This is a genomic window from Flavobacterium zepuense, assembly GCF_007097145.1.
GTDB classification, from domain to species: Bacteria; Bacteroidota; Bacteroidia; order Flavobacteriales; family Flavobacteriaceae; genus Flavobacterium; species Flavobacterium zepuense.
Window position 1 is genome coordinate 115,344 of sequence record NZ_VJVZ01000002.1, and the last position, 57,671, is coordinate 173,014.

Genomic DNA, 57,671 nt, shown 5'->3' on the forward strand with positions numbered 1-57,671 from the left:
ATTTATGTGATCATCCAATTAGAAAATTATGCCCTGTTAGTAGGCAGTATAGGCTTGTTCCTTATTTTAGGTGCGGTAATGTATGCCTCCCGTAAAATAGACTGGAGTAATGCGAATGCTTAAATTCATCAGGTTTTTAACAATTAAAATCCCCGCCATTAGCGGGGATTCTTGTTTATATGTTCATTAAAAAACCGGTCAGGTTTTCTTTACGCGGCAGGTCTAATTTTTTACGGAGTCGGTACCGCGCCAGCTCCACCCCACCGTCTGATATATTCATAATCTCGGCAATTTCCTTGGTGCTCATATTCATAAGCAGGTAAGTAGAAAGATCCATTTCGCGCGGGGTAATGGTTGGGTATTTATCCTTTAAGCGTTTAAGGAAATCAAAGTGCACGTTACGAATGTGCTTTTCCAGGTTGTTCCAGCTTTTATCTGTAGTAAGCTCCTTTACTATGGTTTTCTGAAGTTTTCCAAAGCGAAGTTTAGCCGCTTCATCGGTAACTTCGGCATCAATATCTTTTAATTTATGTATGATGCCGTTAAGCAGCTTATTCTTCTTAACCACCTGTAATGAGTTGTTTACCAATTCCTTATCTTTGGTTAATATCTTAACCCTAAGCTGTTCGTTCTTAAGGCGTTCAATTTCTTTTTCAAGCTCATACTGCTCCTGCTTAATTTTGGTTTCCCTTTCAAGATATAGCCTGCGCTGCTCCAGCGTTTCGTAATATTTACTTTTCCTAATTTTTGCCTGTAGCCTCCTGCGCACAAAATAAACACCAAAAGCAATTACCCCTACATACAGTAAATAAGCAACCGGGTGCCTGTAATAGGGAGGCGAGACATCAAAAGAAATTGCTGTAGGATCTGACATTACACCGTAGCTGTCAACCACTTTTACAAGCATACGGTAACTGCCTTCTCGCAGGTTGGTGTATTCTTTTACCGGTACATTAGTGCGTGTGCTCCAATCTTCATCAAAACCTTCAAGCTTGTAGGTAAAGCGTATATTTTCCGGATTATCATAAATGGGCGACGAAAAGGTAAACTTTACGTTGTTGAATTTGTACAGGATATCAATATCCTTAACACGCGCCATATTACCGGTAACAAGCGTATCATTAGCATACGTAAACGACCTGATAAACGCCTTTGGCTTGGGTGGGTGGGTGTTTTGCAACTGCGGGTTGTAATGTACAAGCCCTTCGGTAATACCTATAAATATATCGTCGGTATCGATGGTATTAACCGACTCAAAAAAGTACACCAGGTTACCTGATAACGGCGCGAAAGATGACAGTACATTTTTATACCCTCCGTTAGCATTGCGCATTAGCATACCCATAGACGATTCGTTATAAAAATAGCCTATGTTACCCTTATTGTCTTCAAAACAGTAGCGGATCATTGGCAGGCCTTTAAAGTAAGCACTAAGTTTTTTATCCTCTATAAAATTATCATTCAGTGCATTATAAGTAAAGAACCGGTTGTTGGACTGAAAGTACACCACCCCATTTATTTGCTGCACACTGGTAATGCCCTTAAGCTTACCATCAAGGCTGTCATAAGTGTTTACCGTGTTAAACCTCCGTAGGTCGGCACTAAGCTTTAAGCGGTAAGCAACATCTTTTCGCAGCCAAACATTTGTGCCGTCGGTACAAAATTTACTGTCGCTTATATTAAAACCCTCTATTTGGTTTCTAAACTGCCAGCCCGATGGTGTTTTTTCAAAAATTGCAAAGCCGTGGTAGTTAGACCCTATTAAAAATCCCGGCTTACCCGGCAAAGGCTTAAGGCTAAGGTAACCGCGCTTGTCATCTAAAAATTTACCGGCCTTGCCACTATTAATGGTAAACAGTCCACGGTTGTGCGAGCAAAACAGTTGCCCGTCTATAACCTGCATGTTCCAGGCCTGCCCCGCGGTACCCTCTAAAAATGTAAACGATTCTTCTTTAAACGATTTTTTCCAGTCGTGGCTAAAAACGCCCTGGTTGGTACCCACATAAAGATTACCATCATAAATAGCAGAGGCATACACTGCCCCAAGCCCGTAACTTGATTCTAAATAGGTAAACGGCGAATTCTCGTTCACAAAACAAATACCGTTATCAAGTCCCAGCCACAGGTTATTGGTTTTATCTACAAAAGAATTTAACGCCGTGTTGTTTTGCAGGCCTTTTTGGTTATTGATGTGCTGAATGATCTTACCTTCCTCATCGCAAATTATAATACCGTTAAGTACCGAGTTTAAAACAATAAACTTATCCATCAATATCCTGCCGCCAAGCGAGTTGTTTTTCTTAACAAACGCATCGGCTTCGCACAGCCACGGTTTAAGGGTTCCATTGTCGTATATATACAGCCCCTTGTCCTGAGTTACCACCAGTAATTTATTTTTTTGGAAAGGCAACAGGCCCCAAACCTCGGTATTATTAAATATCTCGGTACCCGGCAATTTTACAAGTTTGCCGTTGCGGTACTCTAAAAGGCCGTCTTCTATATCCTGAAAATACAGGGTATTGTTCACTACAAACGAAAACTGAAAGCGGTTTGGTGCTTCTAAAACAGATATCTTTCCATCCTTATATATATAGGTGCGATAAAAGGTTTGGAAAAACACCTCGCCGTTTACAATATGGGTCTTCCAGACAAAGTCGATTATTTTTTTTGAATTTGGCCCTACCAGTTTAGAAAGTGAGGTATACACCAACTTTCCATTCTTATTGGTTTCAAAATACCCAAATTCGCTGTAACCGCCAAGATAGATTTTACCGTCTTCAGATATTTTTAAAGAACGTACTGTTGCATTTGGTATAGTGCTTTTACTCCAGGACGTGCCGTTAAATTGCAAAAGGCCAGATGTATTGGCAAAATACAGGTTACCATTTTTATCCTGTCCGATATCCCAGTTTTGAGATCCACCCCCATACTCGGTTTTTTTATAGTTAATAAGTTTAGGTAAACCTATGTTTTTTACCTGCGCTACCGCTACACCTATATATAGGTATATTATAAAAATAATTGTCTTTTTAAAACTCAACATGGTATTTTCTCGCTTCAATTCTTACAAAAATTATGTTATAATATGTCACTATAACGGTGTAATTAGCTTTTTAAGGGTATCCAAAAGCACCAAATTAAGTGTGTTTTAGCATTTATGAGCCAAATATAGGACAAATTAGCTAACATTATACACATCAAAACTACACAAATTTACCTGCTAACAGCAATACTTAACCGATTGAGTAATAAACAGCTACAACGTTGTAATTAAAAATTGACTATTTGTAGGGGTATTTTAAAGTGATTAACATAAGCATAACAATACAAATTACTTATAATATATTAAATATCAAATAATTATAATATTTTTGATGTGTTTTTATATAGCTTATTTTTACGATTGATGTGTTTTTGTAAAGATATTATGTTATTAATATATAAAAAAAAGGAGTAATATTGCTTATTATTAATAAATAATCAACCCAAATTTTAACGAGTATGAAATTATTAAAATTACGATTTTTTTATTTTGTCTGCCTGTTATCTACCCTATCTGCATGGGCGCAGGATGCGTCTGTCTCAGGAAAGATAACAGATGAGAGCGGGCTTCCCGTTCCAGGTGCTTCCGTCTTAGTAAAAGGCACCACTAACAGTGCATCGTCGGATATCGACGGTAACTTTCAGGTAATGGCAAACCCAAATGCCACACTGATATTTAGTTATGTTGGCTATGCCGACCAGGAGGTCGCTGTAAATGGCCAAACAACTATTAATGTATCGCTTGCCCCACAGGCCAAAACCCTCGAAGAGGTGGTAGTAGTGGGTTACGGTACACAAAAGAAAAGTGTTGTAACAGGTGCCATTTCAAGCGTTAAGGCAAAAGACCTTGAAAATCTTCCACTTACAACTATTGGCCAATCATTACAAGGTAGGGCTTCGGGTGTATTTGTAGCACAAAATGCAGGACAACCGGGTTCGGCAGCTACAATTCGCGTTAGGGGTATTACTTCTTTTAACAACAACAATCCTTTATGGGTTGTAGATGGTGTAATTGTAGATAATGGCGGTATTAACTACCTAAACCAAAGCGACATTGAGTCTATGGAGGTGCTTAAAGATGCTGCTTCTCAGGCCATTTATGGTGCAAGAGCTGCTGCGGGTGTAATACTTGTAACTACTAAAAAAGGTAAAGCAGGCAAAATGTCGGTTAACTATAACGGTTTTGCAGGTTTCTCTAAAGCTGCACGTAAGCTGGACCTTTTAAATGCCAACCAGTATGCAACACTACGTAATGAGCAGTATGCTAATGGCTACACAACAAACAATGGAGCTTTTGCACTTCCTTATCCTAACGCTTCAACATTAGGTAAAGGAACTGACTGGCAAGATGTTATATTTAATGATAGTGCATTAAGGTCGCAGCACGAACTAAGCGTGAGCGGTGGTACAGATAAATCTACATTCTATATGTCTGTAGGGTTAACAGATCAGGAAGGTATTGTTACTACAGATATATCAAACTACATCCGTAAAAACATCAGGTTAAATTCAACTCACAAGCTTGGTAAATACGTGAATATCGGTCAAAACATTGGTTATTCACACGAAAAAACAATTGGTATCGGAAACACAAATAACGAATTTGGTGGTCCGCTTGCTTCTGCAATCAACCTTGATCCGGTTACACCAGCGGTTATTACAGATCCTTCTATTATACCAAGTTTTTCTAACGCAAGCGACTACTCACAGCAATATGCCGTAAGAGATCCTAACGGTAATCTTTACGGTATATCTAACGCAGTAGCTAATGAGATGACTAACCCACTTGCATATACAGCGGTGCGCAAAGGTAATTATGGTTGGGCTGACAACTTTGTAGGTAATGCTTATTTAGAAGTAACTCCTATAGAGGGTTTAAAAGTTAGAAGTACAGTAGGTGGTAAATTATCTTATTGGGGCAGTGAAAGTTTTACGCCAATATCCTATTTAAACACAAATAACAATAACCAGAGAAATAGTCTTTACAGGGAAACCAACAGAGGTTTTGGCTGGAATATTGAAAACACGGTATCATATACAAAGCTAATAAATAACCACAATTTTTCAGTTCTTGGTGGTCAGGCTGCTTACGTAGATAACGATACTTACGGCCAAGGAGTTACTTTTTTTAACCAACCGGTTAATAATCGTGAAGACGCTTCATTTAACTGGCCAACTGCAGCAGATGATATTGTAGGCTGGTCAAGTACCGGTAACAAACACATTGTAACATCATTATTTGCAAGGGCTACTTATGATTTTAAAGAAAAATATCTGTTTACAGGTATCATTCGTCGTGACGGTTCTTCCCGCTTTGGTGCTAACAACAAATATGGTACTTTCCCATCATTCTCTGTGGGTTGGGTACTTACAAAAGAAGATTTCTGGAAAGAAAACGAAGCTTTAAATAACTTTAAGCTGCGTGGTGGTTATGGTGTTGTAGGTAGTGATGATATCGGAGATTTCAGATACCTTTCATTAGTAAGCGGTGGCCGTAACTATACTGTAGGTAATGTTGGTGCGGTAACTGTAGGTTATAGCCCTGATGCACCATCTAACCCTGATCTTAAATGGGAAGAAACAGCTCAAACCAACATTGGTTTTGAAGCTACTATATTTAGAGACTTTAGTTTAGAGTTTGACTGGTATAAAAAGAAAACAACCGGTATACTTCAAAGTATTCAATTACCGGGTTATGTAGGTGCTACAGGTGCTCCGCAAGGTAACGTTGCAGATATGCAAAACACCGGTTTAGATATGTCCTTAACTTACTCTAAACAATTTGGCGACTTTAATGTAAGAGTATCTGGTAATGCCTCTACACTTAAAAATAAAGTTACCTATGTTGGTGCCGACCGTGAGTTTAACACCGGCCCGGGCTTCCAGTCAATGGGTGCATTAACAAGATATGAGGTAGGTTCGGCTTTCAACCAGTTCTATGGTTATGTAACTAACGGTATTTTCCAAAATGCTGCTGAAATTCAAGCCTATACTAACTCTGCTGGAACGGTAATACAGCCTAACGCTGTACCGGGCGATGTTAGATGGCAGGATCTTAACGACGATGGCGAAATTAACGAAGATGACCGAAAATACCTTGGTAGCCCATTACCTGACTTTACTTATGGTTTAACAATTAACCTTGAATACAAAGGTTTCGACCTTATGGCTTTTGGACAGGGTGTATCTGGCAACAAGATATTCCAAGGACTACGCAGGCTTGATTTAAACAACGCTAACTGGCAAACGGCAGCTTTAGACCGCTGGACAGGTGAAGGTTCTACAAACTCGTACCCAAGGCTTTCTACTACCGATGCAAATGGTAACTTTACTAAAATGTCTAATTTCTATTTACAGGATGGTGATTATTTCAGGATCAAAATCATTCAGTTAGGGTATTCATTACCTAAAAATATAATTGAAAAAGCAGGTTTGGCTAAAACAAGGATTTATGTAACCACAGAAAACCTGTTTACCTTTACTAAATATACCGGATTTGACCCGGAAATTGGTGGAGATGTAGGCGGCATAGACCGTGGTTATTATCCTCAGGCTAAATCATTCATGTTAGGGTGTAATTTATCGTTCTAATTAAAAAAATTGAAAAAATGAAAAAAATAAATTTTAAAAACAGTGTTCTTGCATTAGCAGCGGTGCTTTCACTTGCTTCATGCAGCGACGAGTACCTGGAGGTAAAGCCTACCGGTACTTATCTTGAGGAAAACTTTTACCAAAATGAGACCCAGGCTTATCAGGGACTTATAGGTACGTATGATATCATGAGAAAGCAGTCCGGCGGTTTTGAAAACATGATCGCTATGCTAAATGCGGGTTCTGATGATTTTTATGCCGGTGGAGGTAGCTCTACAGATGGCGCAGGCATACAGGGCTTTTCTAATTATACCATTAACCCCACTACAATACCGGGTAGTTTTTGGAGTGATTACTATCAGGGAATTTTCCGTGCAAACACCATGCTTGTAAAATTACCGGATGTACCAATGGATGAGGCTAAAAAATCCCGTTTTGCGGCAGAGGTAAAAGCATTACGTGCATACTACTACTTTCAGTTAGTTACCATGTTTGGAGAGATACCTTTCTATACAACAAACCTAACTGCAGATCAATTTTATACTATTGAGAAGTCTTCACCAGCAGTAGTTTATGCTCAAATAGAGCTTGACCTTAACGAAGCGATTGCAGGCCTTCCTGCAACAGTTGATGCTGCTTCAGAAGCTGGTCGCTTTAACAAAGGTGCTGCACAGGCATTACTTGGAAAAGTGTTACTATACCAAGGTAAAAACGCCGAAGCTGCTGCCCAACTTGCACAGGTAAATGGCACTCCGGGTCAACCTAACCAATATGGTAATCAGCTATTAGCTAATTTTGCCGACCTTTGGAATATTGATAATAAATTTAACTCAGAGTCGATACTTGAAACTTCACACACTAAAGAAAGTAATGCTACCTGGGGTAACTGGGGATCAGGATCTGATGAGGGGAATTCGCTTAATGTAATGGTTGGCCCACGAGGTTATGTTGCATCGGGTGCAGCGGCACCTTTATACCAAACAGGCTGGAGTTTTAACCCTGCTACTTTAGACCTTGCTGCCGCGTTAGAAAACGATCCGCGCAGAGACGCTACGCTTGCTAACGTAGGCGCGTTAAAACTTGCCGGCCTTGCAGATTACTCTCCTGGCTATCAGGATACAGGATATTTCCTTAAAAAATTCATGCCTACAAATGCTGATATTACTGATGGTGGTGGCGACCAGGTACTAAATTACCGTCAAAACACCTATGTAATTCGTCTTGCAGACACCTATCTTTTAGAAGCTGAAGCTCTTGGAGGTACAGGCGCACGTGCACAGGCATTGCTTGATGCTGTAAGGGCAAGGGTAGGTTTACCATCAGTACCGGTATCATTACAGGCTATTTGGAATGAAAGAAGGCTTGAACTTGCAGGTGAAGGCCACCGCTGGAACGACCTTGTTCGTACAGGCAGGGCTGCTACAGTGTTAGCATCACGTGGCTTTATAGCCGGTAAGCATGAACATTGGCCAATACCAATAAAAGAGACAGAGAATACTAAAATCACTCAAAACCCTGCTTATAACTAATATTATGAAAATAAATAAAATTATGAGAAACAGCTGCATAGCAGTTATAGCAGCAGCGTTTTCTTTAGTTAGTTGTACACCTGACGAAGTTACAGAAGGAAACCCGCTAACTCAATCTAACTTAGATGCCTCATTTACCTCAACCAGCGTACAAACTGTTGATGGCAGTGGTGCAGATGTAGAAGTTGTAAGTGTTACAGGATCTACAGATCCTAATATCCAGTACCATATATGGAGAGTTTCTAACGAAAACGGCGAGTATGGCAACAACAATTTTGGCACGAAAGGTGGCAACACTATGCAGTATACTCTTGATGAAAGTGGTACTTATAAAATAGAACACCGCGTTGTAGGCCGCATAGGCGGTACAAACTCTGTAACTGAGGTTATTGTTACAGTAGCGCTACCGGAACCTCCACCTGTAGAAGAAGGCCCTAACCTTATTGCAAGCCCTAACTTTGAAACCCCATCTGACTGGACAGTACTTAACATTACTGCCGGTGCTGCATGGACGTTTAATGAAGGTTCTGCTACCATCTCTGGCACTACAGGCCACCAGGCAATTTACCAGGCTATCCAGGTAGAAGCCGGTAAAACCTATGAGTTTGACATGAACGTTGCTGGCCCGGGTTCTGCAAACACATGGTTTGAGGTTTATGTATCTCCTACTGCACCGGTTCAAAACAACGACTATAGTGCAGGCGGTAAAAGGATACAGCTTAACACATGGGCTGGTTGTGCTACATCTGCGTTTGACGGATTGCTTTCTGATGAGCAGTGTGGCGAAGGGGATGTATCGGGTAATGTAATTACTTTTGAAACATCGCAAACTGTTTACTTCCTTATAAAATGTGGTAGCGGCGATGGTAATATCAACTCAATTACCGTTAGCAACGTAACCTTCCACGAAGTACTTTAATAATTTTTGGGTTAGTTACAAATAGCCTGTATTCTGTTATAGATTACAGGCTATTTTTTAATAACACAACCTGTAATGGCATAGCTTATCTATAATCCCCAACAACTTATAATAATGAAGAAATATAATGTATCTGCCTTTCTCCTGTTGCTGTGTGGCACAATGTGGGCGCAGCAGGCAGTTAAACCTGCAACGTATTCTGCAAAAGGAAAACAGGTAACTGTTTATACTACAGACAGCATTAGCAAAAAACTTGCAAAAACCAATAACCTTTCTTTTTCTGCATCAAAGCAGCCTTTAGAAACCGAGATCTCTATTTTTGTAGAGCCTCAAAAAACATTTCAGTCCATCCTGGGTATAGGCGGCGCCATTACCGATGCGAGTGCCGAGGTATTTGCCAAACTTACTCCGGAGGCTCAAAAAGAATTTATAACTGCTTACTACGATAAAGATAAAGGCATAGGCTACTCTATTATACGTACTACCATACACAGCAGCGATTTTAGCAGCGGCAGTTACACCTACATTAAAGAAGGCGATAAAAGCCTTAAATCGTTTAACATAGACCACGATAAAAAATTCCGTATTCCTTTAATAAAACAAGCTTTAAAAACGGCCGGCAAAACCACTACGCTTTTTGTAAGCCCGTGGAGCCCGCCTGCTTTTATGAAGGATAACAACAACATGCTTAAGGGCGGTAAGCTATTGCCGGAGTATTATCAGACATGGGCAAACTACTATGTTAAGTTTATACAGGCTTACGAAAAAGAAGGCATGCCAATATGGGGCCTTAGCGTGCAAAATGAGCCTATGGCTACCCAAACATGGGAGTCGTGTATTTATACTGCCGAAGAAGAGCGTGATTTCCTTAAAAACTATTTAGGCCCAACAGTTAGAAAAGAGCTGGGCGACAAAAAAATTATTGTTTGGGACCATAACCGTGACCTTATGAACCAGCGTGCCAACGTGATCTATTCAGATCCTGAAGCATCTAAATACGCCTGGGGTATGGGTTTCCATTGGTATGAAACCTGGGCAGGCGGCAAGCCAATGTTCCAGAATGTACAAAAAGTGGCAGAGGCCTACCCTGACAAGCATATTATGTTTACCGAAGGCTGTGTAGAAAAATACGACTACAACAAACTACAGCTTTGGGCTAACGGCGAGCGTTACGGGGAGTCGCTTATAAACGACTTTAACAATGGTACGACCGGCTGGACCGACTGGAACGTTCTTTTAGATGAAAAAGGAGGCCCTAACCACGTGGGTAACTTCTGTTTTTCTCCACTGCATGCCGATACTAAAACAGGCAAGCTTATCTACACCCCTTCTTACTACTTTATTGGCCATTTTTCAAAATTCGTACAGCCGGAAGCCAAGCGTGTAAGCAGCGCGGTAAGCCGCAGCCAGCTACTTAGTGCATCGTTTATTAACAAAGATGGTAAAATGGCAACGGTTGTTATGAATACAAGCGATGCGCCTGTAAACTATATGCTTATAATTGGTACAGAAAAAGTATCAGAAACCATTCCGGGTCACGGCATACAAACTTTGGTTTATTAATAACTACGCCTTAAACAGTAAAATATATATGAAAAAATTACTCAGCATGCTTATGCTGGCGCTTGCACTCCCGGCCTTTAGCCAGGGCTACCTGCACCAAAGCGGCCAGAATATAGTTAATGGCAATGGCGATAATGTACTCCTGCGCGGGCTTGGCCTTGGCGGTTGGATGCTACAGGAGGGCTACATGCTGCAAACCGATGGTTTTGCAGGGCCTCAGCACGAAATTCGCCAAAAGATACAAGACCTTATTGGCCCTTCGGCTACCGAGGCTTTTTACCAGGCGTATCGCGACAACGGTATTACCGAAGCCGACATTGTTATGCTTAAAGAAATGGGCTTTAACTCGGTAAGGCTGCCTATGCATTACAATCTGTACACATTGCCTATTGAGGCCGAACCGGTTGCAGGGCAGAATACATGGCTTACCGAAGGTTTTGAAAGGACCGATGAGTTACTGCAATGGTGTGCCGATAACGAAATGTACCTTATACTGGATATGCACGGCGCGCCGGGCGGCCAGGGTAAGGATGCTAATATTTCTGATTATGATGATACTAAGCCATCACTTTGGGAAAGTGCAGACAACAGGAATAAGATGATCGCACTATGGGTACAACTTGCCGACAGGTACAAAAACAGCCCGTGGATAGGCGCGTATGACCTTATTAACGAGCCTAACTGGAACTTTACAGGTACCAACCAAAACGGCTGCGACGAGGGCTCTAACATTCCGCTGCGCCAGCTTATGGTAGATATTACTGCCGCTATAAGGGCAGTAGATACCAACCACATGATTATTATAGAGGGTAACTGCTGGGGTAACAACTACAATGGTATTTTCCCGTTATGGGATAATAATATGGCAGTTAGCTTTCACAAATACTGGAACAACAACAGCACAGGCTCTATACAGGGAATGCTTAACATCAGGACACAGCAAAATGTGCCAATATGGTTAGGCGAAAGCGGCGAAAACTCTAACGTTTGGTTTAAAGATGCTATCTCTTTGGTAGAATCTAATAACATTGGCTGGGCATTTTGGCCGGTTAAAAAGGTAGAAAGTATTGCTGGCATTACCTATGTAACTAAAAATGCCGGTTACCAGCAATTATTAAATTACTGGAACAATGGTGGCACTGCCCCATCGGCTTCGGTGGCAACGGCTGCCCTTATGGAACTTGCCGAGAACTTTAAAAACGAGAACATTACGATAAGGAGGGATGTTGTAGATGCTATGTTCCGCCAGGTGCAAACTAACGAAACACTTCCGTATGTGGCGCACCCGCTTCCCGGTAAAGTGTATGCTGCCGATTACGACCTTGGTACTAACGGCTATGCCTACAAAGATAATGTTGTTGCCACTTACCATACCGATGGCGGGTCATACACCGCATGGAACAACGGCTGGACAGGCCGTAACGATGGTGTAGACGTTCAGGCATGTACTGATGCTACAACAAACGGCTACCAGGTAGGTTATATAGAAAATAATGAGTGGTTATTGTTTACTATACCAAGTGCCACCGAGATGGCTTATGATATCGACATACGTTATGCTGGTCCAACGGGTAAATTGCACCTTGAGGATGAAAACGGATGGATATCAGAGAGTATCGCACTGCCTTCTACTGGCGGATATGATGTTTATGGTACAGTTACACTTAACGATGTTATATTAAAAGCGGGTACAAATAAGGTTAAGGTGTTTTTTGAGATTGGTAACTTCAACCTCAACTACCTTGATTTTAAAAATCCTGTACCATCTAACCAGGCCGATTTTAAAGTTGTAAACGCTGCTACCAACGTTCTTGGCGACAAGGTGGAGGTATTATTCAACAAAGACCTTGCAAGCGGCATAAACCTTTCTCAAAGCAACCTGAGCTTAAAAGTAAATGGTAATGCTGTTGCTGTTACCAATGCTGATATGGGCACCGCCGAAAGCGGTATTATCCTTACCCCTGCTACCCCTATTAACGCGGGAGATGTTGTTACATTAACTTATGCAGGCACTAACCTTGTTGCTGCCGACGCTACTGTACAGCCTGCCTTTACAGATAAAGCGGTTGTGAATAATGTAGGCAACATCCAGCAGATCTCAGGGCTGATTGAGGCCGAAAGCTTCTATGTAAACAACGGCTTAACTCCTGAAACCACTACCGATGTGGGCGGCGGACAAAATCTTGGTTACACCGATGCCGGCGATTACCTGGATTACCTTGTAAACATTAACGCAGCCGGTAACTATAAAATTGAGTACCGTACAGCAGGCCTTAACGCAACAGGCGGTATTAAACTGCAATTAATAAACGATACAACGCAAGATGTACAAACGGTTACCTTAAGCCCCACAGGCGGATGGCAAACATGGGCAACCACAAACAGCCAGGCAGTATTGCCTGCAGGCAGGTACTACCTTAGGGCTAACGTAACGGCATCAGGGTTTAATATTAACTGGATTAAGTTTACACTAATGGCCCCTGATGATGATAATGATGGTGTTGCAAATTCAAGCGACTTATGTCCGGGTACTCCTGTAGGCGATGTGGTAGACTTTAGTGGTTGTACACTGTTTACACTACCGGGCAGTAACTTTGCAGTTGCTACAGCTTCAGAAACGTGCAGGACAGCAAACAACGGTACTATTAGTGTATCGGCTACAGCCAATCATAACTATGTAGGTACAGTTACAGGAAATGGTGTAAACCAAACTGCAAACTTTACTACTGCAACTACTTTCAGTAATTTATCGGCAGGAACCTACCAGCTTTGCGTTACATTGCCGGAGGCTCCGTCGTACCAACAGTGTTTTGAGCTTACGATAACAGAGCCGGAAGATATTTCTGCTTTGGCAAGGATGATGCCTGAGAAAAACAAAGTAGAATTAGACTTGTTTGGCGATGAAATCTATACCGTAACGCTTAACAAAAACACCTTTACCACTACCCTAAGCACTATTGAGCTGACACTTAAACCGGGTGTAAACAACATTGAGGTTAAAGGGCAGAACGATTGCCAGGGTACATTTAGGCAGAGTATTGTTTTAGATGAAACCATTTCGGTATACCCTAACCCTGTAAATGGAAACACCGTTTATGTGGCTATGGCTGTTGCCGAAAATGAAAAAGTTCATGTAGAGATCTTTAACCTACTGGGTAAACTTGTAGTTACTAAAGATTACAACAATGCTGATGATGTACTTTCGGTAGATGTGGCCCCGCTTGCAGCAGGTGTTTACATTATGAAAGTAGTAAGTGGCTCTACAGCGTTTAACACTAAAATTGTAAAAGAATGAAAAAGATATTATTAGCCTTAACCGTTACGCTTGCCTTTATAGGCTGCGGAAGCGACGACAGTGGCAGTGGCGGTACCGGTGGCAACACCGATGCAGCTGCGCTTTCTTTCCCCGAAAATAATTCGGAGTGTACTACAGGCGTTTCGGCTTCTGCTACACAAAGCAATGTTACTTTTCAGTGGAATGCCGTACCTGGGGCAGAGGGGTATTTTATTTACGTAAAGAACCTTAACACCCAAAGTACATTGCAGTACAATGCTGCCACCAATACATCTATGGCAGTTACGCTAAATAAGGCTACGCCGTATTCATGGTATATAAGCGTTAACAAGAACAATACATCGGTTAACAGCGAAACGTGGAAATTTTACAACGCCGGTGATGCCGTTACACAGCACGCTCCGTTCCCTGCCGACCTTGTATCTCCTGCCATGAGCAGTTCGGTTACAGGGCCTTTGGTAACGCTGGAGTGGGAAACATCGGATGTTGATAACGACATTGTAAACCACAAAGTATACTTTGATACCAACACCAACCCTACTACCCTTGCCGGTACTTTTACAACGCAAACGGCGGCCGTAAATGTAGTAGCCGGAGGTACGTACTACTGGAAGGTTGTAACTACCGATGCGCAGGGCAATACAGCCACATCGCCGGTATACCAGTTTAAAGCATTGTAATACAAGTTGAGTTAGTTTTATAAAGAAAATGCCCCATACAAATTGTATGGGGCATTTTTATTTAGAGCAACTACTAAAATTATCTTGAGTAGTTTGGCGCTTCTTTAGTAATGGTAACATCATGCGGATGGCTTTCTGCAATACCGCTTGATGTAAGGCGGATGAATCGGCTGGTTGCCTGTAGCGTCTCAATATCCTTAGATCCACAGTAGCCCATACCGGCTCTAAGGCCGCCAACAAACTGAAGCATGCTTTCAAAAAGCTCACCTTTGTAAGGCACACGGCCCACAATACCTTCCGGTACCAGTTTTTTAACGTCATCCTCCACATCCTGGAAATAACGGTCTTTAGAGCCTTCTTTCATAGCCTCTACAGATCCCATACCACGGTACGATTTAAATTTCCTGCCTTCAAATATAATGGTCTCACCCGGAGACTCCATAGTACCTGCAAGTAATGAGCCAAGCATTACACTGCCCGCGCCCGCTGCAAGGGCTTTAGGGATATCGCCGGTGTAACGTATACCGCCATCGGCAATAACCGGTATGCCTGTGCCTTTAAGGGCTTCAGCAACCTCTAAAACAGCGCTAAACTGCGGAAAGCCTACACCTGCCACAACACGGGTAGTACAAATAGAACCCGGGCCAATACCTACCTTAACAGCATCGGCGCCATTTTCGGCAAGGTAAAGGGCTGCCTCAGGAGTTGCAATGTTACCCACTACAACATCAAGCCCCGGAAATTTAGCCTTAACCTCTTTTAATACTTTAACCACACCGGCAGTATGCCCGTGGGCCGTATCTATAATAACAGCATCTACACCTGCGTTTACAAGCGCTTCTGCCCTTTCTACCGCATCGGCTGTAACGCCAAGGGCAGCAGCCACGCGTAGGCGGCCAAATTTATCTTTATTGGCAATAGGCTTTTGGTTAACTTTAGTAATATCCCTAAAGGTAATAAGGCCAACCAGTTTATAATCGGCATTAACAACCGGTAATTTTTCAATTTTATTTTTCTGAAGGATCCCTTCTGCCACCTCAAGTGTAGTGCCCTCTCCGGCAGTAACAAGGTTTTCAGTAGTCATCACTTCAAGTATAGAGCGGGTAAAGTTCTTTTCAAAACGAAGGTCGCGGTTGGTAACAATACCTTTTAGCGTGCCATTTTCATCTACAACAGGTATACCGCCTATACCATACTCTTTCATAACGCTTTTAGCATCACCAACGTTAGCAGTAAGTGGCAACGTAACAGGATCAATGATCATTCCGCTCTCTGCCCTTTTTACTTTACGCACTTCGTTAGCCTGCTTTTCAATGCTCATATTTTTGTGCAGAACGCCAATACCACCTTCGCGAGCCATAGCAATTGCCATAGCGCTTTCGGTAACGGTATCCATAGCTGCAGATACAATAGGTACATTAAGGGTAATGTTTCTTGAAAATTTAGACTGTATACTTACGTCGCGGGGTAAAACTTCAGAGTAGTTGGGAACAAGTAGAACATCATCGTAGGTAAGGCCCTCGCCGATGATTTTAGCTTCGTGTGCTTTCATGTTGCAATTTGTAGTTAAATTGCATGCAAATATAGTGCTTTTTAACGCAACATTAAAATGTTATTATATAATTTATTCCTATGGTAATATAGGCTTAATTTATACTAATGAAACTCCCTGAAAACCTTGGTTGCCTCGTTATAAGCACTCTCAAAACTAAGCGAATTTAGTCCGCTATCTGCTTTGGCAGCGGTAAAATACGATAGCATTTTTTCGGTAGGCATGTTGCCGGTAAGTTCATCTGTTGCCATTGGGCAGCCTCCAAATCCCTGTATAGCACCGTCAAAACGTTTGCAGCCTGCTTTGTAGGCAGCATCAATTTTTTCGAACCAACGATCAGGAGTAGTATGCAGGTGTGCGCCAAATTCCACATCGGGAAATTTAGGTATCAGATTAGAAAACAGGTAACTTATCACATCAGGCGTAGATGACCCAACGGTATCGGATAATGACAGTATCTTAACACCCACATCGGCCAGCTTTTGCGTCCACTCCCCCACTATATCCACATTCCACGGGTCGCCATAAGGGTTACCAAACCCCATAGACAGGTAGGCCACCACCTCTTTATCTGCCGACTGTGCAACATCTAAAATTTTCTGTAGGGTAACTAAAGACTGCGCAATGGTTTTGTGGGTATTACGCATCTGGAAATTCTCAGATATTGAGAACGGATATCCCAGGTATTGTATGGCAGGCTGCTTTGCCGCGGCTTCGGCACCCTGCGTGTTGGCAATAATAGCCAGTAGTTTGCTTTTGGTAGTATTCAGGTCTAACCCGGCAAGCACCGCCGCAGAGTCCTGCATTTGCGGTATGGCTTTAGGCGATACAAAACTGCCTACATCTATAGTATCAAAACCCACACGCAGTAACGACTGTATGTAGGCAATTTTACGCTCGGTAGGTATAAAAGCCTTAATGCCTTGCATGGCATCGCGGGGGCATTCTATAATTTTTATCTTTTCCATAACCTGAGGGGCTGAGGGGCTTAGTTTCTTAGAACCTGTTTTATTCTGACAATCCAAAAATCTAAAGATCTAATTTTTTAACAATCTCTTATTGATCGCCTTAATAAGCGCAGGACCTTCATAAATAAAACCGGTGTATAACTGTATTAAGCTTGCGCCGGCCTCCAGCTTTTCAATCGCGTCATCGGCACTATGAATGCCTCCCACCCCAATAATAGGGAAGGCTTTATTACTTTTTTCTGAAAGGAAACGTATAACCTCCGTACTGCGTTTGGCCAATGGCTTGCCGCTAAGGCCGCCCATTTCGGCTTTGTTATCAGACTGTAGTCCGTCTCGGGATATAGTAGTATTGGTGGCAATAACCCCCGCAATACCGGTAGTTTTTACAATATCTATAATATCCAGCAGCTGCTCATCGGTAAGGTCCGGGGCAATTTTAAGGAGTATTGGTTTTTGCTTAGGCTTGGCTGCGTTTTTATCCTGTAGGGTTTGCAATAATTTAGTCAAAGGCTCTTTATCCTGCAATTCGCGCAGGTTAGGCGTATTGGGCGAACTTACATTTACCACAAAGTAATCTACATAGTCGTAAAGCGCATCAAAACAAATTTCGTAATCGCTTACGGCATCTTCGTTGGGTGTAACCTTGTTCTTACCAATGTTACCGCCTATAAGCACATGTCCCTGCCCTTTCGGGTTGGTTTTAAGGCGTTTTACTGCCTCTTGTACCCCACCGTTATTAAAGCCCATACGGTTAATAAGTGCACTATCCTCTCGCAGGCGGAAAAGCCTTTTCTTAGGATTGCCTTCCTGTGGTTTTGGGGTAAGGGTACCAATCTCTATAAAACCAAAGCCTAAGCCCGAAAGCTGCTTGTACAATTTGGCATCTTTATCTAAACCGGCAGCAAGGCCTACAGGGTTTTTAAACTTTAGCCCAAACACCTCGCGCTCAAGCCTTAGGTCGCTTACATTGTAAATACCTTTTAAAACACCCGGCATGCCCGGTATGTTATTTAAAAAACGGATTGACGAAAACGTAAAGTGGTGAATTTTTTCGGGGTCGAATTTAAAAAGTAACGGCCTTATGAGCGATTTGTACATAATTGTGGTGTTGCGTACTGCAAAAATAGAAAAATTAAAATTAATCTGTTTTTTTATCTTTTTATTACATTAACCATGCAAAAACTTGCGTATTTAATAGGGATGTGTAAATTTGAAACACCAATAAAACATAAAACCTAACGCCTTTAATGAACACCGAATTACAAAAATTGGTCGAATATGCGCTTGTAGATGGCTACATAACCGACAAGGAGAGAGAAGTGCTGCGAAAAAAGGCGCAAAATCTGGGTTTTGACCTCGATGAACTGGATATGATCCTGGATGGTAAGCTGTACGAACTCAACAAAAGCAGTAAGCCTAAGGTTAATAAATGCCCCAGTTGCGGTGAAATTTTAAGCGGCCTTAGCCGCGTGTGCCCGTCATGCGATTATGTTTTATATGCCGAATCGACAGAGAACATACAAACGCTCGACGAAATGATGCGTAGTCTTGACGGCAGCGTTAGTGCTTTACAGGCGGTCCCAAAAACAGGTAATTCTAAAATATTTAATTCGGCCATATTAATAGTTGTAACTGCCGGATTGTATATTATATATAAAAAAGTAATTAAAAAAGAGGCCTTGTTTGACAGGTATGCCTATATAAATGAGAAGATTATTGCCAGTACCGATAGCCAGGTGCGTAACCTTAGAACAAAATATGGCGACGACCAAAATGTTAACCAGTACATTAATGAGCGCATAGCCGAAAGGGATGCCGTTATAGCAAAAAGGCAAAAGGGCGATACGGTTTCGGGCATAATTACAGTGGTAGCGATTGTCGGGATCTTGTTTGCATTCTCTAAAATGGAAATGCCAAAACCATCTAAACCGGTAGAATCGGCAGAAGATAAAACGGAGAGGTACATCAAAGCCGGACGTATAGGACAAGCAAAAATAGCTTTAGCAGAAATGGAAGAAGGATATCAAAAAGATGAACTTGATAATTTATTGCGTGACCTTGAAATTGACAGCCTTACAAATGCAGAAGACTATGATGGTGCCCTTAACGTAATTCGAGCTGGACATATCGGTGCTTATATCCCATACGAAATTCAGGATAAAAGTGATATTGTTATAGAACAACAAATCAATTCTCTCCTTCTAAAGGCTGAATTTGATAAAGCAAGGGAGAGAGTTGTTTTAGCAAGCTATGTTAAGCAGGGAGAACTGAATTTGTTGATTGATAAACGTGAATCAGCTTACAAAAATCTACAGGAACAAAACAAACCTACCAAACGCAAAAAATCAAGAAGATAAATGAGCATATTAAACTTTTTTGGCGGTAATGAAGGTGGCTTTATGGATGTTATAAGCTGCGATAAAAAAGATTACCTTGTACACAAATGGTCGCCTAATGGCGAGCCTAATACATCACACAAAGAAAACGCCATTCGTTACGGCAGTACCCTGCGTGTAAACGCCGGCGAGGCAGCCATACTGTTTTACAATCAGCAAAATGGCGATTTGTTTGATGTTATTACCGGCCCTGCCGATAAAACCATTAAAACAGCTAACCTGCCCATACTTACAAGCATAGTGGGTGCAGCCTACGGCGGCGATTCGCCATTTATGGCACAGGTGTATTTCTTTAACCTCCAGCAAAACAACCGTATAAAATTCGGCATTCCCTATTTTGATGTTTTTGATAACCGTTTCCCTGATCTGGGCGTGCCGTGTGCCGTTCGCGGTTCGCTTACCTTTACCATTATAGATATTGGCAACTTTATAAAACTATACCGCCTTGTAAATTTTGAATTGTCTGATTTTGAAGAACAGATAAAAGATTTTTTTACACGCAAAATAAAATCGGTTATACTTAACCTCCCTGCCGAGACCGGCCTGCCGGTAATGCAATTGGAACGCAGGCTTGATGATATTAATACTTACGTAAAATCTAAACTTACAGAGGAGCTGGAGCAGGATTATGGCATCAGCCTAAAGCGTGTTGATATTGCTACTATAGAGCTAAACGATACTGACCCAAACTACCAGCAGCTAAAACGCGCTACGGCCGACCAGCAATTGCGCTATATTAATGCAAAAACGGGTGTGGAAGTTACCAACCTTGAAGAACTGGCCCGCATACAGCGCAAAGACCTTGAAATGGGTGTTGAAGCTAAAAACTTTACAGTACACCAGGTAGACCTGCAAGCTGATATTTTAAAAACCGCATCAGAAAACCTGGGGGCCATGGGTAATATAAACCTGGGCGGTGGGGGCTTAAACCCGTTAGGCATCATGACGGGTATGCAGGTGGGCAGCGTTATGGGTAACCAAATTGGCGGCATGATGGGTAGTATAACCAACTCCCCGCCACCGCCACCATCGGTAAGCTGGCATATTGCCTTAAACGGGCAGCAATCGGGTCCGTATACCTTAGCACAATTACAGGATTTTGCCGAGTCAGGGCAGTTTACACAGCAACATTTTGTTTGGAAACAGGGCATGGTACAATGGGAGCCTGCAAGTACTGCTATAGATGTAAAAGATGTATTTGCTGCAGTGCCGCCTCCCCCACCACCGCCATCGGCACAGATAAATAATGCATCTGCCGATTCGGCTACAGCCAAAACCTACAAAATAAACCTGAACAAAAAATAACAGCATTAAAATGCATCGGGAATTTGAACCGCCAATAGTTTTAAAGGATGCCATAAAATGCTTTTGGTATGAAAAGAGAAACTTTGGCAAACAGGGTTTTGAAGTAGTTCCCGATGGCTATACCGAGATCATTTTTTATTTTGGTGACAGACTTAGTATCTCCGACAAGGATGGCTTAAAGCCGCTGCCATCACCGTTTATGATTGGACTGCTCAATAATCCGGTTGCATTTTATTCTGAAAACACGGTAGAGATCATTGCCATAAGATGCTATCCGTGGGCAGTGTTCAATTTGCTTGGGCTGCCATCAAACAAAAGCGGGGTAAGTGTATTTGAGCATCCTGTTGCGAGCCTTCAACCGGATTTACAGGAGTGCATAAATTCCGAAAAAATAGATGAAGCGGTCAATCTGTTGCAACACTATTTAGGCATTATGCCGCCGCACAGTGTGCCCAACGGTATGCTAAATAAAGCAGGAGCTGCAATGAGAAAGGCAAACGGTACGCTGCCTGTAAATGAGGTTGCGGGCGCTGCCCATGCAACCATTCGCACGCTGGAACGAAAATTTAAAGAATCTTCCGGCCATACGGTTAAAGATATATCCGGCCTTATACGCTTTGAGCAGGTACGCAATCAGTTGTTGCTATATCCTGATGCTAACCTTGCAGGCTTAGCTGAAGAATTGGGTTACGCCGACCAATCGCACCTAAGCAGGGAGTTTAAGCGTTACTGCGGCACTACACCGGCAGCCTTTGCGCGAAAAGCAAAGAAAGGAGAGTAGTTTATAAGCAATGTTTTAACTTTGTATGGTAAACCAAATAGCTAATGCATAAAAACAATTATATATGGCTACAAATAAAACAACCGAAACACAAGTTAGTGTAACCGATTTTATCAACGCATATGTAGAGAATGACCAAAAGAAACAGGATAGTTTTCAATTGATCGAACTTATGCGGGAGTGGTCGGGCTTTGAGCCTAAAATGTGGGGCCCAACCATTATTGGCTTTGGCAGTTACAATTATAAATATGCCAGTGGCCACCAAGGTACCGCACCGCTTATTGGGTTTTCGCCCCGTAAAGCTGAATTTTCTTTGTACGTATACTCTCCTACCGAGGATAACAAACATTTGCTGGACAACTTTGGTAAGTATAAAATAGGTAAAGCCTGCATTTACATCAAAAAATTATCGGACATTGATATCCCTATCCTTCAAAAAATGTGCGAAGCAACAATTGCATACCTTAACGAGCATCATGAATGTGCGAGCCGGGAACTATAATGGCGCAGTATCTATAATCCTGAATATTTTTTCGGTTTCATGCCAATATGCTGCTCAAAAACCCTCGAAAAATGGCTCAGGTTGGTAAATCCCATTTGATATCCAACTTCAGATACCGTAAGCCGCTTATCCTTTAACAGCTGTGCTGCCTCCTGCATCCGCATTCCCTGATAATATTCAAAAACACCTTTACCAAAAGTTTGCTTAAACAGTTTGCGCAGTTTGGGTTCACTCATTCCCGCATCGGCGGCAAGTCCGGCTATATTAGATGGTGTATCAAGGTGCGATTGCAAATGCAGTTTTATGGCGTAAATGGCTTTAATATCGTTAATATGCATACCACCGGCGGGCATGGCTTCGCGTTGTGTAAGCAGCGCAACTATATGGCACAGTAATTCTTCGCATTTTAGCTTACAGTAGTGGCTCTCTAAACTCTCAGGGACTTTGAGATGTTCAATTTCGCTGGCAACGCTAATCATTTCGGGAGATATGGCGGTTTCAAAGGCAAAGTTCTCCTTACCCTCTAAAATGGTTAAAACTACCGGATGAGGTATATTCCCAAAGAGCTTGCGCAGGTGCTGCCGGGAAACCGCAATACCTATACTCCTGAAAAATGTATTAGATGGCATAGTAAGCACCGATGAAACCGCCTGCATACAAATAAATACACTTGGCTGTTCTGATGAAGGCTGTTTTTCGCTCGTTACCGGAGACGGAAAAATACCGCTCATCATAAAAATAATGTCGTCCTGCCCCGCCGCCGGTTCATTGGTACGCTCTATCAAAAGTTCTTCGTTAAGGTAATAGTTGCGCACCATCATTCGCAGTTCGTTATCTTCCCAGGAAAAACCGGTAATATATCCTTCGCCCTTATCTTCAGGGATGCGAAAAAACCGTCCTTCTGTGGTAGCGCCTATAGCCCGGGCAAATTCTGACATAATGCCCGATCTATGTTTATCTGTTACTGATATTTTCATTTTCGACTATTTTGTAATCAAAATCAGTTATTTTACCCTCAAAAGTAACCATAATTTTGTGGTATTAAAATTATAAGTATGTTATTAAAAGATAAAAAGGTGGCCATTGTAGGTGGTGGCCCCGGCGGGTTAACATTAGCAAGGCTGCTTCAGCTACAGGGAGTTGATGTAAAAGTATACGAACGTGATGCCGACCGTTATGTTAGACAGCAGGGTGCAACGCTCGACCTGCATTATGATTCAGGTTTAAAAGCATTAAGGGAAAGTGGACTCATTGAAGAATTTAAAAAGAATTATAGGCCCGGAGCAGAAAGGGTAACCATTACAGATAATAATGCCGTGGTGCATTATACGGAGCGCGATAACGAACCCGTTAAAGATTTAGATAATGAGCACGTACGGCCGGAAATTGACCGTGGCCCGCTCCGCGACCTGCTTATTGCATCGCTTCAGGAAGGCACTATAGTGTGGAATTCGAAATTTACAGGGTTAAAAGAAGAAGGCACCGGCTGGAACCTGCTCTTTGAGGATGGCACTGCTGCCTATGCCGACCTGGTAATTGCAGCAGACGGGGCAAACTCTAAAGTAAGGAAATATGTTATTAATATAGAGCGCATCTATTCCGGCATTACCATTGTTGAGGGCAACATATATAATGCCGCTGTTAACGCACCGCATTTGTGGGAACTAACCAATGGCGGAAAGATCTTTGCGCACTGGAAAGGTAAAGCAATTGTGTTAAGCGCAAAAGGCGAAGGCTCGCTTTCATTTTATACACTTACCAAAGAAACAGACGATAGATTGATAACACAGCGCGTTGACGCTACTAATAAAGAACAGGTTTTTGCATGGTTTAAACAACGATTCTCTGACTGGAGCGACAACTGGCACGAAATATTTTTAACCGATGATTCCTATTTTGTTATCCGCCCGCAGTATTATTTTCCAACAAGCCAATCCTGGGAAACCCTGCCTAATATAACAATGCTGGGTGATGCGGCACATCAAACACCGCCTTCCGGCGACGGCGTAAACCTGGCAATGCAGGATGCACTAAAATTATATGAAGCCCTTTGCGTAGAAAATTTCAGTACTATTCAGGAAGCCCTTGTATCGTTTGAAAAAGAAATGCTGAGCCGTACTGCCATAGCTACTGAGGAAGCTTTAGAACTGGTAGATGGCATGCTCTCTAAAAACAACCTTAAGTTTATGCTTAACTTTTTTAAGCAGCTTAATGAGTAGCATTTTGTCGTGTTTGTACAATCCTAACACATTAATATCGCTCAATTTTGTAGTGTAAATTAACATTGCAAATGATGCTTAAAGATAAAAAAGTAGCCATTATAGGTGCAGGGCCGGTTGGCATTACCATGGCGCGATTGCTACAGCAAAAAGGAATAGATGTAACCGTTTGCGAAAGGGATAAAACCCCGCACGCAAGGATTTGGGGTGGTACGCTCGACCTGCATAAAGAGTCGGGACAAAAAGCCATGAAACATGCAGGTTTGCTTGAAAGCTATTTTAAAATAGCAAAACCTATGGGGAGGACAATAGCCAACGAGCAGGGCAAAGTGCTATTCTTTGTAGCGCCTCAACGCGAGGCACCAGAAATAAACAGAAACCATTTAAGGCAGCTATTGCTTAATAGTTTAGCAAGCGATACTGTGGTTTGGGACAGAAAATGTACAGGGCTTAAACCGCGTAATGGCAAATGGCTTTTGCAATTTGAAGATAAACAGGATGCATCTGCCGATGTAGTTATTGTGGCTAATGGTGGTATGTCTGCCATAAGAAAGTATATTACGGATGCAGAGGCCATATATACCGGAACTTATATTATACAGGGCGAAGTACCTGAACCGGAAATAAACTGCCCCGAATTTCACAAACTTTGCAACGGCACTATCCTTATGGCTGCCCACGACGGCATCAACCTGATTGCAAACCCCGATAACAATGGTACCTTAACGTATAACGTAACGTTTAGAAAGCCCGAATCATGGGTTCGTGAAACTGAATTAGACTTTAAGGATAACAACAGTATTGCCACGTTCCTGTCAGGCATATTTGCGCAATGGGATAATCTTTACCGGGAATTATTCAGGGCTACATGTTTTTTTACTGGGTTGCCCACGAGAAAATTACCGTTAGGGAACCCTTGGAAAAGCAACCGACCATTGCCGATAACGCTTATTGGCGATGCTGCACATTTAATGCCACCCTTTGCAGGCCAGGGTGTAAATACCGGGCTTGTGGATGCACTAATTTTATCTGAAAACTTAACGAACGGAAAGTTTAAAACCATTGAGGCTGCCATCAACAATTATGAACAAAAGATGATTGCCTATGCTGCCCAAGCGCAGGCAGAAACAAGCATTAACGAAATAGCAATGCACCAACCCGGCTTTTCCTTTCAAAAAAGATTTAGCAAATAAATACTTAGTGTTACCCACTCTACACACAAATAGTAGATAAAATGGTTACACAAATCTTAAAAAAAGACTAAGTCTGCCTATATCCTTTCGTTTATTATTATATTTGGAGGACATCATCCTACTATTGCTATAAAAAATGAATACCTCCGCAGGACATACTACTATTCCTGAAGATTATCAAACCTTACAGATAATGAAGGCGGCTTTTAATGCCCCTAATAACCGCGTGATTGTTTTTAATGCAGTTAGAGATGAAAATAACAAAATTGTAGATTTTGAATTTAGCCTTATTAGTAAAGCCAGCTTTGATTTTTTTAATGGTATAGATTATACCGGCATGCGCTTTACCGATGTAAGGGCAGACCAAAACGACCAACTGCAAAGCATGATAGAGGTTATAGAAACCGGACTGAACCAAAAATGGGAGCGATATACTAAAGATGTTAATGGCAATGCACGTTGGTACAGTGTATCGGACGCTAAAGTTGGAGAATTTCTTGTTAGGGTTTGGGAAGATATTACAGATAAGCGCCTCGCCGAAGAAGAGATAAACGCTGCCATTACTAAAAAAGCAGAGGAAAAATACCTTTCATTGTTTAACTCTATAGATCAGGGCTTTTGCATTATAGAGATGCTTTTTGACGAGAATGACCATCCGCACGACTATATATTTTTAGAATATAACCCTGCTTTTGAAAAACAGACAGGCCTTAAAGATGCGCGTGGCAAGCGTATTAAAGACATGAACCCCCACCACGAGCAGCACTGGTTTGACCTTTATGGAGGTATTGCAAAAAACATGGAGCCTTTGTATTTTGAGCAGGAAGCAGTACTGATAAACGGTTGGTATGAGGTATCGGCATTTCCGCTCTCCAAACAACGCGACAACAAAATAGCGGTTATTTTTAATGATATTACAGCAAGGAAAAAAGCCGAGCGCGAACGCGAAGCTTTCAGCCACATGCTTGAAGAGCAGGTTTACAAGCGTACTGCGGAGCTTAATTCGCTAAATGCCCTGCTTGAAGAAAAAAACCTGGAACTGGAAAAATCCAATAAAGAACTGGAATCGTTTAACTACGTGGCCAGCCACGATTTACAGGAGCCATTGCGCAAAATACAAACCTTTCTTAGCATTATTACAAACCGGGATATGGATTCGGCTACGGCTAAAAACTATATGTCTAAAATTAGTAACTCGGCCGCAAGGATGTCTAACCTTATACAGGATGTACTTACCTACAGCCGCCTTAATGCTGAAAGCAAACTTACTGAAGTTGACTTAAATACTATCATTACCAATGTTAAGACTGATTACGAACTTACCATTGCTGAAAAAAATGCAGTGATTAACAGCAGCTATTTGCCTGTAATAAACGCAAACGCGCTGCAAATGCACCAGCTGTTCTCTAACCTTATAAGCAACTCGCTTAAATACAACACAGGCCAGCCTGTTATTACTATTACAGCAACTACCTTTAAAGATAACGAAGGCGTACCAATAGTAGAGATAGTATTAAGCGATAATGGCATTGGCTTTGATGAGCAGTATAAAGAACAAATGTTTAAACTCTTCCATAGACTGCACGGCAAATCAGAGTTTAGCGGTACGGGTATAGGGCTTAGCATCTGTAAAAAAATAGTAGAGCAGCACCATGGTACCATAACAGCGCAGTCGGTTCCGGGTAAGGGCGCTACCTTTACCATACACCTTCCGTTGTAATACATTACATCATATTCACTACCTCAAAATGTAAATAAATCGTAAATTTGTGCTACAAATTCAAAAAAATTGAAATGCAGCACATAATAGACCGTTTTATAAGCTATGTTACCGTAGATACCGAAAGCGACCCAAACTCTGATACTACACCCAGCACTGCAAAACAGTGGGACCTTGCCAATAAACTTGTAGACGAACTTAAATCCATAGGCCTTGAAGAGGTTACTATAGATGAGAACGCCTATATCATGGCAACCCTGCCCTCTAATGTAGCGCATGATGTGCCTGTTATTGGCTTTGTATCGCATTTTGACACTACCCCCGATTTTACCGGTGCTAACGTAAAACCACAAATTATTGAGAACTATGATGGCGGCGATATTATATTAAATGCCGAACAAAACATTGTACTATCGCCTAAATATTTTAAAGACCTATTACAATACAAAGGGCAAACCATTATTACTACCGATGGTACTACCCTGCTTGGTGCCGATGACAAAGCCGGTATTACCGAGATTGTTACCGCTATGGAATATTTGTTACAGCACCCGGAAATTAAGCACGGTAAAATTCGCGTAGGCTTTACTCCCGATGAGGAGATAGGCCGTGGCGCACACAAATTTGATGTTGCTAAATTTGGCGCCGACTGGGCTTATACTATGGATGGTAGCCAGATAGGCGAGCTTGAATATGAAAACTTTAACGCTGCAGGCGCTAAAATCACGTTTAAAGGTAAGAGTGTTCACCCCGGTTATGCTAAGGGTAAAATGATAAACTCAATGCTTATTGCCAATAAATTTATAACATCGTTGCCTAAAAACGAGGTTCCGGAGCTAACATCAGGTTATGATGGGTTCTTTCACGTTACGGGTATTACAGGCAGTATAGAGGAAAGTGTTGTTCAGCTTATAATACGCGACCATGATGCTAAAAAGTTTAAAAAGCGTAAAAAGCTTATCAAAAAAATTACCGATAAGATTAACCGTAAATACAAAAAACAATTTGGTGGTGATATTGCCATTGCCGAAGTTAAAGACCAGTACTACAACATGAAAGAAAAGGTTACACCTGTTTTTCATATTGTTGATATTGCCGAAAAAGCCATGAAGGACCTGGGCATTAAACCTCTAATTAAACCTATTCGCGGCGGTACCGATGGCTGCCAGCTAAGCTACATGGGCTTACCGTGCCCTAACATTTTTGCGGGTGGGCATAACTTTCATGGTAAGTACGAATACGTGCCTGTAGAGAGCATGCAAAAGGCTACCGACGTGATTGTACGCATTGCCGAGCTTACCGCCAAAGCAAAAAAATAATACCGTGGAAGCGCCTAAAAAGGTTTGGGATAAAAACAACCAGTGGACTGCCGAGCTGGAAGTTTTAAAAAGCATTATCAACCGCACCCAATTGGTAGAAACTACCAAATGGGGCGGTATTGTTTATACCTCTAATGGCAAAAATGTTCTGGGTATAGGTGGCTTTAAAAACTTTTTTACCATTTGGTTTTTTAAAGGGGTATTCTTAAAAGATGAAGCCGGGGTATTGGTAAATGCAAACGAAGGCAATACCAAATCGTTAAGGCAGTTGCGGTTTGCCAATATAAATGAAGTTGATGAAAAGTTAGTGCTCAATTATATTAATGAGGCTATAGAGGTAGAAAAAGCGGGGCTTGGCATTAAGCCGCAAAAGAAAGAAACCATTGTACCGGAATACCTTCAGCAGCAACTGGATGAGGATAGCATACTTGCCGAGGCTTTTGCAGCTTTCTCACCCTACAAGCAAAAAGAATTTTGCGAGTACATAGCCGAAGCCAAACAGGACAAAACCAAACTGGCACGCTTTGAAAAGGTAAAACCTATGATATTGGAAGGCAAAGGGCTAAATGATAGATACAGGTAAAACTACCTGCCTGCAAACAAGCCTCAATTACTCCTCCATATCCCTATCCCACAGCATGAGTATTTCCGTGGCTTTTTGAGTTATCAGATGCCAGTTAGGGTCGGCCAATAATTTATCATCCGATAAGTTAGCTTTAACATACTCATGAAGAACCCTTTCCATCCTGATCATGTTAGAAAGCAGCTCCCTGCTCCCTTCCTCATTTTCGATTAGGTAAGAAATGAACGTTTCAAACTCTAAGTCAAAAAGCCTGTTTAATATTTTATTACCTGATAAAGTAGAACCAACCCACTGCAATTTCTGACCTTCTAAATCAGCAATAGCTGCAAGCGAATTATAAATTTCCTTTTTCCAGGCATCAATTTGGTATTCTGTCATTTGTGATTATTTTAAGTGATGATACTGAAAATCAAACCCATTATCTTTCAAAAAAATCTGTGTTTGATTTAAAAAATCCTCCGCAATGGCATCTGTTAAATATTTAAAAACCAGCTGTATCCTGATTTTTTTGCCTACCGCACTTGGATAACTTTCGTAGATTTGACCGTTTTGCAATACATCTAAATACGCGTTAATCTTCTTTTGCAAAATTAAAAGATGCAAATTATTCTCATCCCACTCCAGATGGTCGTTTATTGTAAGCACAACAACATCATCGGAATCAGTACTAATTGCGTCGATAACATCTTCATTATCCACAGCCATATTTAATTAATTTGAAATATTGGTACTAAGTCTACTCACTTTTAACATCCAGCGCATCCCTTAAAGCATTACCCACCATCATAAAGGCAAGTACTAATAAAAGCATGGCAACACCGGGTGCCAGTGCAAGGTACGGCTTACCCAGGATTATATAGTTGTAATGGTCTTTAATCATACCGCCCCAACTGGGTACAGGCGGCTGCGCACCAAGCCCTAAAAAGCTAAGGCCACTCTCTACCAATATTGCCGATGCAAAATTAGCAGCGGAAATTACTATTACCGGTGCCATACTATTGGGCAATATATGGTTAAAGATAATTCGCCTGTTGCTGTACCCTAAAGCACGCGCTGCCGTTACAAACTGCATTTGTTTAATGCTCATTACCTGCCCCCTAACCACACGGGCAACTTCTACCCACATGGTAAGTCCAACAGCCACAAAAACCTGCCAGAAGCCCTTACCAAGTGCCAGGGTGATGGCTATAACCAATAACAGCGTAGGTATACTCCAAATGATGTTAACCAGCCACATTACAAAGGCGTCTATCCTGCCGCCGTAATAACCTGCAATAGCACCGAAAAAAATACCCACAACCAAACTTATAAACACCGCCACAAAGCCAATGGCAATAGAAACACGTGAGCCGACTATTAACCGGCTTAATAAATCCCGTCCTTGGCTATCGGTGCCTAATATAAATTCTTGTTGTTTGATGTATTCTTTTTCAATCGTAGCGGGAGCTGCCTTAAATTCTGACAATGCAACGGTTTTGCTAACCGCAAGGCTCGGCTCATCGGTATATTCGTAATACGTAAGGCTATCGCCTTTAATATCGTATTTTAAGATCGGGATTTTCACATCCGGGTTCGGATTACCTGTAAAGTAGTGACTGAATTTAAACTCTGCACCTTCAGGTTGTGGAAAGTGCAGCATCGTTACCGTAAAACCCGGCGATTTGCTGTGTATGGCGAGGTCGCCCCAATTGGCATTCTCCGATTTCTCCGGTGCCAATACATAGGCAAAAATGGCAATGAGCGCCAACACTACAATAAGCCCTAAACTTAAAACGCCCCAAAAGTTCTTCCTGAACTTTTGGAGCGCTAAGCCTGTAAGCGATCTACCGGTTTGAGCCATTCGCTTTTTATCTTGTTTTAACCAGTTTATCTTTTTTATTTATGCTGGCTGCTGATTTTGCTGCTGCCGGTTGCATGTCGTCCAGCACGTTAAGCGCTTCTTCTACATAAATATCTTTAGATAAGCTTTCGTACCATCTTTCTTTTTTCTCAGCCAGGGCAGGGTCTTTTTTAAATATTTCCTGCTCATACGGAAGCGCTTCAAATTTAAGCTCGTTCTTATAGCTGTTAAGCGCCTTGAATTTTTTAGCTATCTCTTCTGTTTTAGCAAGCTCTGCCTTAAACTTCTCAATATTAAGATTAAAGGTATTATCGTCTTTTTTGTCGAATATCCAGTGGGCATTTTCATCCATCAGTTTAAACTGAGGGTTGGCAGCCATACGTTTTTTACTTTTGTCTACTACCGAAGCAAAGTTAGCTTTAAACGGTTTATAATCAGCGGCAGCTATCTTATCATAAGGTAGTGCATTATCAATATCACGCTCACCCATATCAATATAAGAATATTTATCCGGCATATTGATATCGCTGGTAACACCTTCCCTTTGGGTAGAGCCACCGTTTATCCTGTAGAACTTCTGTGTAGTAGTCTTAAGGGCTCCAAGGTCGCCAAAGTTATTACCGCGTACAAAACGGTTAAGGTCGATGATATTCTGAACCGTACCTTTACCATAAGTATGCTTGCTACCTATAATAACACCACGATGGTAATCCTGAATTGCAGCTGCAAATATCTCCGAAGCCGAAGCCGAGAAATTATTTACCATTACCACAAGAGGGCCATCCCATTGTACTTTAGGATCCGTATCACTAAGCACCTCGGTAGTACCGCCTGCACTTCCATCGGCAGCACGGCTGCGCACCTGTACCACAGGGCCTTTATCTATAAATAAACCTGTAATATCTACAACTGTTTTAAGAGAACCTCCACCGTTGTCACGAAGGTCGATTATAAGGCCTTCAACGCCTTGCTTTTTAAGCCTTTCAACCTCTACAGCTACATCTTTAGCAGCATCACGGCTGTCTTTATTTTCAAAGTCAATATAAAACTTAGGCAGGTTGATGATACCGTACAGCTTGCCGTCTTTTTTAACAATGCTGGATTTTGCATAGGTTTCTTCAATCTCAACCACTTCCCTAACAATAGGAATCACTTTAATAGAGCCGTCTACTTTTTTAACGGTAAGCCTAACCTCAGTACCTTTAGGGCCTTTGATTTTTTTAACCACGTCGTCAAGTCTCATACCTGCAATATCTACAGGGTTTTCTTTGCCTTGCGCCACTTTCATGATAAGGTCGCCCTGTTCAAGGTCTTTACCCCTCCATGCCGGTCCGCCCGGTATAAGTTCAGAAATCTCTACATAATCACTTTTTTTCTGAAGCCTTGCACCAATACCCTCAAGGGAACCCCTCATGCTGGTATCAAATTTCTCTTTATCATCCGGAGCGAAATAGAAAGTGTGCGGATCAAAACGCTCGGCAATAGCATTAAGGTAAATGCTAAACCACTCTTCGCGTTTTAATTCTTCAACAAAATCAAAATATTCGTCTAACGATTTAAGGGTGCTTTCACGGGCCTCTTTTTCAAGTTCAGCAAACGATTTTTTCGTGCCGTCGGCTTTTTTATCGTCTATCTTAGGAGTAGTATCCGGCACTTTCTCACCATTTTTAAGCTTATCGGCAGGCGTATCCTGAAGTTTTTGCTTATCGGTAACTGTAGAAAGTACAGATAACTTAAGCTGTTTTTCCCAACGCGTCCTTAGTTCAGCATCGTTCTTAGCATACGGCTGGTGCTCGTAGTCTACATTAAACTGTTCGTCTTTACTAAAGTCAAACGGTTTGGCAAGGATATCTTTATAGAAACCTGCACTCTCCTTAATCCTCATAACCAACCTGTTGTAGGTAAGATCAAAGAAAGAAAGGTCGCGCTTATTTATCTGCTCGTCCAGTTGGGTTTCATATTTTGCAAATTCGTCAATATCAGCCTGGGTAAAAAACCTTTTGCTTGGGTCAAGATTTTCCAGGTAGCTTTTATATACACCTTTCGAGAAATTATCGTCTATAGCTGCCGGGCTATAGTGGCCTTTTTCTATAACAAAGGTTATCAGCTCAATTAAAAGCTGGTCTTTTTCTGGGTCGTTTTCTTTTTGCTTGCCCGGTATAAGGGTAAAGCTAAACAGCGCGCCGGCCAACAGGACAACAATCGCTACTATTTTATAATTTCTCTTCATAAAACTTAAAAAGGCATTCATTTTACTTCTTGTATAACATTACACATTAAAAAGCGTGCCAAAATTCCATCTGCGGGCATCTTTCTATACGGCGCTTCAAAAATGCGTATTTTAGCAAACGTAAAAGTACGATTCTTATTTTTGATTTTACTAAACTATGAAAAAAAAACCATTAATACTGGTAACTAACGATGATGGCGTTACCGCACCCGGAATAAGAGCCTTAATAGCAGTAATGAAAGAAATTGGCGACGTTGTTGTAGTAGCACCAGATAGTCCGCAGAGCGCCACAGGCCACGCCATTACCATAAACAACACCCTATACATCAACAAAATTGATATTGACCCGGACATTGAAACCGAATACAGTTGCAGCGGCACCCCGGTAGACTGCGTAAAATTTGCCGTTAATGAGATACTGCACCGCAAACCCGACCTTTGCGTTAGTGGCATTAACCACGGCTCTAACAGTTCTATTAATGTTATTTACAGCGGCACCATGAGTGCTGCGGTAGAGGCCGGTATAGAGGGCATTCCCGCAATTGGTTTTTCACTTTTAGATTATAACTGGGATGCTGATTTTGAACCGGCCAAGCCTTTTATCAAAAAAATCACCGAAGAAGTACTGGCCAACGGCCTGCCCGAAGGTGTGATATTAAACGTGAACATACCCAAACTTCCCCAAAATCAAATTAAAGGAATTAAAGTGTGCCGCCAGGCTAAAGCCATGTGGCAGGAAAAGTTTGATAAGCGCACCAACCCAATGGGCCGCGATTATTACTGGCTTACTGGAAAGTTTGTAAATATGGATAAGGGCGAAGATACCGATGAATGGGCTTTAGCCAATGGTTTTGTATCGGTAGTGCCCGTTCAGTTTGACCTTACCGCCCACCATGCCATACAGGGATTGAATAATTGGGGAATGAATGAGTAAAAGCAACGCAACCTTTGTTAGTTTTTGGCATCTTGCATAAAACCAATCAACCTATGAAAAAATTAATCTTACTTACAGCAATAGCTGCTTTCGCTTTTACGTCATGTAATAATGATGACGACAATAACGAGGTTTCGCTTTTTGGGACATGGAAACTTACCAAAGCTACACTTAATGCCGGAATAGACCTAAACAATGACGGAACCGCCTCTACCAACCTTATTACAGAATCAGGGTGCCTTAACAACTCTACCGTTATTTTTACCGATGATGTTGCATCAGCAATCCTAAAAATGCAATCAATAGATGTAACCGAAGAAGATAATGGCGATTACACGGTATTGTGCGAAGACGGCGTAGATGAATATTTACCATTTACAGTATCTGGCGATAATGTTACCCTTACGTCTGACGGGGTAAATGTAATTTTTGTAAAAAACGGCAACAAACTAACAACAGGTATGGATGGCGCTATACTTGAGTTTACAAAACAGTAAATCTATATGTTACGTATTATGCAAATGCCTCCTCTAATGGAAGGCATTTTCTGTTTTAGCCATCTCGTTAAAAAACCTTATTTTTGCTCTATAAAGTATCGTACATGAAATACTACATTATTGCAGGCGAGGCCAGCGGCGACCTTCACGGGGCCAACCTTATGAAGGAACTTTTTAAAAAAGACCCTGATGCCGATATACGCTTTTGGGGCGGCGACCTGATGCAGCAAACCGGCGGCACGCTCGTAAAGCACTACCGCGACCTGGCATTTATGGGTTTTGCCGAAGTAGTGCAAAACCTTAAAACGATACTTAACAACATTAAACTTTGCAAGGCAGATATACTGGCCTTTAAGCCCGATGTTATTATTTTTATAGATTACCCTGGCTTCAACATGCGTATTGCACAATGGGCCAAGCCGCTGGGCTTTAAAACACACTACTATATATCGCCGCAAATTTGGGCCTGGAAAGAAAACCGCATCAAGGCCATCAAGCGCGATGTAGACCACATGTATATTATCCTGCCATTTGAAAAGGAGTTTTACGAGCAAAAACACAATTTTGCCGTAGAGTTTGTAGGCCACCCGCTTATTGATGCCATACACAACCGTAAAGTTGCAGACCCAGCACAATTTAAAAAAGATAACAACCTTGATGACCGCCCGATTATTGCCCTGCTGCCCGGCAGCCGTAAACAGGAAATTGCCAAGATGCTCAGCCTTATGCTATCGGTAGTTAATGATTTTCCTGATTACCAATTTGTAATTGCTGGTGCGCCGTCTCAGGATTATGAATTTTACCAGCAGTTCCTCACTAACGAGCGTGTTCACTTTGTAGTCAACCAAACGTATGATCTTTTGAGCATTGCTTATGCCGCTTTAGTAACATCGGGTACTGCCACTTTAGAGACCGCACTTTTTAAAGTCCCGGAGGTAGTTTGTTATAAGGGCGGATGGATATCCTACCAGATAGCAAAACGCATAATTACGCTTAAATTTATCTCTTTGGTTAACCTGATTATGGACAAAGAAGTGGTAAAAGAGCTCATTCAGGGTGAGCTGAACAAAAAAAATATCAAAGCAGAACTGTTAAAAATATTAACACCACAATATCGCGAAAACCTCCTGAAACAGTACGATTTACTGGAAAAAAAATTAGGTGGAAGAGGTGCCAGCGAGAAGACCGCGAACTTAATAATCAAACATTTAACATAGTTTCTTAAAATTTATATAAAGGTAATTCGTTATATTTGTAAAAACACAACAGTCGAATTTGATAAAATAAAACGTTTTGAGAAACCTCCAGTCCCTACCCCTTTTATTGCTTTTATTATCTTTTGGAGCAAAAGCCCAGATAGTAACTTCTAAAAAAGAAGCCCAGCAAAAAGGCACTTACGCATACAACGAAACAGCAGTTAACAGCCCGGCCCAGGCCATTGCAGCGCAAAAAGCTGCAGCAACCTCCCAGGTTTTATTTTTAGACAATGATGTAGTAGTTGTAGATGAGCAGCCTGCAAAGGTTAAGGAAAAGACAAAAGGAGGCCCAAACAAGCCTGTTGCCCCAGCGGCAAAGAAAAAGAAGCGATTAGTTGTTAATGATGCTCCGGACCCGGACTTTGTTCCTTCCCCTACTGAAAATTATTTTGCCGCACAAATAGTAAACAATGCCATGCAGTTTGAAGGCGTTCGTTACCGCGGCGGTGGTACTACTCCCGCAGGTATGGATTGCAGCGGTATGGTTTATGCCACTTTCCAGATATTTGATATTACACTCCCAAGAAGTTCTGCCGACATGGCCGCTACAGCCGGCCGCGAGATAGACCTTAAAGAAGTTAAAAAAGGCGATTTACTGTTTTTTGACAACAACCCTGGCAGAAGAAGAATTAACCACGTAGGCCTTGTTACCGAGGTAACGGATGATGGCGAGGTTAAATTCATACATTCTTCTACCAGCCACGGTGTTATGGTATCCAGCATGAGCGAACCATACAACAGCCGTACTTTTGTTCAGGCAAACAGGGTTATAGAAGAGTAATCCTTACATTTCAATATCCGCACCCGTTTTATGATATTGAAATACCCCGTAATTCCCATTACATTTTTTATTGCACTTGGTATAGCAGCCGGATATTATATTCAGCCGGGCATAACAGTTCCCGCTATTATTTTAGTTCTGCTCTTCGCTTTAATGGTGTTTGCATATCTCAAGGCCAATACAACCTTAGCCCCATCCCCATATTTCGCAGTTACGACGGCACTTTTTGCCTTTATTGCAGGTGGCACTGTACAACAACTGCATTTTAGCACCAACAACCCCCTTCACTATTCTCATTTTTTACATTCGGAAGACATTCCTGTAATTAAAGGTGTTATAAGCGAAAGGCTTAAGCCGAATGAATTTTCTGAGAAATATTATTTTGAAGTAAAAGCAGTCAATAAGCAATTGGCAACAGGCAAAATGCTCATTACAATTGACAGACAGGAGAAATTACTTCATGCCGGAGATGTGATTATCATTGCTTCCGACCCGAAATTTATTACACCCGCCCTAAATCCCTATCAGTTTGACTATTCTGCCTATATGCGCAAGCAGGATGTTTTTCATCAGCTAAAGCTGAAGGACAATTACATAAAAGCAGGCATTCAAACCGATTTTAACTACCATATACAAAAATTTCGCAACACGCTCATAAACAGCTTTGCCCTACATAATTATAGTGCACTAACTATGAACATGATTAATGCCCTGCTTTTTGGACAGCGGCAGGACATGGATAAAGAAACATCCTACAGTTATACCAATGCAGGTGTTGTACACATACTCGCGATATCAGGATTGCACTTTAGTTTGCTATTCTTTACCCTCAACTGGCTCTTAGGTCCGCTTAAAAGATTTAGGCATGGCTATGCGCTGCACTTTGCCATCATTATCGGGCTAATGTGGTTCTTTGCGCTTATTACAGGTTTATCGGCGTCTGTTGTGCGTGCAGTGGTAATGTTTAGTTTTGTACTAACAGGAGAACTCATTAACCGAAAGGCCAATATTTACAATTCGCTTGCGGTATCCATGCTCGTGCTACTGTTAGCAAAACCCAACTTTTTATTTGATGCCGGTTTTCAGCTCAGCTACCTGGCAGTATTTGCCATAGTGGCGCTACAGCCCATATACAACAGGTGGGGCCGGTCTAAATACTGGGTTATCAACTTTGCCAAGGATACGGTTGCCATCTCCTTCATAGCACAAATAGGTGTACTGCCGCTCAGCCTCTATTATTTCAACCAGTTCCCGTTATTGTTCCTGTTGGCTAATGTTATTGTAATACCGCTATCAAACATAATTTTAGGATTAGGCCTTGTAACCCTCCTGCTTAATCTTATCTTTCCGCCGCTTGCACTATGGGTTGGCAAAGTCTTAGAATTTTTAATTCAGGTAATGAATGGTTTCATTAAATGGGTTGCCTCATTTGAAAGCCTTGTGTTGAAAGATATCCCTTTTACCCTGCTGCTTAACATTACGCTGTACTTAACGCTTACAATGGCTGTATATTGGCTTTACAGGCAGACCTATAAACGTACTGCTGCCTTGTTATGCGCTGTAATTGTATTGCAAATTGCATATATGGTAACAGCATGGCAGGCGCAGCATAGCGAAGAGTTGGTTATCTTTCATAATTACAAAAATACATTGCTGGCAAAAAAGCAATTAAACCGGTTAACCGTAATGAGCACCGATAGCATTGCTGCCATTAACCCTATTATAAAAGCATATGCAAAAGGCAACTTTAACCCTACGATAAAAGCAATGCCATTACAAAACGTACTTTGGTATAAGGGGCATACTATTTTAGTGATAGATAGCATCGCAGCGTATACCCCAAACCTTAAGCCCGAAATACTCGTGCTGACACAATCGCCTAAAGTAAATTTAGAGCGCGTGTTACTACAACTACAACCTAAAGAAGTAATTGCCGACGCCACTAATTACAAAACCTATATAGCCCGATGGGCGGCAACCTGCCGTAAACAAAAAATCCCTTTTCATGCTACTGCCGAAAAGGGATCTTATAGTGTTCGTTGATTTGTTGATTTGTGTATTCGTTACTTTGGATCACCCGTAACTGATAATCCCTTTTATTGAAGAGTATTAACAAATTACCGAATAACCAAATTAACTCTTTTTAATGATCTTGTTTGCACCATCAAGCCACGGTGTTGGGCCTCCGGCTACATAACCGGTGCTTCCTAAAGCATCGAAAGCAATTTTGCCTTCTGAATTTTTAGAAGCTTTGGCAAACCAAACTGTTGGATAGCCTCGCACCTTAAAAAATTGGTTAAGCTGTGCATTTTGGTTTTTAATTTCCGGCGATTGGGCTGCCCTCCTCGGGAAATCCAGCTCTACCAAAATTACGTTCTCTTTAGCCCACTTTGCAAACTCAGGTGTTTTTAGCACCTCTTTTTGCAACTTCATGCACCAGCCGCACCAATCGCTGCCAGTAAAGAACATAAGTAATGGCTTTTTGGTTGATTCACTTAGGCTCGTAGCCTTTGCAATATCGGTATGCCATTCCAGTTCCTGTGCCTGTGTGCTAAGCGCGCCAAAAGCAATAAACAGTATCACTAATAATTTCTTCATAATCGTAATAATTTAAAACGGGTAACCAAAAACAGTGCCGGATTATTTAACCCCGTGCATCAATCTTTTAACCAATGGATGTAACGCCGTAATAACAACACCTAACCCAATTGGCACCGCCGTAAATATAAGGAAAAATGTAGTAAGCGAATATTTAGACGTGATCTCTTCTATCATACCACCCATCGAGCCTGCAATTTTGTTACCCATTGCAATAAACAGGTAGTAAACTCCAAACATCATACCTATCCAGGCACCCGGAACCAGCTTACTAACATAAGACAATCCTACCGGAGAAATACAAAGTTCGCCCATTGTATGGAAAAGGTAAGCCAATATAAGCCATACCATGCTAACCCTTACAACTTCGGCATCACCGGGAACGATAGACATTGAGCCATACGCAAGGAAACCGAAACCTAAACCCAGCAGCACCAACCCAAGCCCGAACTTAATAGCACCGGGCAGGTTGTATTTGCTTTCCCACCATTTAGAGAACAGTGGCGCAAGGGCAATAATAAATAATGAGTTAAGGATACCAAACCATGTAGCGGCAACTTCTGTAGTATCGGCAGAAAACTCCCTGTTTACCCTCCATATTACAAGTGCCCAAATAGCAGTAAAACTTGTTGCAAGAACAATGTTACCAACTGTAAATCTTTTAAACGTTTTGCCAAAAAGAGCGAAAAGAACATAAGTAATAATAGCTACGGGAGCTATGGTAAGTATGGCATCTACAATTTTATATATCATACCTGCATTACCTGTAAGTACGCGTTGTGTATAGCGGTCTGCAAAAATAGTCATCGACCCACCGGCCTGCTCAAACGCTGCCCAGAAGAAGATGGTGAATATTGAGAATATAAATACTACAATAAGCCTGTCTATTATTATTTTCTTAGGCGTTGCTTCTTCAACAACTTCTTCTCTTTTAAGCTGTTTTGTTTCTTTAGGCGAAAGTCCTACATCGCCGAAAATCTTTTGAGTAAAGTAAAACTGCATCATACCCAAGAACATAAAGATACCTGCAAGGCCAAAGCCCCAGCTGTACGATACTTTTTCGCCAATATAACCACAAAGCAATATACCAAGGAAAGCACCAGCGTTAACACCCATGTAAAATAATGAGTATGCACCGTCTTTCTTTTCAGGGTGGGCTTTGTAAAGATTAGAGATCATCGAAGTCATATTAGGCTTAAACAAACCGTTACCTACCATAAGGCACCCAAGGCCTATGTATAAAAACGTTTCGGTTTCCAGCGCCATACTTGCGTGGCCCAGTGTCATTACAAGGGCACCAAGCAATACTGCCCAACGGTAACCCAAAAGCCTGTCGGCGATAAGGCCGCCTAATACCGGAGTAAGGTAAACGCCCATTGTATAGGTACCATAAAGGCCAAGAGCCCTCTCTGTAGTCCATTCCCAACCCGGGTTAATACCTGTTAACGGAGACGTTAAGAAAAGTACCAGCAAGGCGCGCATACCGTAGTATGAAAAACGTTCCCACATTTCTGTAAAGAACATTACGAATAAGCCTGCCGGGTGGCCAAGTACGCTCGACTCCGCATTAAAAAAGTCGCTTTGATTTGTTGTCGTTGTTGTAGACATATATAGTTATTAGTTGTATTTACAAATTTATTTAACCTCCTGCATGAGCTTGCGTACCAGCGGAGATATTGCAATAAGTACCACACCCGCAATAAGCGCGTATATCGCCAATTGGTAATAGCCATCGGTATAGGTTATAAGCTTTTGCTGAAGCGAATCGCCCTCGCTGCCGCTGGTTGATAAGCCAGCCCCTAATATACCTGCAACATACTGCCCGTAAGCACTTGCAAGGAACCACATACCCATCATAACGCCTTGTAACCTTTGCGGCGAAAGTTTTGTCATGATCGATAAGCCTATAGGCGAAAGGCAAAGCTCGCCAAAAGTAATTATAAAATAGGCAACTACAAAAACATCAAGGCTGGCAATGCCCGATGCTACTTCAAAAAAGCGTGTGGTATAAAATGTGTAAAAACCTCCTGCAAGGAATATAAACCCTAAACCGAATTTAATTACTGTGTTAGGCTCAATTTTCTTTTTCGCCATTGCAAGCCAAACAAGCCCAACAATAGGTGCAAAAATAATTACGAACACTGAGTTGGCTGCGTTGTTAACCCCGTTAGGGTCAAGCGTAATGGCACCCGCAACAACATTATCAAGGTTTTTTGCGGCGAAGATGCTCAAGGAGCCTCCACTCTGTTCAAAAAATGCCCAGAATATTATTGAGAACACAATGAATACAAGGGCGGCAATAAGTTTTTTACTTTCTTCCCAGGTATGTTTTGTCATTTCGTATCCCAAGTATACAAGTGTAAGCGGACCTATAGTATACATAAAATAATCAGTATACTCTGTTTTGGCAACCATAGCCATAATAACAGGTATTAAAGCTAATGTTAACGCATACACAGCATATTCATACCAGCTTTTGCCGGAATTTACTGTTACAGCAACTTTACCAGGTTGTTCCGGTTTTATGGTTCCAAAGCTATCGGTCTCGGTAACACTTTTAACGTTACCATCTTCACTTTTAAAAGGCGATAAACCAATAGGCCCTAATGTTTTTTGTGTGAAGATAAACGTGATAAGGCTTATTGTCATTACCACACCGGCAAGGCCAAAAGCTACATTCCACGTTAAGTGTGGCGGAATGATATTGCTAAATAACTGTCCTTTACCTATGGCAATACAGGCATAACCACCCAAAAGAGCACCTATGTTAATACCCGAATAGAACAATGAGAAACCGGCATCGCGGCGGGCATCGCCCCTTTTGTAAAGTGAGCCTACCATGGTAGAGATATTCGGTTTAAAGAAACCGGTACCAATAACCGTAAAGCTAATCCCTAAAAAGAAGTTGCTTTCAGGGAACGGGTCGAACGCTAAAATGGCGCTGCCTATTATCATTAAGAATCCACCCCAAAAAAGCGATTTCCTAAACCCCAGTATCTTATCGGCAAACAAACCACCTATAAACGTAAAAGCATATACAAAAGCCTGCGTAGCACCATACTGAAGATTGGCTTGACTTTCGCTCATGTGTCCGCCTGCTTCCAATATAAGGTGGGTTATCATAAAATAAGTAAGTACACCCCTCATGCCATAGAAGCAAAAACGCTCCCACATTTCAGAAAAGAATAGTCCCCACAGTTGTTTTGGATATTTACCTTCAAAATTCTGAATATCCTCTAAGGTTACCGCAGTAGTTTTACTCATTATAGTTTCTCTTTAATAAAGTTGGTCATTTTTGTGTAAAGCTGCAGCCTTGTAGCGCCGCCGTATATACCGTGGTTCTTGTCGGGGTAAATAGCCCAGTCAAACTGTTTGTTGGCCTGTACAAGTGCTTCTACCATTCGCATGGTATTTTGTAAGTGTACGTTATCATCTGCACTTCCGTGGATAAGCAGGTATGAACCTTTTAGCTTAGATACATGGTTTATAGGCGAATTTTCATCATACCCCGATGCATTTTCCTGAGGCGTTTGCAGGTACCTTTCGGTATAAACCGAATCATAAAAACGCCAGTTGGTAACCGGTGCCACGGCAATAGCCATTTTAAATACATCAGCACCTTTTAAAATACAATTGCTGCTCATAAAACCACCATAGCTCCAGCCCCATATACCTACACGGGCAGGATCTACATATGCATATTTTACAATTACTTTTGCAGCATCTATCTGGTCTTCCACTTCATATTTGCCCAGTTCTTTGTATGTCACTTTTTTAAAGGCAGCACCTTTGTAACCCGTACCACGGCCATCTACACAGGCAACAATATAGCCTTCCTGCGCCAGCATATAATACCAGTAATCGTTAGTATCGTTCCAGTCGTTAGCAACCTGCTGAGAGCCCGGCCCGCTGTACTGGTACATTAATACCGGGTATTTTTTATTAGGGTCAAAGTTTTTAGGTTTGATAAACCATGCGTTTAGCTGGTGGCCTTTCTCGGTAGTAATAGTTGTAAATTCCTTTATAGGAATACTGTATCCCGCCAGTTTAGATTTAAGCTCTTCGTTATTTACAATTTCCTTTACCTGCTTGCCATCTTTAGCACTATTTAAAGTGAAAGTAGTAGGCTGCGTTGCGCTGGAGAAAGTATTGATGAAATAATCAAAATCAGGGCTAAAAATAGCACTGTTTGTTCCTGTTTGATTTGTAAGCCTTACTTTATTTTTACCATTAAGGTTAATGCGGTACACATCGCGGTTGATAGAGCCATTTTCTACCGACTGGTAAAAGATATTACCGGTCTTATCATCAAAGCCATAATAAGCCGTTACCTCCCAATTGCCTTTGGTAATCTGGTCTAACAACTTACCGGTTTTGCTGTAGTGATAAATATGATTGTAGCCGTCTTTCTCGCTGGTCCAGATAAAGCTGTTATCGTTAAGGAAAGTAAGGTTATCAGTAACATCAACATAGGCCTTATCCTGTTCGTTAAGCACAACAGTTGGCGCACCACTATTAGCATCCACAAAAATAAGGTCAAGATTGTTTTGATGGCGGTTTATAACCTGTGCACTTAGGATTTGGGCATCGTTAGTCCATTTTATTCTCGGAATATAAAAATCAGAATAATTGCCCAGCTTAATCTCTTTAGTAGTACCGGCCTTCACATCATATATATGTAACGATACCGTTGAATTTTTCTCGCCAGCCTTAGGATATTTAAAAGTCTGCGTATCGGGGTATAGATTGTCGCCATAAATTTCCATGGTAAATTCAGGCACGGCAGTTTCATCAAAGCGTATGTAGGCTATCTTATCTCCCGATTTATTCCAGTCGTATGCCCTTACAAAAGCAAACTCTTCTTCGTAAACCCAGTCGGTAATACCATTTATAACAGCATTCTTTTTCCCATCAGTTGTAATTTGCTTAGTAGCTTTAGAAGCAACATCATACACGTATAAGTTATTACCTTTACCATAGGCCACTTTTGTGCCGTCTGCACTAAACGTCGGCTCCTGCACTTTATCACCTGATAACTTTACAAGAGTTTTTAACGATATATCGTAAATATAAAAATCGGCTAAAAAAGAGTGCCTGAAAATTTGCTCACTACTTGTTGCTATCAGAATTTTCTTTTCATCAGGGCTAAAGGTGTAACTGTCAATACCGTCTGCCAGTTCTTTAAAACCTTTGGTATCTACAAGCGTGCCCACTTTATTAAGTGTAGCAAAATCATACAGGTCTATCTGATTGGTACGGGCACTACGGTTTGTGTTTAGCACCGTATACTGGTTGGTATTTTGCATAGCCTGGAGGTCATCCATGCCTTTTGTACGAAAAGCTCCACTCCAGATTTCCTGAAGCGTTATTTTCTGTTGCGCAAAAACTGGCGATAACGCCAATAAAAACAATAAAATCGAGTTTTTAAGGTATTTCATTTTTCAGTTCGTAAAAAACTCCCAATTTTAGTAAAATTTTATGAATTAACCGCTGTTTTTTTAGTTAAATGCATTTCGGTATTTTTTGCAGTAGTATAAATATTGGCAAATGCCGCATGTATAGCCTATCTTTGCGGCTCACTATTATTTTAAGGCACTGAAAATGAGCAAAGCAATAGCGGGGTTTAGCAAACTTAGCAAAGAACAAAAGATAGACTGGCTGGCAAACGAATATTTTGAAAGCCCCACCGAAGCCATCGCTTTATTAAGAAAATACTGGAATACTGATGATGGGGTGCAAAAACTGCACGACGAGTTTATAGAAAACACCATCTCTAATTTTTACCTTCCGCTGGGTATTGCACCAAATTTCACTATTAATGGCCGTGAATATACCATCCCGATGGCTATTGAGGAAAGTTCTGTAGTAGCAGCGGCATCTAAATCGGCTAAGTTTTGGGCTACGCGTGGTGGCTTTAAAGCCACGGTACTGAATACCGAAAAAATAGGCCAGGTTCACTTTATGTATACCGGAAGTGCTGAAAAACTGGCCGCTTTTTTTGAAGCTACCAAACAGGATTTTTTTACCGATACCGAAACCATTACCAAAAATATGCAAAAACGCGGCGGCGGTATATTAGATATCGAGCTTCGTGATAAAACAGCGCTTATACCTAATTATTACCAGCTTCATGCAACGTTTGAAACAGTAGACAGCATGGGCGCTAATTTTATAAACTCCTGTTTAGAGCAATTTTCTAAAACGCTGCGTGAAGAAGCGTTACTCTATACTTCTTTTACCGAAGAAGAAAAACACATTCAGGTGGTTATGAGTATTCTCTCTAACTACGTTCCTAATTGCGTGGTGCGTGCCGAGGTGTCCTGCCCGGTAGCCGACCTTAACGAGGACAGGAACATTAGCCCTGAAGAGTTTGCAACCAAATTCATAAACGCAGTTAAGATTGCTGAAGTTGAGCCCTACCGTGCCGTTACGCACAATAAAGGTATTATGAATGGCATCGATTCGGTGGTTGTGGCAACCGGTAACGACTTTAGGGCTGTAGAAGCAGGAGTACATGCTTATGCTGCCCGAAACGGACAATACAGCAGCTTATCGCACGCTAAAGTAGAAAACGGCATCTTTACCTTTTGGGTGGATGTTCCGTTAGCTTTAGGTACTGTAGGCGGACTGACAACGTTACACCCGCTGGTTAAATTCTCGTTAGAGATGTTAGGCAACCCATCAGCTCAGGAACTAATGCAGATAGTAGCCGTAGCCGGACTGGCGCAAAATTTTGCAGCATTACGATCACTTACCACCACAGGCATACAGCAGGGCCACATGAAAATGCACCTTATGAATATCCTTAACCAGCTTGAAGCATCTGATGAAGAAAAGCAACAGGCTGTTAAGCATTTTGAAAAACATACTGTGAGCCATTCGGCTGCTGCCGATTTTGTAAACCAATTGCGAACCATAGACCCTACCCGCATTGAAGAAGACTTTTTACAGTAACGGCAAACTGCTTATTACAGGTGAATATACCGTGCTTGATGGCGCGCAGGCTTTGGCATTGCCCACAAAATCTGGGCAATATTTAGAGGTTGACTCTACCAATAGCGGCATCATCAAATGGGTTAGCCATGATGCAGATAGCAGTATTTGGTTTAATGAAGAACTACCTGTTGAAGCAATACTTTCCAACCTGCCATATACAGATAAACCCGAAGTTATCACCCTTATAAACATACTCCACAAAGCACACGTGGCAAATCCTGATGTACTGCAAAACAATAATGGGTTTGATGTTAAAACAATCCTTACTTTCCCAAGGCATTGGGGATTGGGTACTTCTTCTACTCTGATTAATAACATTGCACAGTGGTTTGGCATTGATGCTTACACATTGCTTGCTGAGAGTTTTGGTGGCAGCGGGTATGATATTGCCTGTGCCCAAAACAATACTGCAATTACCTATCAGCTAAAAGATGGTTTGCCTGTAGTCAGCCCGGTTAGTTTCGATCCGGCATTCGCCGATAACATTTGGTTTATCTATTTAAACCAAAAACAAAACAGCCGCGAGGCTATTGCAGCGTACAGGGAACACCGTAAAGACATTGCTCAAATCATTACGCGTATAGACATCCTAACTAACGATATACTGCTTGCAGGAGACTTACAAACGTTTTCATCTGCTTTAGAAAAACATGAAGTGCTCATGAGTGGGGTACTGGGAATTGCGCCGGTACAGGAACGGCTATTCCCCGATTTTAAAGGCGTAGTAAAAAGCCTTGGTGCCTGGGGTGGCGATTTTGTAATGGCTGCATCCAAAGATAACCCAACCCAATATTTTTCAGACAAAGGCTATACCACTATCATTCCTTATCGTAAAATGATACTTTAAAAATCGCATATTGTTTATTGCCAATTGTATAATAAACGAACATAAAACAAAATGCCCTCGCTTAGTAGCGAGGGCATTTTTTATATCCTTGAAAAGATATTTGGCTTAGTTAAACTCAAACCTGTTATCTTCAATATCTGCATTGTCTTTAAGAGCAGTAGAAAGCCTTGTTTCTACACCGCCCCTACCCTGGCCGTTAAGCCTTGTAGTGATGGCACTAAAGTTAGTAAGTGCAGCAGCGTTTTCAACGCTCTTAGCCCTTACCATAAATACACCTGCTTCACCTTCTATAAGGCCAGAAGTTTTTCCGGCAGCAAGTCCAAATGCTTTACCTACAACTTTCATTTCAGGGCCAATACCGCTTATCATTGGGTTAGCCATGCTTAAGCCTGTAGCCAAAGCAACAGTAGAACCTGATTTTTGAGCAACAGCCTCTAAGGTAGATCCTGTCATTTTAGCTTTTATAAGTGCCGCTTTCTTTTGGTTACGTACTATTGGCAACACACTAACTTTAGCTTCTTCTATAGGAAGAAGGCCTTTTTCGTTAATATTTTTAAGCCTTGCAACTACGTGGCCTTGCGGAGTGTCAAATTTCTTAACATCGCCTACTTTAGTATCGTCAGAGAATGCCCAGCGAACAATTGGCCTTTGCGCACCAACACCCGGTATGTTCTCGTCGTTAGCTTTTAAGCCGTTAGCAGGAGTAACAGTGTAACCTAATCCTTTAGCAAGATCTGCAAGAGGTTTCTCTCTTGAATCCATTTCAAGCTTAGTAGCTTTTGTAAAGTTAGCATCGGTAGTAGCCTCAGTAGGCTGTATTTTTTGAGCAATAGTAGCAACCTGTACAGCATCTTCTTTATCAAGAATCCTCATTACATGGTAACCAAAATCAGTTTCAACAACGCCGGTTTTACCTTTAGGGCTTGCAACGGCAAAGTCTTTAAATTCTTTAGCCCATCCGCCATCAGGAGTTACATCATAAACACCACCGTTTTGTACAGCACCCGGATCATCAGAGTTTGTCCTTGCCAACTGGTCTATAGCAGCTGGGTTAGCATTAACCTGAGCAAGGTAACCATCGGCAATAGCCTTAGCTTCTTCTTTAGTCCTTGTAATACTTGCAGCAGCCCTCATAGCGCCTTTGTAAGCCACAAGTACGTGAGATACTTTAGTGCTTGCACCCGGCTTTCTGCCAGTTACCCTGTTAAGCATGTAGTAACCGTTTAACACATACGGACCGTAAACCTGGCCCGGAGCCAAAGCAAATATTTGCTCTGCATGCTCTAAAGGCAATTGTTTTTTAGTAACGTAAGTAGTATCATATTTCATTTCAGAATTTGCATTTACAAACTCTTCAACGTTTTTAGCAGCACCAAAACCGGGAACGGTATCGTTAGCTTTAGTCTCGTCGTTATATTCAACTTTAGCAACAAGAAGTCCATCAATGTTTTTCTTCATCTCAGCCTCATCAGCAGGAGAAGGTTTATTGTCAATGAATACAAATTCGATATCGCGTGATGCTTCGGCTTTATATTTCTTCTCGTTTTTCTTCATATAATCTACAAGTTCCTGGTCAGAAACCTTAACCTGGTCATCGTTTATGCTGTTGTAAGGAACAAAAACATAATCAAAGGTAGCTTTGTTATTTTCAAGCTTGTAAGTAGCCTGGCCCTCTACATTAGTAGTAAAGTAACCTGCCTTAAGCATGGCAGCATATAACTGCCTTTTAGCAGAAGCCTCTACACTTGGCCTTTCGCTTTCAATCGCCTGGTATTGCTGCGGGTTTGTAGTTTTCATATTCACAAGGAATTCATTGAATTTCGCTTTGTCAAATTTGCCAAGCGCATTCATGAACTGAGGGTTTTGCCCAACCATCTGGCCGTACATATCCAGCACGTGGTCTCTGCCTACCCTTATTCCGGCTTTATCAAATCGTTCCTGGAAAAGAACTTTTTGCACTTCGTATTCCCATACATTGTTTGCAGCCTGCGTAGGACTAATGCCCTGCTGACGCGTTTGCATGTTGTTTACGCTTTCAAGAAACTCTTTTACAGGGATATCTGTCCCGTTTACGCTTCCTACATTTTTAGTAACGCCAAATCCGCCGCTGTTTATAATATCACCTATTATAAAAGCTAATAAACAGAAACCGATAACACCTATCAGTAAAATTGAACGCTGCCTTATTTTAGATAAAACCGCCATGTGTATTTGTTGTTAAAATTTTAATTCAGTGGGCGAAAATACAATTATATGCTTAATAATAAAAATAGTGAGCTTATTTTTTAAAGAAGTTTTATTTTTTTATTTATTCCTTGACGCAATCATTTTTATAAGCTCTATTTTTTTGCCTGATGCCTGCTCTATAATCACAGTCAAACCGCCTATCTCCAAAGTTTCACCCGCTTGCGGAATCTCCTTTGCATGATGCACTATAAACCCACCAAGCGTGGCATAAGCATCCGTTTCAGGGATATTTAAGCCATATTCTTCGTTAATATAGGCAACATCAAGCCGTGCCGAGAATAAAAACGCGCCATCTTCAAGCCGTTCTTCGGCGAGTTCTTCTTCCTCATCATGCTCGTCTTCTATCTCACCAAAAAGCTCTTCTATAATATCTTCTACAGTAATTATACCTGCCGTACCTCCGTACTCATCCAATATTACCGCCATGCTTTTACGCCTGCGGGTAAGCAGGCTCAGCAGTTCTTTAATATAAATAGTTTCAGGCACATACTCTATACCTATCATTATTTGCCGAATGGTTTGCGGTTTTTTAAAAAGCTCAAACGAGTGTATGTAGCCAATAATATCATCCATAGTCTCACGGTACACCACGATCTTGCTGTAATCGGTATCTATAAAAAGCTGTTTAAGTTCACTTACAGGATCGTTTACCTCTACGGCCTCAATCTCGGTACGCGGAGTCATAATATCACGCGCTTTAAGCCCGGAAAACTCCAACGCATTCTGAAATATCTGTATTTCAGAATCTACCTCTTCATTATCGTTAGCACCGGTAAGCTGCTCTGTAATATACGTACCCAACTCGCCACGGCTAAAATTGCCACGGTCTTCGTGGGCTTTTGTACGCAGTATGTTTACAAGGATAAAATCGGATACCGCCATAATACATATTGCCACCCTGCTAAAAACCACATAAAAAACATAGGCCGGTATGGCAAGTGCCTTAATTAACGTATTAGCATACAACTGAAAAAACACTTTAGGCACAAACTCTGCCGTAAGTAATATAATACCTGTAGTAACAGCAATTTGTATAAGCAACTGGTAGCTTAGTGGCATATGGGTTTGCTGCATGCCAAACCATCGTAGTACTGCCCCACCCATGTAATACCCATAAATTACAAGCGCTATACTGTTACCAATGAGCATCGAGGTTATAAACCGCGTAGGATTTTCGGTAAGGCGGGTAAGAATTTTTGAAATGAGGGTAAGCTGCTTTTTTTCTACACCAAGGTACACCTTGTTAGACGAAACATAAGCAATTTCCATACCCGAGAAAAAAGCGGAAAACAATAGGCACCCTATGATTATAACCGCTTCCATAGGCGTTATTTATTTTTACTCTTGTTACTGTATTTGTTACCAAAATGACGCCTGAAGAAAAACATAAATATTGATACTGCACCTATACCAAAACTTACCACTGCCTCGCCATTATCATTTTCTGTAAGCGATATAATGCCGCTGTACACAAAAAAGGCCGCAACAAGAAGGTAAACGTAAGACACGTATTTAAGGTAAGTCATCATAATTATAAGAAGAAAAATGTGTTAGTCCACATTATTTATAGCACCCGTATTACGCTGGGTGTTCATTACTTTAAAATCTTTGCTAAAATCTATGCCCGGGCCTTCAAAATTGCCTTTAGCAGCATCTGTAAATGTAAATCTTTTTTCGGTATAAAACCACTCGTTTTTCTGGTCGTAGTACAGCTGCTCTGTCTTTAGCACACCACCTTCAGACGATGTGATCTTTACATGGCCCTGCAAATCTATGATATCACTGCCTTCATACCGTATGGCGTAATCAGACTCTACATAGCTGTTTTTTTTATTCTGATCGATAAGCGTTACATGAACGCCTTTAGGAAACTCGTTAAAACCGTATTCTAAATTAGAATAATCCAGCATTAGCGGACTAACCAGTATAGCCTTTACCCTGCCGGAATCAGTATACTTAAGGTTGATATTCTCTGACCTACCTACGGGGCTAAACGCCACACTGTTGATACGCTGCACGTCATGAAAATTACTTTCGCATGATGCCAGGGCAACAACCAGCGCCGAAAATATAATAAGGTAATATTTATGCAAAAGCCTCATTGTTAGTTAGGGATGGTAATAGTTTCGTTAACCCAGCAGCCAAAAGTAATAGTATCGCCTTTCTTTTTTCCGGCAGCCTTAATCTCAGCAGCAGTAGGCAGCTTTTTATTAAAATTCCTATCTATAAGTGCAGCAACTGTTGTTTTATAACGCGGTTCGGCCACCTCAGCTTTTTTAGCTGTCGCAATTGATAGCCATGCCAATGCTTTTTTGTCAAAGTTACTCAGGTTACAGTCTTTTGCCATTGATGCCGAAGCATACAACTCTGCCAAAAATAAGTATGGTTTACCCGATTTAGGATTGGCTTCAGCAGCCTTAAGTGCATATTTTTTTGCTTCTGCCTTATCGTCATTCCTAAAGGCTGTAGCTATAGTGCTGTAAGTTTCTGATTTCTTTATAGGATCCGGCTGTAAATCTACCGCCTGGTTAAAGTAATCAATAGCTCCTTTTTTGTCGCCTTTGCGCAGGGAAAGATTTCCCAAAAGGTATGCTGATTTATAAGTAGCCTTATTTTTATGAAGCGCTAAAGCCCCATCAAACAGCGTGGCCGATTTGTAACATTTATTCTCGTTAAGCGCCGTTACCATAGCCTCAAGCCATGCAATATTTGCTTTATTTTTCTCGTAGCCTGCACTATAATAGGCATCAAGTTTAGTACAGTCAAAATATTTAGCAGCCTGCAAAGCAATACTTTCACTAACAGAGTCGAGCGAATTTTGTTCACTCTTTGCCTGCTTCATAAATATTTTTTCATCAAAAGCTAACTCTTCTGTATCTTGCTTTTTAGTAAGCGCTGCAATTTTATCTAACAACCTGCTTTTAGCATAAGCAGCCTGTGCAGCAATATCGCTGTATTTTTGTATAAATTGTTCCTGGGTTACAGCACCCTTACCGCCATCATACTGTTTAAGGAAAAGGTTAAAATACAACTCTATGGCATTAAAATCTGTAAACCCTTCTTTTTTAGAAGTAAAGGCATTATCAAGAATTTTGTAGACTTCATCATCCTTTGCCATTTTTTTATTGAAAAGCAAAAGCGCCTTTTTTTCGTCGCCACCCGTACCCGGAAAATTTCTTTCCTGCTCAGTGTAGAGGTTAACCAACTCTTGGTTAAAAACTTTTTCATCTTCAGGTGTTTGTGCGCTTTCCGATTTATATATCAGCACAGCCTCACCATAAAAATAAAGCTTATCGCTGTATTTAGGGCATGATTTTCTTAAAGCAGGCAGTATGGCAAGCGCATCATCATAAGCCTGAGATGTTACTTTACTTTCAAGCGCCTTAAAACTATCTGCGCACTTAAAATCCTGCGCGGTAGCGGTTAAGGTTATAAATCCTGCACATAGCAATAAAAGGGCCTGTTTAGTTTTCATGCTGCAATTGTTTTTGTTATTCGTACTTTCTCTTAACAAACCATTTGTCGTTAATAGAGAGCCCTATAAACACGTTAAAATAGTTTTCCTGTATAAGGCCTGCATTTTTAGTACCCCTTTGGCCGTACTCAAACCCAATGTTAAGGTTAGAGCCACCAATAGTACCACCAAGCGGAAGCCCAAGGCCTAAGCTAACACCCTTATCATCAATAGATTCTCCACCTAACACAAGACCTGTTTTTTCAAACTTAAGCCCGGCACGATAGGTAATCCTGCTAATATAGCTATTGTAAGACATAAACTTAGGTATCCAGTATCCCCCCAGGGCATATTTGCTGGAGTTTTCAAAACGGGCGCTGGTAGTGGTACCATCAAAACGTCCTCCAAGCTCGTTAGCCTGCTGGTTAGTGTATTCTGCACCAAGAAACCATTTCCTTGCCTGCCCAAAACCGGTACCAATTGTAAATTTAGACGGCAATTTATAATCCCTGTTAGAAACAGTAAAATCTATCTGGTCAACAACGCTTTGATCGCCCGCCGCTGAAACTGATACCGTAGCTATATTACGCACAGATTCACTTTTAAGTGAAGCCTCTGTGCTGTAAGTTGCACTTACATAATACTCATATTTGCTTTTGATCCTTGTTTTATACATCAACCCAATGTTAGCCCCCACACCACTGTAGTCTGAAGCATTTTTTTCGCGGGTAGCATATTGCAGGCCAATATCGGGTATTGTAACAAGCGAAGTAGTTTCTATATCACCAAAGTAGTACTGAAAGTCTGCACCGAAGCTAATCTTAGGGGTTATCTGGTAAGAGAGCCCTCCGAAAACACGGTTTAACCCGCCGCTACCGTCAAACTGCCTTGTACGATTAAGGCTTGTATCTGTATTAGATGTTGTATTTTGTATCCTGTACCCCACAGAGGTGTATGGCATAAGGCCAAATGCACCCGCCAGCTTGCCAAAAGGCAGGGCAACCGCAATATAATCTAACGTAGTACGGCCTGCACGTGCGTTTTGAGTGTCAGTTTCAAATAAGGTGCTACCTGTAGAGCCCCCTACTGTAAAAGTGGTAAACTTAAGCGAGCTGTATGATGCAGGGTTTTGAAGGTTTATATGTATACTATCAGCTACTACACCTATGCCGGCCATAGACCTTGTTTCTACAGTGCCTTTAAATTTGGCATCGCCAATACCGTAAAATGAATAGGGAGAGGCATTATTTTCCTGTGCAAAAGCAACCGTTGACAAAAGAAGGCACAGGCCTGCAATAATTTTTTTAATCATTTCTGGTTCGTATATAAGTATAAAAGGTTCAAACTTTCCAGCAGGAAATTTGAATTGGCAAATATGGTGTTTTTTAATCGTTTAGCCAAAAAATCAGCATCTCCTCCTGTCAATATTACTGTTACATCCTGATACTGTTCACAATACTGATTCACAAAACCATTTAGTTCGTGCAAAAGGCCGTTTACAGCACCAGAGTGCATGCTCTCTTTTGTGGAGTTACCAATGTAATTTTGGGGCATTTGTGCATATAACAACGGAAGTTTTGCTGTAAAAGTATGCATGGCATTGTATCGAAGTTGTAATCCCGGCGATATAGCGCCACCTAAATACGTATCTGAGCCATCTACAAAATCGTAGGTTATACAAGTGCCGGCATCAATTACCAAACGGTGTTTATTGGGATATTGCAATGTTGCCCCGGCAGCAAGCACCATCCTGTCTATACCTAATGTGGCAGGTGTGGCATAATTGTTTTGAAACGGAAAGGTTAAGTTGTGGCTAACGTCTGTCAACTGGGTATGTTCTTTTAGCCATAATAACAGTTTATCATCCTCTTTCCCTACCGATGACATGATACTTTGTACAGCCTTAGGAAATTTTTCCGAAATTTTTTTGATGTCCTCAAGCCCTGCTTCTTTATCAAAAACAAACTTCTCTACAAGGGCAGCACCCTCAAACACAGCGGCTTTAATTTTTGTATTGCCAATATCTACAGCTAAGAGCATTTGTTGTTATTTAATGATGCAAAGATAACAATACATTTTTTTTAACCTTTGTTTTGTATAAGTTAAAAAAGGTTCTATATTTGCACCCGCAAAGAAGTTTAGCGAATGGCTTTATAAAATAAGCCCAACCGTAAAAAGAATAGCAATGGTACCTTAGCTCAGTTGGTAGAGCAATGGACTGAAAATCCATGTGTCCCTGGTTCGATTCCTGGAGGTACCACAAACAGAATCCCTTAATAATTTAAGGGATTTGTTTTTTAAACACCAAGATTGCCTTTTACGGTACCTTAGCTCAGTTGGTAGAGCAATGGACTGAAAATCCATGTGTCCCTGGTTCGATTCCTGGAGGTACCACAAAAAAATCCCTTAATAACGTAAGGGATTTTTTTATGCTCTGTTTTAAAGGTGTTTTTTAATTACCCCATTTCTTAACCAGCCATTTCCTTACCGGTTCATCATAGAGTTTTAAACTCGCATAGGCTATAACAATAGCACCTACAAACAACAGTAGTGCCTGCGGCAATGCCTGGCTAAACGAAAGCTTATTATCTATTACCCAGGCTGTATAAACATAAATAAGCGGGTAATGGGTTATGTAAATAGGATAGGATATATCGCCAAAAAATTTACATATTTTAAGCGAAGTTTTATTGTACACTGCTCCGGCTGCTCCTACGTAAATAATTATCGGGAAAATAAGGATAATGCTTAGCGAATCATACAAACCATTTATCCATAAATGATCGGCACCGCCTATTCGTGGCATGGTAAGGATTGCTACCAATAGCAGGCCACTCCATAAAAAGGCGTTTTTTATGTGCGATATCTTTACTACCCTGCAAAGTAGCAAGCCCGCAAAAAACGGAAACATCAGCCGTGTAAAGCCTATATACAATTGTTCAGGTGTTATACTCCAGCCGCCAACCACATCTCCCGTAGGCGATGTAACCGCAAGATGCAGCAGCGCAGCCCCCGATATACCAACCAGTATAGCCAAGGCCGTTTTACTAAACTTGCGTATAAATAAGGCGTAAAGAATATTGGCTATATATTCAAAAAATAACGACCAGCCCGGGCCGTTTAACGGGTGCATCTCCTGCCAGCCCCTTATATCCATAGAAGGCGGAACCGGGATTAGTGTAAAACCTATAACCATAATAAGCAGCAATTGCCACACCGGCATTGTACCTATCATAGGGAATAGCTTAGACTCGCCGTAATAATAACATATTGCCCCTATTATCATACCCATGATTACCATAGGCTGCAGGCGCACCAGCCGGCGCTTAAAGAAATTGCCAGTGGTAATGGTGCCCCAGCGATCATCGTAAGCATAGCCGATAACAAAGCCGGAAAGCATAAAGAAAAAATCTACCGTAAGGTAGCCGTGGTTAACCACAATATCTAAATGGCTGGTAGAATGGGCTTCGAAAATGTGGAATATTACCACCATGAGGGCGGCAACCCCGCGCAGCCCGTCGAGTATCAAATAATGGGGTTTTGTGGTTACTGTAGTTGTTGTACTCATGTAGATGTTTGGATTTTTTGGAAAAATGGATAACTCCAAAGATACTAAGTTGTGTAAACTATGCAAGTATTGTTTTTAAGAAGGCTTAGTATCTTAGGAGATCAGCAGGCAATTTTCCCGAAAATCTGTATTACAAATCAGCCGTTTTAACCATCTGTAAATTAGCCTATCGTTATTAAATAGTTCTGTTTTAGATAGTTTTATTAAATCATTTGATTTTTAAACATATAGTATTACCTTTGCACGCATTTTGCCACCATCATAATAGTGGTTTTACCCATTGAAAAGACAGAGTTTATGAATATGAAAAAAATTGTTGAGTACAGGAAACTGCTCGACGTTACCAAAGCCGCTACACTTAAAGAGTTAAAAACCATTTACAGGAACAGTATGAAGGACCATCATCCTGATACTATTGCTGATGATGCCGAAAGGCTTGCTGCCGAAGAAAGAAGTACTGCCATTATTGAGGCATACCACTTTTTAGTAAGCGTTGCTCCTGAAACTGCAGAGAAAAACAAAGCAGAATATACTAAAACCACTACCAGCGTTGCTATTGCCGATTTTTACTTTGACAACATGGTATTGTACATTAATTTTGTTGACGGTAGCAACTATGAATATTTTGGTGTCCCTAAAGCACTTTATATTAAAATGGTAAATGCCGAATCGCCTGCACGTTTTGCACGCCGTAACATTCATGGTGTATTTTTATACCGTAGTGCGGTTAAGCTTGTAGCTGCTGAATAAAGAAAATACATTTTACGGCTTTAGCCGAAAACATAAAAAACCCCATTAGCGTGCTAATGGGGTTTTGCTTTTATATGAGATTGGGTTATATCTCTGCCCCCATCTGCAACATCAGGCCGCCATCCATAAAATAAGTGGAGCCGGTTACATAATCAGAATCGGCAGAAGCCAGGAACAGGGCGAGTTTGGCGATATCTTCGGGGTAGCCCGCCCTTTTAAACGGAACTTTGGCCGACTTTTCCTTAAGTGCCTCCTCATCCTCTAAAATATCCTGGTTCATGGGCGTAACTATCATGCCGGGGCCAATGTTGTTTACATTGATCTGGATCTCGGCAAGCTCAAGCGCAAGGGTGCGTGTAAAATTCCGCAATGCCCCTTTAGCAGCATTATAGTCGGCACCATTTTTAGACATGATCTCTTCGTGCACCGATGTGATGTTTATAATTTTGCCCTTACCGCCCAGCCCTTTACGGTACTGCGCAAAACTGCGGCAGGTGTAAAATGGCCCGTACAGGT

At 41.4% G+C, this 57,671-nt stretch carries 46 protein-coding genes and 2 tRNA genes (2 of these 48 cut by a window edge); 26 read left to right on the forward strand and 22 right to left on the reverse strand.

The window, feature by feature from the left end; all coding sequences use genetic code 11:
* On the forward strand, positions 1-123 hold the 3' portion of the coding sequence (gene creD, locus FMM05_RS03390) for a cell envelope integrity protein CreD (protein ID WP_143371940.1). 1,272 nt of this gene lie to the left of the window's left edge; 123 of the gene's 1,395 nt are visible here — the last part of the coding sequence; its start codon lies off the left edge, out of view; its stop codon occupies positions 121-123.
* Positions 124-175: 52 nt separating this feature from the next.
* Here the strand turns inward: creD and FMM05_RS03395 are convergent, their stop codons facing one another.
* A complete protein-coding gene (locus FMM05_RS03395; RefSeq protein ID WP_235894350.1) occupies positions 176-3,061 on the reverse strand; it encodes a triple tyrosine motif-containing protein in 2,886 nt (961 codons plus the stop codon).
* A 440-nt stretch (positions 3,062-3,501) separates the two neighbouring features.
* Here FMM05_RS03395 and FMM05_RS03400 point away from each other — a divergent pair, with 440 nt between their 5' ends.
* The 6 genes from FMM05_RS03400 (at position 3,502) to FMM05_RS03425 (ending at position 14,619) form a co-directional block, all read left to right on the forward strand.
* Complete coding sequence (locus FMM05_RS03400) at positions 3,502-6,633, forward strand: SusC/RagA family TonB-linked outer membrane protein (protein ID WP_143371941.1); 3,132 nt, start codon at positions 3,502-3,504, stop codon at positions 6,631-6,633.
* Positions 6,634-6,650: 17 nt separating this feature from the next.
* On the forward strand, positions 6,651-8,162 hold the full coding sequence (locus FMM05_RS03405; RefSeq protein WP_143371942.1) for a RagB/SusD family nutrient uptake outer membrane protein: 1,512 nt from the start codon (positions 6,651-6,653) through the stop codon (positions 8,160-8,162).
* A 4-nt stretch (positions 8,163-8,166) separates the two neighbouring features.
* Positions 8,167-9,081, forward strand: coding sequence for a hypothetical protein (locus FMM05_RS03410; protein WP_143371943.1), 915 nt, complete (start codon positions 8,167-8,169; stop codon positions 9,079-9,081).
* A gap of 114 nt (positions 9,082-9,195) precedes the next feature.
* Entirely contained in the window at positions 9,196-10,644 is a 1,449-nt protein-coding gene (locus FMM05_RS03415) for a glycoside hydrolase family 30 protein (RefSeq protein ID WP_143371944.1), read from the forward strand.
* A 28-nt stretch (positions 10,645-10,672) separates the two neighbouring features.
* Entirely contained in the window at positions 10,673-13,939 is a 3,267-nt protein-coding gene (locus FMM05_RS03420) for a carbohydrate-binding protein (protein ID WP_143371945.1), read from the forward strand.
* Positions 13,936-14,619 (forward strand): hypothetical protein, encoded by a 684-nt coding sequence (locus FMM05_RS03425; RefSeq protein WP_143371946.1) that lies wholly within the window; start codon positions 13,936-13,938, stop codon positions 14,617-14,619. The genes FMM05_RS03420 and FMM05_RS03425 overlap by 4 nt, the downstream gene beginning before the upstream one ends.
* Before the next feature lie 79 nt (positions 14,620-14,698).
* Here FMM05_RS03425 and guaB read toward each other — a convergent pair whose 3' ends face one another.
* The 3 genes from guaB to FMM05_RS03440 all read right to left on the reverse strand — a co-directional run bounded on the left by guaB (position 14,699) and on the right by FMM05_RS03440 (position 18,237).
* Entirely contained in the window at positions 14,699-16,171 is a 1,473-nt protein-coding gene (gene guaB / locus FMM05_RS03430) for an IMP dehydrogenase (RefSeq protein WP_143371947.1), read from the reverse strand.
* Positions 16,172-16,275: 104 nt separating this feature from the next.
* The gene (locus tag FMM05_RS03435) at positions 16,276-17,139 is read right to left on the reverse strand and encodes a hydroxymethylglutaryl-CoA lyase (protein ID WP_143371948.1); all 864 of its coding nucleotides are present in this window, start codon (positions 17,137-17,139) and stop codon (positions 16,276-16,278) included.
* A gap of 69 nt (positions 17,140-17,208) precedes the next feature.
* The gene (locus tag FMM05_RS03440) at positions 17,209-18,237 is read right to left on the reverse strand and encodes a quinone-dependent dihydroorotate dehydrogenase (protein WP_143371949.1); all 1,029 of its coding nucleotides are present in this window, start codon (positions 18,235-18,237) and stop codon (positions 17,209-17,211) included.
* 149 nt (positions 18,238-18,386) lie between these two features.
* On the opposite strand from FMM05_RS03440, the gene FMM05_RS03445 reads away from it, so the two are divergent.
* The 4 genes from FMM05_RS03445 to FMM05_RS03460 all read left to right on the forward strand — a co-directional run bounded on the left by FMM05_RS03445 (position 18,387) and on the right by FMM05_RS03460 (position 22,123).
* A complete protein-coding gene (locus tag FMM05_RS03445; protein ID WP_143371950.1) occupies positions 18,387-19,496 on the forward strand; it encodes a zinc ribbon domain-containing protein in 1,110 nt (369 codons plus the stop codon).
* Positions 19,497-20,840 (forward strand): SPFH domain-containing protein, encoded by a 1,344-nt coding sequence (locus FMM05_RS03450; RefSeq protein ID WP_143371951.1) that lies wholly within the window; start codon positions 19,497-19,499, stop codon positions 20,838-20,840.
* A 10-nt stretch (positions 20,841-20,850) separates the two neighbouring features.
* On the forward strand, positions 20,851-21,621 hold the full coding sequence (locus tag FMM05_RS03455) for a helix-turn-helix domain-containing protein (protein ID WP_143371952.1): 771 nt from the start codon (positions 20,851-20,853) through the stop codon (positions 21,619-21,621).
* A 64-nt stretch (positions 21,622-21,685) separates the two neighbouring features.
* Entirely contained in the window at positions 21,686-22,123 is a 438-nt protein-coding gene (locus FMM05_RS03460; RefSeq protein ID WP_143371953.1) for a DUF1801 domain-containing protein, read from the forward strand.
* 11 nt (positions 22,124-22,134) lie between these two features.
* Here the strand turns inward: FMM05_RS03460 and FMM05_RS03465 are convergent, their stop codons facing one another.
* Entirely contained in the window at positions 22,135-23,100 is a 966-nt protein-coding gene (locus FMM05_RS03465) for a helix-turn-helix domain-containing protein (RefSeq protein WP_143371954.1), read from the reverse strand.
* A 78-nt stretch (positions 23,101-23,178) separates the two neighbouring features.
* Between FMM05_RS03465 and FMM05_RS03470 the strand changes: the two genes are divergently transcribed.
* The 5 genes from FMM05_RS03470 (at position 23,179) to FMM05_RS03490 (ending at position 29,157) form a co-directional block, all read left to right on the forward strand.
* A complete protein-coding gene (locus FMM05_RS03470; RefSeq protein WP_143371955.1) occupies positions 23,179-24,342 on the forward strand; it encodes an FAD-dependent oxidoreductase in 1,164 nt (387 codons plus the stop codon).
* Between the two features lie 71 nt (positions 24,343-24,413).
* Positions 24,414-25,535: an FAD-dependent oxidoreductase gene (locus FMM05_RS03475; protein WP_143371956.1), complete on the forward strand. Its 1,122-nt coding sequence runs from the start codon at positions 24,414-24,416 to the stop codon at positions 25,533-25,535.
* A gap of 136 nt (positions 25,536-25,671) precedes the next feature.
* On the forward strand, positions 25,672-27,255 hold the full coding sequence (locus FMM05_RS03480; RefSeq protein WP_143371957.1) for a sensor histidine kinase: 1,584 nt from the start codon (positions 25,672-25,674) through the stop codon (positions 27,253-27,255).
* A gap of 74 nt (positions 27,256-27,329) precedes the next feature.
* Entirely contained in the window at positions 27,330-28,574 is a 1,245-nt protein-coding gene (gene pepT, locus FMM05_RS03485; RefSeq protein ID WP_143371958.1) for a peptidase T, read from the forward strand.
* 4 nt (positions 28,575-28,578) lie between these two features.
* A complete protein-coding gene (locus FMM05_RS03490) occupies positions 28,579-29,157 on the forward strand; it encodes a YdeI/OmpD-associated family protein (RefSeq protein WP_143371959.1) in 579 nt (192 codons plus the stop codon).
* 27 nt (positions 29,158-29,184) lie between these two features.
* Here the strand turns inward: FMM05_RS03490 and FMM05_RS03495 are convergent, their stop codons facing one another.
* From FMM05_RS03495 to FMM05_RS03510, 4 genes are read right to left on the reverse strand one after another with little or no spacing between them, the layout of a single operon-like run.
* Positions 29,185-29,535, reverse strand: coding sequence for a hypothetical protein (locus FMM05_RS03495; protein ID WP_143371960.1), 351 nt, complete (start codon positions 29,533-29,535; stop codon positions 29,185-29,187).
* Positions 29,536-29,541: 6 nt separating this feature from the next.
* A complete protein-coding gene (locus FMM05_RS03500) occupies positions 29,542-29,862 on the reverse strand; it encodes a DUF6572 domain-containing protein (protein WP_143371961.1) in 321 nt (106 codons plus the stop codon).
* A 31-nt stretch (positions 29,863-29,893) separates the two neighbouring features.
* Entirely contained in the window at positions 29,894-30,997 is a 1,104-nt protein-coding gene (locus tag FMM05_RS03505) for an ABC transporter permease (protein WP_143371962.1), read from the reverse strand.
* A gap of 7 nt (positions 30,998-31,004) precedes the next feature.
* Positions 31,005-33,248, reverse strand: coding sequence for a carboxy terminal-processing peptidase (locus FMM05_RS03510; RefSeq protein WP_143371963.1), 2,244 nt, complete (start codon positions 33,246-33,248; stop codon positions 31,005-31,007).
* A 136-nt stretch (positions 33,249-33,384) separates the two neighbouring features.
* Between FMM05_RS03510 and surE the strand changes: the two genes are divergently transcribed.
* The 5 genes from surE to FMM05_RS03535 all read left to right on the forward strand — a co-directional run bounded on the left by surE (position 33,385) and on the right by FMM05_RS03535 (position 38,738).
* Positions 33,385-34,161, forward strand: a complete 777-nt coding sequence (gene surE / locus FMM05_RS03515) for a 5'/3'-nucleotidase SurE (protein WP_143371964.1) — start codon at positions 33,385-33,387, stop codon at positions 34,159-34,161.
* A 53-nt stretch (positions 34,162-34,214) separates the two neighbouring features.
* The gene (locus FMM05_RS03520; RefSeq protein WP_143371965.1) at positions 34,215-34,658 is read left to right on the forward strand and encodes a lipocalin family protein; all 444 of its coding nucleotides are present in this window, start codon (positions 34,215-34,217) and stop codon (positions 34,656-34,658) included.
* Between the two features lie 104 nt (positions 34,659-34,762).
* Entirely contained in the window at positions 34,763-35,875 is a 1,113-nt protein-coding gene (gene lpxB, locus FMM05_RS03525) for a lipid-A-disaccharide synthase (RefSeq protein ID WP_143371966.1), read from the forward strand.
* Positions 35,876-35,951: 76 nt separating this feature from the next.
* The gene (locus FMM05_RS03530) at positions 35,952-36,695 is read left to right on the forward strand and encodes a C40 family peptidase (protein WP_143371967.1); all 744 of its coding nucleotides are present in this window, start codon (positions 35,952-35,954) and stop codon (positions 36,693-36,695) included.
* 30 nt (positions 36,696-36,725) lie between these two features.
* A complete protein-coding gene (locus FMM05_RS03535; protein WP_143371968.1) occupies positions 36,726-38,738 on the forward strand; it encodes a ComEC/Rec2 family competence protein in 2,013 nt (670 codons plus the stop codon).
* Between the two features lie 90 nt (positions 38,739-38,828).
* Here FMM05_RS03535 and FMM05_RS03540 read toward each other — a convergent pair whose 3' ends face one another.
* Genes FMM05_RS03540 through FMM05_RS03555 form a run of 4 tightly spaced genes read right to left on the reverse strand, consistent with a single transcriptional unit; the run spans position 38,829 to position 44,731 of the window.
* Positions 38,829-39,293: a thioredoxin family protein gene (locus FMM05_RS03540; RefSeq protein WP_143371969.1), complete on the reverse strand. Its 465-nt coding sequence runs from the start codon at positions 39,291-39,293 to the stop codon at positions 38,829-38,831.
* A gap of 42 nt (positions 39,294-39,335) precedes the next feature.
* Entirely contained in the window at positions 39,336-40,901 is a 1,566-nt protein-coding gene (locus tag FMM05_RS03545) for a peptide MFS transporter (RefSeq protein WP_143371970.1), read from the reverse strand.
* 27 nt (positions 40,902-40,928) lie between these two features.
* Complete coding sequence (locus tag FMM05_RS03550; protein ID WP_143371971.1) at positions 40,929-42,557, reverse strand: peptide MFS transporter; 1,629 nt, start codon at positions 42,555-42,557, stop codon at positions 40,929-40,931.
* Positions 42,557-44,731: a S9 family peptidase gene (locus FMM05_RS03555; protein WP_143371972.1), complete on the reverse strand. Its 2,175-nt coding sequence runs from the start codon at positions 44,729-44,731 to the stop codon at positions 42,557-42,559. Before FMM05_RS03555 ends, FMM05_RS03550 begins: the two co-directional genes overlap by 1 nt.
* Positions 44,732-44,894: 163 nt before the next feature.
* Between FMM05_RS03555 and FMM05_RS03560 the strand changes: the two genes are divergently transcribed.
* A complete protein-coding gene (locus tag FMM05_RS03560) occupies positions 44,895-46,247 on the forward strand; it encodes a hydroxymethylglutaryl-CoA reductase, degradative (protein ID WP_143371973.1) in 1,353 nt (450 codons plus the stop codon).
* Positions 46,225-47,136, forward strand: a complete 912-nt coding sequence (locus FMM05_RS03565; RefSeq protein WP_143371974.1) for a GYDIA family GHMP kinase — start codon at positions 46,225-46,227, stop codon at positions 47,134-47,136. The genes FMM05_RS03560 and FMM05_RS03565 overlap by 23 nt, the downstream gene beginning before the upstream one ends.
* A gap of 105 nt (positions 47,137-47,241) precedes the next feature.
* On the opposite strand, the gene FMM05_RS03570 is transcribed toward FMM05_RS03565, so the two are convergent.
* The 7 genes from FMM05_RS03570 to FMM05_RS03600 all read right to left on the reverse strand — a co-directional run bounded on the left by FMM05_RS03570 (position 47,242) and on the right by FMM05_RS03600 (position 54,877).
* A complete protein-coding gene (locus FMM05_RS03570; protein WP_143371975.1) occupies positions 47,242-49,341 on the reverse strand; it encodes a peptidylprolyl isomerase in 2,100 nt (699 codons plus the stop codon).
* Positions 49,342-49,440: 99 nt separating this feature from the next.
* Positions 49,441-50,706 carry a hemolysin family protein gene (locus tag FMM05_RS03575; RefSeq protein ID WP_143371976.1) on the reverse strand — a complete coding sequence of 422 codons (1,266 nt, stop codon included), beginning with the start codon at positions 50,704-50,706 and terminating at the stop codon, positions 49,441-49,443.
* Positions 50,707-50,711: 5 nt separating this feature from the next.
* Positions 50,712-50,912, reverse strand: a complete 201-nt coding sequence (locus tag FMM05_RS03580) for a hypothetical protein (protein ID WP_235894351.1) — start codon at positions 50,910-50,912, stop codon at positions 50,712-50,714.
* 21 nt (positions 50,913-50,933) lie between these two features.
* The gene (gene lptC / locus FMM05_RS03585) at positions 50,934-51,485 is read right to left on the reverse strand and encodes an LPS export ABC transporter periplasmic protein LptC (protein ID WP_143371977.1); all 552 of its coding nucleotides are present in this window, start codon (positions 51,483-51,485) and stop codon (positions 50,934-50,936) included.
* 2 nt (positions 51,486-51,487) lie between these two features.
* Entirely contained in the window at positions 51,488-52,858 is a 1,371-nt protein-coding gene (locus FMM05_RS03590; protein ID WP_143371978.1) for a tetratricopeptide repeat protein, read from the reverse strand.
* A gap of 16 nt (positions 52,859-52,874) precedes the next feature.
* Complete coding sequence (locus FMM05_RS03595; RefSeq protein WP_143371979.1) at positions 52,875-54,149, reverse strand: hypothetical protein; 1,275 nt, start codon at positions 54,147-54,149, stop codon at positions 52,875-52,877.
* Positions 54,146-54,877 carry a type III pantothenate kinase gene (locus tag FMM05_RS03600; protein WP_143371980.1) on the reverse strand — a complete coding sequence of 244 codons (732 nt, stop codon included), beginning with the start codon at positions 54,875-54,877 and terminating at the stop codon, positions 54,146-54,148. The genes FMM05_RS03595 and FMM05_RS03600 overlap by 4 nt, the downstream gene beginning before the upstream one ends.
* Before the next feature lie 147 nt (positions 54,878-55,024).
* Between FMM05_RS03600 and FMM05_RS03605 the strand changes: the two genes are divergently transcribed.
* Both FMM05_RS03605 and FMM05_RS03610 read left to right on the forward strand, forming a co-directional pair.
* Positions 55,025-55,097: transfer RNA gene (locus FMM05_RS03605), tRNA-Phe, on the forward strand.
* A gap of 61 nt (positions 55,098-55,158) precedes the next feature.
* A tRNA-Phe gene (locus FMM05_RS03610) sits at positions 55,159-55,231 on the forward strand.
* A 58-nt stretch (positions 55,232-55,289) separates the two neighbouring features.
* Here FMM05_RS03610 and FMM05_RS03615 read toward each other — a convergent pair.
* Positions 55,290-56,405, reverse strand: coding sequence for an acyltransferase family protein (locus FMM05_RS03615; protein ID WP_143371981.1), 1,116 nt, complete (start codon positions 56,403-56,405; stop codon positions 55,290-55,292).
* Between the two features lie 303 nt (positions 56,406-56,708).
* Between FMM05_RS03615 and FMM05_RS03620 the strand changes: the two genes are divergently transcribed.
* Positions 56,709-57,155 (forward strand): KTSC domain-containing protein, encoded by a 447-nt coding sequence (locus FMM05_RS03620; RefSeq protein ID WP_143371982.1) that lies wholly within the window; start codon positions 56,709-56,711, stop codon positions 57,153-57,155.
* A gap of 85 nt (positions 57,156-57,240) precedes the next feature.
* Here FMM05_RS03620 and FMM05_RS03625 read toward each other — a convergent pair whose 3' ends face one another.
* A protein-coding gene (locus FMM05_RS03625) for an SDR family NAD(P)-dependent oxidoreductase (RefSeq protein WP_143371983.1) crosses the window boundary here: on the reverse strand, positions 57,241-57,671 show its 3' portion. Its footprint extends 346 nt past the window's final position; 431 of the gene's 777 nt are visible here — the last part of the coding sequence; the start codon falls outside the window, past its right edge; it ends in the stop codon at positions 57,241-57,243.

Bases quoted from the DNA above. Each gene is read 5' to 3' on its own strand.
- FMM05_RS03400 (WP_143371941.1), top strand. From the start codon at position 3,502: ATGAAATTATTAAAATTACGATTTTTTTATTTTGTCTGCCTGTTATCT.
- FMM05_RS03405 (WP_143371942.1), top strand. From the start codon at position 6,651: ATGAAAAAAATAAATTTTAAAAACAGTGTTCTTGCATTAGCAGCGGTG.
- FMM05_RS03410 (WP_143371943.1), top strand. From the start codon at position 8,167: ATGAAAATAAATAAAATTATGAGAAACAGCTGCATAGCAGTTATAGCA.
- FMM05_RS03415 (WP_143371944.1), top strand. From the start codon at position 9,196: ATGAAGAAATATAATGTATCTGCCTTTCTCCTGTTGCTGTGTGGCACA.
- FMM05_RS03420 (WP_143371945.1), top strand. From the start codon at position 10,673: ATGAAAAAATTACTCAGCATGCTTATGCTGGCGCTTGCACTCCCGGCC.
- FMM05_RS03425 (WP_143371946.1), top strand. From the start codon at position 13,936: ATGAAAAAGATATTATTAGCCTTAACCGTTACGCTTGCCTTTATAGGC.
- guaB (WP_143371947.1), bottom strand. From the start codon at position 16,171: ATGAAAGCACACGAAGCTAAAATCATCGGCGAGGGCCTTACCTACGAT.
- FMM05_RS03435 (WP_143371948.1), bottom strand. From the start codon at position 17,139: ATGGAAAAGATAAAAATTATAGAATGCCCCCGCGATGCCATGCAAGGC.
- FMM05_RS03440 (WP_143371949.1), bottom strand. From the start codon at position 18,237: ATGTACAAATCGCTCATAAGGCCGTTACTTTTTAAATTCGACCCCGAA.
- FMM05_RS03445 (WP_143371950.1), top strand. From the start codon at position 18,387: ATGAACACCGAATTACAAAAATTGGTCGAATATGCGCTTGTAGATGGC.
- FMM05_RS03450 (WP_143371951.1), top strand. From the start codon at position 19,497: ATGAGCATATTAAACTTTTTTGGCGGTAATGAAGGTGGCTTTATGGAT.
- FMM05_RS03455 (WP_143371952.1), top strand. From the start codon at position 20,851: ATGCATCGGGAATTTGAACCGCCAATAGTTTTAAAGGATGCCATAAAA.
- FMM05_RS03460 (WP_143371953.1), top strand. From the start codon at position 21,686: ATGGCTACAAATAAAACAACCGAAACACAAGTTAGTGTAACCGATTTT.
- FMM05_RS03465 (WP_143371954.1), bottom strand. From the start codon at position 23,100: ATGAAAATATCAGTAACAGATAAACATAGATCGGGCATTATGTCAGAA.
- FMM05_RS03470 (WP_143371955.1), top strand. From the start codon at position 23,179: ATGTTATTAAAAGATAAAAAGGTGGCCATTGTAGGTGGTGGCCCCGGC.
- FMM05_RS03475 (WP_143371956.1), top strand. From the start codon at position 24,414: ATGATGCTTAAAGATAAAAAAGTAGCCATTATAGGTGCAGGGCCGGTT.
- FMM05_RS03480 (WP_143371957.1), top strand. From the start codon at position 25,672: ATGAATACCTCCGCAGGACATACTACTATTCCTGAAGATTATCAAACC.
- pepT (WP_143371958.1), top strand. From the start codon at position 27,330: ATGCAGCACATAATAGACCGTTTTATAAGCTATGTTACCGTAGATACC.
- FMM05_RS03495 (WP_143371960.1), bottom strand. From the start codon at position 29,535: ATGACAGAATACCAAATTGATGCCTGGAAAAAGGAAATTTATAATTCG.
- FMM05_RS03500 (WP_143371961.1), bottom strand. From the start codon at position 29,862: ATGGCTGTGGATAATGAAGATGTTATCGACGCAATTAGTACTGATTCC.
- FMM05_RS03505 (WP_143371962.1), bottom strand. From the start codon at position 30,997: ATGGCTCAAACCGGTAGATCGCTTACAGGCTTAGCGCTCCAAAAGTTC.
- FMM05_RS03510 (WP_143371963.1), bottom strand. From the start codon at position 33,248: ATGAATGCCTTTTTAAGTTTTATGAAGAGAAATTATAAAATAGTAGCG.
- surE (WP_143371964.1), top strand. From the start codon at position 33,385: ATGAAAAAAAAACCATTAATACTGGTAACTAACGATGATGGCGTTACC.
- FMM05_RS03520 (WP_143371965.1), top strand. From the start codon at position 34,215: ATGAAAAAATTAATCTTACTTACAGCAATAGCTGCTTTCGCTTTTACG.
- lpxB (WP_143371966.1), top strand. From the start codon at position 34,763: ATGAAATACTACATTATTGCAGGCGAGGCCAGCGGCGACCTTCACGGG.
- FMM05_RS03535 (WP_143371968.1), top strand. From the start codon at position 36,726: ATGATATTGAAATACCCCGTAATTCCCATTACATTTTTTATTGCACTT.
- FMM05_RS03540 (WP_143371969.1), bottom strand. From the start codon at position 39,293: ATGAAGAAATTATTAGTGATACTGTTTATTGCTTTTGGCGCGCTTAGC.
- FMM05_RS03545 (WP_143371970.1), bottom strand. From the start codon at position 40,901: ATGTCTACAACAACGACAACAAATCAAAGCGACTTTTTTAATGCGGAG.
- FMM05_RS03550 (WP_143371971.1), bottom strand. From the start codon at position 42,557: ATGAGTAAAACTACTGCGGTAACCTTAGAGGATATTCAGAATTTTGAA.
- FMM05_RS03555 (WP_143371972.1), bottom strand. From the start codon at position 44,731: ATGAAATACCTTAAAAACTCGATTTTATTGTTTTTATTGGCGTTATCG.
- FMM05_RS03560 (WP_143371973.1), top strand. From the start codon at position 44,895: ATGAGCAAAGCAATAGCGGGGTTTAGCAAACTTAGCAAAGAACAAAAG.
- FMM05_RS03570 (WP_143371975.1), bottom strand. From the start codon at position 49,341: ATGGCGGTTTTATCTAAAATAAGGCAGCGTTCAATTTTACTGATAGGT.
- FMM05_RS03575 (WP_143371976.1), bottom strand. From the start codon at position 50,706: ATGGAAGCGGTTATAATCATAGGGTGCCTATTGTTTTCCGCTTTTTTC.
- FMM05_RS03580 (WP_235894351.1), bottom strand. From the start codon at position 50,912: ATGATGACTTACCTTAAATACGTGTCTTACGTTTACCTTCTTGTTGCG.
- lptC (WP_143371977.1), bottom strand. From the start codon at position 51,485: ATGAGGCTTTTGCATAAATATTACCTTATTATATTTTCGGCGCTGGTT.
- FMM05_RS03590 (WP_143371978.1), bottom strand. From the start codon at position 52,858: ATGAAAACTAAACAGGCCCTTTTATTGCTATGTGCAGGATTTATAACC.
- FMM05_RS03595 (WP_143371979.1), bottom strand. From the start codon at position 54,149: ATGATTAAAAAAATTATTGCAGGCCTGTGCCTTCTTTTGTCAACGGTT.
- FMM05_RS03600 (WP_143371980.1), bottom strand. From the start codon at position 54,877: ATGCTCTTAGCTGTAGATATTGGCAATACAAAAATTAAAGCCGCTGTG.
- FMM05_RS03615 (WP_143371981.1), bottom strand. From the start codon at position 56,405: ATGAGTACAACAACTACAGTAACCACAAAACCCCATTATTTGATACTC.
- FMM05_RS03620 (WP_143371982.1), top strand. From the start codon at position 56,709: ATGAAAAAAATTGTTGAGTACAGGAAACTGCTCGACGTTACCAAAGCC.